General features: G+C 53.6%; 51 protein-coding genes (1 of these 51 cut by a window edge). 42 read left to right on the top strand and 9 right to left on the bottom strand.

Annotated features, from left to right (window positions below; translation table 11 throughout):
- Nucleotides 1-17 precede the first annotated feature (17 nt).
- Both ABRZ26_RS14835 and ABRZ26_RS14830 read left to right on the top strand, forming a co-directional pair.
- On the top strand, nucleotides 18-677 hold the full coding sequence (locus ABRZ26_RS14835; RefSeq protein WP_319604909.1) for a sugar phosphatase: 660 nt from the start codon (nucleotides 18-20) through the stop codon (nucleotides 675-677).
- A gap of 266 nt (nucleotides 678-943) precedes the next feature.
- On the top strand, nucleotides 944-2,776 hold the full coding sequence (locus ABRZ26_RS14830; RefSeq protein WP_319604908.1) for an SLC13 family permease: 1,833 nt from the start codon (nucleotides 944-946) through the stop codon (nucleotides 2,774-2,776).
- Nucleotides 2,777-2,794: 18 nt separating this feature from the next.
- On the opposite strand, the gene yfbR is transcribed toward ABRZ26_RS14830, so the two are convergent.
- Entirely contained in the window at nucleotides 2,795-3,394 is a 600-nt protein-coding gene (gene yfbR, locus ABRZ26_RS14825; RefSeq protein WP_319604907.1) for a 5'-deoxynucleotidase, read from the bottom strand.
- Nucleotides 3,395-3,522: 128 nt separating this feature from the next.
- Entirely contained in the window at nucleotides 3,523-4,737 is a 1,215-nt protein-coding gene (locus ABRZ26_RS14820) for a pyridoxal phosphate-dependent aminotransferase (RefSeq protein ID WP_319604906.1), read from the bottom strand.
- 493 nt (nucleotides 4,738-5,230) lie between these two features.
- Here ABRZ26_RS14820 and lrhA point away from each other — a divergent pair, with 493 nt between their 5' ends.
- The 15 genes from lrhA to elaB all read left to right on the top strand — a co-directional run bounded on the left by lrhA (nucleotide 5,231) and on the right by elaB (nucleotide 22,412).
- The gene (lrhA, locus tag ABRZ26_RS14815) at nucleotides 5,231-6,142 is read left to right on the top strand and encodes a transcriptional regulator LrhA (protein ID WP_319604968.1); all 912 of its coding nucleotides are present in this window, start codon (nucleotides 5,231-5,233) and stop codon (nucleotides 6,140-6,142) included.
- A 642-nt stretch (nucleotides 6,143-6,784) separates the two neighbouring features.
- Nucleotides 6,785-7,225 (top strand): NADH-quinone oxidoreductase subunit A, encoded by a 441-nt coding sequence (locus ABRZ26_RS14810; RefSeq protein ID WP_319604905.1) that lies wholly within the window; start codon nucleotides 6,785-6,787, stop codon nucleotides 7,223-7,225.
- A 16-nt stretch (nucleotides 7,226-7,241) separates the two neighbouring features.
- Nucleotides 7,242-7,916 carry a NuoB/complex I 20 kDa subunit family protein gene (locus tag ABRZ26_RS14805; RefSeq protein WP_009112081.1) on the top strand — a complete coding sequence of 225 codons (675 nt, stop codon included), beginning with the start codon at nucleotides 7,242-7,244 and terminating at the stop codon, nucleotides 7,914-7,916.
- Between the two features lie 95 nt (nucleotides 7,917-8,011).
- Nucleotides 8,012-9,811, top strand: coding sequence for an NADH-quinone oxidoreductase subunit C/D (nuoC, locus tag ABRZ26_RS14800; protein ID WP_319604904.1), 1,800 nt, complete (start codon nucleotides 8,012-8,014; stop codon nucleotides 9,809-9,811).
- 2 nt (nucleotides 9,812-9,813) lie between these two features.
- Nucleotides 9,814-10,365, top strand: coding sequence for an NADH-quinone oxidoreductase subunit NuoE (gene nuoE / locus ABRZ26_RS14795; RefSeq protein ID WP_319604903.1), 552 nt, complete (start codon nucleotides 9,814-9,816; stop codon nucleotides 10,363-10,365).
- The gene (gene nuoF, locus ABRZ26_RS14790; protein ID WP_319604902.1) at nucleotides 10,362-11,711 is read left to right on the top strand and encodes an NADH-quinone oxidoreductase subunit NuoF; all 1,350 of its coding nucleotides are present in this window, start codon (nucleotides 10,362-10,364) and stop codon (nucleotides 11,709-11,711) included. Before nuoE ends, nuoF begins: the two co-directional genes overlap by 4 nt.
- Nucleotides 11,712-11,838: 127 nt before the next feature.
- Entirely contained in the window at nucleotides 11,839-14,565 is a 2,727-nt protein-coding gene (gene nuoG, locus ABRZ26_RS14785) for an NADH-quinone oxidoreductase subunit NuoG (RefSeq protein WP_319604901.1), read from the top strand.
- Complete coding sequence (nuoH, locus tag ABRZ26_RS14780; RefSeq protein WP_319604900.1) at nucleotides 14,562-15,539, top strand: NADH-quinone oxidoreductase subunit NuoH; 978 nt, start codon at nucleotides 14,562-14,564, stop codon at nucleotides 15,537-15,539. The genes nuoG and nuoH overlap by 4 nt, the downstream gene beginning before the upstream one ends.
- Before the next feature lie 14 nt (nucleotides 15,540-15,553).
- Nucleotides 15,554-16,096: an NADH-quinone oxidoreductase subunit NuoI gene (nuoI, locus tag ABRZ26_RS14775; protein WP_319604899.1), complete on the top strand. Its 543-nt coding sequence runs from the start codon at nucleotides 15,554-15,556 to the stop codon at nucleotides 16,094-16,096.
- Between the two features lie 9 nt (nucleotides 16,097-16,105).
- Nucleotides 16,106-16,666: an NADH-quinone oxidoreductase subunit J gene (nuoJ, locus tag ABRZ26_RS14770; protein WP_319604898.1), complete on the top strand. Its 561-nt coding sequence runs from the start codon at nucleotides 16,106-16,108 to the stop codon at nucleotides 16,664-16,666.
- The gene (nuoK, locus tag ABRZ26_RS14765; RefSeq protein ID WP_319604897.1) at nucleotides 16,663-16,965 is read left to right on the top strand and encodes an NADH-quinone oxidoreductase subunit NuoK; all 303 of its coding nucleotides are present in this window, start codon (nucleotides 16,663-16,665) and stop codon (nucleotides 16,963-16,965) included. The genes nuoJ and nuoK overlap by 4 nt, the downstream gene beginning before the upstream one ends.
- Nucleotides 16,962-18,809 (top strand): NADH-quinone oxidoreductase subunit L, encoded by a 1,848-nt coding sequence (gene nuoL / locus ABRZ26_RS14760; protein WP_319604896.1) that lies wholly within the window; start codon nucleotides 16,962-16,964, stop codon nucleotides 18,807-18,809. Before nuoK ends, nuoL begins: the two co-directional genes overlap by 4 nt.
- Nucleotides 18,810-18,906: 97 nt before the next feature.
- Nucleotides 18,907-20,442: an NADH-quinone oxidoreductase subunit M gene (gene nuoM, locus ABRZ26_RS14755; RefSeq protein WP_319604895.1), complete on the top strand. Its 1,536-nt coding sequence runs from the start codon at nucleotides 18,907-18,909 to the stop codon at nucleotides 20,440-20,442.
- Between the two features lie 6 nt (nucleotides 20,443-20,448).
- The gene (gene nuoN / locus ABRZ26_RS14750) at nucleotides 20,449-21,909 is read left to right on the top strand and encodes an NADH-quinone oxidoreductase subunit NuoN (protein ID WP_319604894.1); all 1,461 of its coding nucleotides are present in this window, start codon (nucleotides 20,449-20,451) and stop codon (nucleotides 21,907-21,909) included.
- Nucleotides 21,910-22,097: 188 nt separating this feature from the next.
- Nucleotides 22,098-22,412: a stress response protein ElaB gene (gene elaB, locus ABRZ26_RS14745; protein ID WP_319604893.1), complete on the top strand. Its 315-nt coding sequence runs from the start codon at nucleotides 22,098-22,100 to the stop codon at nucleotides 22,410-22,412.
- A 163-nt stretch (nucleotides 22,413-22,575) separates the two neighbouring features.
- On the opposite strand, the gene ABRZ26_RS14740 is transcribed toward elaB, so the two are convergent.
- Entirely contained in the window at nucleotides 22,576-23,457 is an 882-nt protein-coding gene (locus tag ABRZ26_RS14740) for a PhzF family phenazine biosynthesis protein (RefSeq protein WP_319604892.1), read from the bottom strand.
- A 329-nt stretch (nucleotides 23,458-23,786) separates the two neighbouring features.
- On the opposite strand from ABRZ26_RS14740, the gene ABRZ26_RS14735 reads away from it, so the two are divergent.
- The 13 genes from ABRZ26_RS14735 (at nucleotide 23,787) to hypF (ending at nucleotide 38,466) form a co-directional block, all read left to right on the top strand.
- Complete coding sequence (locus ABRZ26_RS14735) at nucleotides 23,787-25,379, top strand: ABC-F family ATPase (protein WP_319604891.1); 1,593 nt, start codon at nucleotides 23,787-23,789, stop codon at nucleotides 25,377-25,379.
- A gap of 599 nt (nucleotides 25,380-25,978) precedes the next feature.
- Nucleotides 25,979-27,127, top strand: a complete 1,149-nt coding sequence (hybO, locus tag ABRZ26_RS14730; RefSeq protein ID WP_319604890.1) for a hydrogenase 2 small subunit — start codon at nucleotides 25,979-25,981, stop codon at nucleotides 27,125-27,127.
- A gap of 3 nt (nucleotides 27,128-27,130) precedes the next feature.
- Nucleotides 27,131-28,165, top strand: a complete 1,035-nt coding sequence (hybA, locus tag ABRZ26_RS14725) for a hydrogenase 2 operon protein HybA (RefSeq protein WP_319604889.1) — start codon at nucleotides 27,131-27,133, stop codon at nucleotides 28,163-28,165.
- Nucleotides 28,152-29,351, top strand: coding sequence for a Ni/Fe-hydrogenase cytochrome b subunit (gene hybB, locus ABRZ26_RS14720; protein ID WP_319604888.1), 1,200 nt, complete (start codon nucleotides 28,152-28,154; stop codon nucleotides 29,349-29,351). Before hybA ends, hybB begins: the two co-directional genes overlap by 14 nt.
- Nucleotides 29,329-31,035 (top strand): hydrogenase 2 large subunit, encoded by a 1,707-nt coding sequence (hybC, locus tag ABRZ26_RS14715; RefSeq protein WP_319604887.1) that lies wholly within the window; start codon nucleotides 29,329-29,331, stop codon nucleotides 31,033-31,035. Before hybB ends, hybC begins: the two co-directional genes overlap by 23 nt.
- Complete coding sequence (locus tag ABRZ26_RS14710; RefSeq protein ID WP_319604886.1) at nucleotides 31,035-31,535, top strand: HyaD/HybD family hydrogenase maturation endopeptidase; 501 nt, start codon at nucleotides 31,035-31,037, stop codon at nucleotides 31,533-31,535. Before hybC ends, ABRZ26_RS14710 begins: the two co-directional genes overlap by 1 nt.
- A 28-nt stretch (nucleotides 31,536-31,563) precedes the next feature.
- Nucleotides 31,564-32,073 carry a hydrogenase-2 assembly chaperone gene (gene hybE, locus ABRZ26_RS14705; RefSeq protein ID WP_319604967.1) on the top strand — a complete coding sequence of 170 codons (510 nt, stop codon included), beginning with the start codon at nucleotides 31,564-31,566 and terminating at the stop codon, nucleotides 32,071-32,073.
- Nucleotides 32,066-32,407 carry a hydrogenase maturation nickel metallochaperone HypA gene (gene hypA, locus ABRZ26_RS14700; RefSeq protein ID WP_319604885.1) on the top strand — a complete coding sequence of 114 codons (342 nt, stop codon included), beginning with the start codon at nucleotides 32,066-32,068 and terminating at the stop codon, nucleotides 32,405-32,407. Before hybE ends, hypA begins: the two co-directional genes overlap by 8 nt.
- 51 nt (nucleotides 32,408-32,458) lie before the next feature.
- Nucleotides 32,459-33,490, top strand: a complete 1,032-nt coding sequence (hypB, locus tag ABRZ26_RS14695; RefSeq protein WP_319604884.1) for a hydrogenase nickel incorporation protein HypB — start codon at nucleotides 32,459-32,461, stop codon at nucleotides 33,488-33,490.
- A complete protein-coding gene (hybG, locus tag ABRZ26_RS14690) occupies nucleotides 33,481-33,768 on the top strand; it encodes a hydrogenase maturation factor HybG (protein ID WP_319604883.1) in 288 nt (95 codons plus the stop codon). The genes hypB and hybG overlap by 10 nt, the downstream gene beginning before the upstream one ends.
- Nucleotides 33,755-34,870, top strand: coding sequence for a hydrogenase formation protein HypD (gene hypD, locus ABRZ26_RS14685; RefSeq protein WP_319604882.1), 1,116 nt, complete (start codon nucleotides 33,755-33,757; stop codon nucleotides 34,868-34,870). Before hybG ends, hypD begins: the two co-directional genes overlap by 14 nt.
- A gap of 42 nt (nucleotides 34,871-34,912) precedes the next feature.
- Nucleotides 34,913-35,929, top strand: a complete 1,017-nt coding sequence (gene hypE, locus ABRZ26_RS14680) for a hydrogenase expression/formation protein HypE (RefSeq protein ID WP_319604966.1) — start codon at nucleotides 34,913-34,915, stop codon at nucleotides 35,927-35,929.
- Between the two features lie 224 nt (nucleotides 35,930-36,153).
- Nucleotides 36,154-38,466, top strand: coding sequence for a carbamoyltransferase HypF (gene hypF / locus ABRZ26_RS14675; RefSeq protein ID WP_319604965.1), 2,313 nt, complete (start codon nucleotides 36,154-36,156; stop codon nucleotides 38,464-38,466).
- A gap of 29 nt (nucleotides 38,467-38,495) precedes the next feature.
- Here hypF and araD read toward each other — a convergent pair whose 3' ends face one another.
- Nucleotides 38,496-39,191 (bottom strand): L-ribulose-5-phosphate 4-epimerase, encoded by a 696-nt coding sequence (gene araD, locus ABRZ26_RS14670; protein ID WP_048638129.1) that lies wholly within the window; start codon nucleotides 39,189-39,191, stop codon nucleotides 38,496-38,498.
- 483 nt (nucleotides 39,192-39,674) lie between these two features.
- Here araD and ABRZ26_RS14665 point away from each other — a divergent pair, with 483 nt between their 5' ends.
- From ABRZ26_RS14665 to ABRZ26_RS14620, 10 genes are all read left to right on the top strand, one after another.
- Complete coding sequence (locus ABRZ26_RS14665; protein ID WP_319604964.1) at nucleotides 39,675-40,484, top strand: DeoR/GlpR family DNA-binding transcription regulator; 810 nt, start codon at nucleotides 39,675-39,677, stop codon at nucleotides 40,482-40,484.
- 172 nt (nucleotides 40,485-40,656) lie between these two features.
- Nucleotides 40,657-41,661: a substrate-binding domain-containing protein gene (locus ABRZ26_RS14660; RefSeq protein ID WP_121590227.1), complete on the top strand. Its 1,005-nt coding sequence runs from the start codon at nucleotides 40,657-40,659 to the stop codon at nucleotides 41,659-41,661.
- 69 nt (nucleotides 41,662-41,730) lie between these two features.
- Nucleotides 41,731-43,245 carry a sugar ABC transporter ATP-binding protein gene (locus tag ABRZ26_RS14655; RefSeq protein ID WP_319604881.1) on the top strand — a complete coding sequence of 505 codons (1,515 nt, stop codon included), beginning with the start codon at nucleotides 41,731-41,733 and terminating at the stop codon, nucleotides 43,243-43,245.
- Nucleotides 43,238-44,227, top strand: a complete 990-nt coding sequence (locus ABRZ26_RS14650; RefSeq protein WP_048638133.1) for an ABC transporter permease — start codon at nucleotides 43,238-43,240, stop codon at nucleotides 44,225-44,227. The genes ABRZ26_RS14655 and ABRZ26_RS14650 overlap by 8 nt, the downstream gene beginning before the upstream one ends.
- Nucleotides 44,228-44,239: 12 nt before the next feature.
- Nucleotides 44,240-45,286, top strand: a complete 1,047-nt coding sequence (locus ABRZ26_RS14645; RefSeq protein WP_319604880.1) for an ABC transporter permease — start codon at nucleotides 44,240-44,242, stop codon at nucleotides 45,284-45,286.
- The gene (locus tag ABRZ26_RS14640; RefSeq protein WP_319604879.1) at nucleotides 45,286-46,170 is read left to right on the top strand and encodes an L-ribulose-5-phosphate 3-epimerase; all 885 of its coding nucleotides are present in this window, start codon (nucleotides 45,286-45,288) and stop codon (nucleotides 46,168-46,170) included. The genes ABRZ26_RS14645 and ABRZ26_RS14640 overlap by 1 nt, the downstream gene beginning before the upstream one ends.
- Nucleotides 46,167-47,645 carry an FGGY-family carbohydrate kinase gene (locus ABRZ26_RS14635; RefSeq protein WP_319604878.1) on the top strand — a complete coding sequence of 493 codons (1,479 nt, stop codon included), beginning with the start codon at nucleotides 46,167-46,169 and terminating at the stop codon, nucleotides 47,643-47,645. The genes ABRZ26_RS14640 and ABRZ26_RS14635 overlap by 4 nt, the downstream gene beginning before the upstream one ends.
- Before the next feature lie 273 nt (nucleotides 47,646-47,918).
- Nucleotides 47,919-49,232: a heme anaerobic degradation radical SAM methyltransferase ChuW/HutW gene (gene hutW, locus ABRZ26_RS14630; protein WP_319604877.1), complete on the top strand. Its 1,314-nt coding sequence runs from the start codon at nucleotides 47,919-47,921 to the stop codon at nucleotides 49,230-49,232.
- A gap of 13 nt (nucleotides 49,233-49,245) precedes the next feature.
- Nucleotides 49,246-49,740 carry a heme utilization cystosolic carrier protein HutX gene (gene hutX, locus ABRZ26_RS14625; protein WP_319604876.1) on the top strand — a complete coding sequence of 165 codons (495 nt, stop codon included), beginning with the start codon at nucleotides 49,246-49,248 and terminating at the stop codon, nucleotides 49,738-49,740.
- The gene (locus ABRZ26_RS14620) at nucleotides 49,737-50,366 is read left to right on the top strand and encodes an SDR family oxidoreductase (protein ID WP_319604875.1); all 630 of its coding nucleotides are present in this window, start codon (nucleotides 49,737-49,739) and stop codon (nucleotides 50,364-50,366) included. Before hutX ends, ABRZ26_RS14620 begins: the two co-directional genes overlap by 4 nt.
- Before the next feature lie 496 nt (nucleotides 50,367-50,862).
- On the opposite strand, the gene ABRZ26_RS14615 is transcribed toward ABRZ26_RS14620, so the two are convergent.
- From ABRZ26_RS14615 to ABRZ26_RS14595, 5 genes are all read right to left on the bottom strand, one after another.
- Nucleotides 50,863-51,354, bottom strand: a complete 492-nt coding sequence (locus tag ABRZ26_RS14615; protein ID WP_319604874.1) for an Hcp family type VI secretion system effector — start codon at nucleotides 51,352-51,354, stop codon at nucleotides 50,863-50,865.
- A 242-nt stretch (nucleotides 51,355-51,596) separates the two neighbouring features.
- Nucleotides 51,597-52,115: a DUF2778 domain-containing protein gene (locus tag ABRZ26_RS14610; protein ID WP_319604963.1), complete on the bottom strand. Its 519-nt coding sequence runs from the start codon at nucleotides 52,113-52,115 to the stop codon at nucleotides 51,597-51,599.
- A gap of 483 nt (nucleotides 52,116-52,598) precedes the next feature.
- On the bottom strand, nucleotides 52,599-52,859 hold the full coding sequence (locus ABRZ26_RS14605) for an RNA-binding protein (protein WP_319604873.1): 261 nt from the start codon (nucleotides 52,857-52,859) through the stop codon (nucleotides 52,599-52,601).
- Nucleotides 52,856-53,281 carry a DUF2778 domain-containing protein gene (locus tag ABRZ26_RS14600; protein ID WP_319604872.1) on the bottom strand — a complete coding sequence of 142 codons (426 nt, stop codon included), beginning with the start codon at nucleotides 53,279-53,281 and terminating at the stop codon, nucleotides 52,856-52,858. The genes ABRZ26_RS14605 and ABRZ26_RS14600 overlap by 4 nt, the downstream gene beginning before the upstream one ends.
- A gap of 44 nt (nucleotides 53,282-53,325) precedes the next feature.
- The gene (locus ABRZ26_RS14595; RefSeq protein ID WP_319604871.1) at nucleotides 53,326-53,805 is read right to left on the bottom strand and encodes an Hcp family type VI secretion system effector; all 480 of its coding nucleotides are present in this window, start codon (nucleotides 53,803-53,805) and stop codon (nucleotides 53,326-53,328) included.
- Between the two features lie 318 nt (nucleotides 53,806-54,123).
- Here ABRZ26_RS14595 and ABRZ26_RS14590 point away from each other — a divergent pair, with 318 nt between their 5' ends.
- Together ABRZ26_RS14590 and fdnG are read left to right on the top strand one after the other, a co-directional pair.
- On the top strand, nucleotides 54,124-54,846 hold the full coding sequence (locus ABRZ26_RS14590) for a glutamine amidotransferase (protein ID WP_319604870.1): 723 nt from the start codon (nucleotides 54,124-54,126) through the stop codon (nucleotides 54,844-54,846).
- 382 nt (nucleotides 54,847-55,228) lie between these two features.
- On the top strand, nucleotides 55,229-57,671 hold the 5' portion of the coding sequence (gene fdnG, locus ABRZ26_RS14585; RefSeq protein ID WP_319604869.1) for a formate dehydrogenase-N subunit alpha. Its footprint extends 605 nt past the window's final position; only the first 2,443 of its 3,048 coding nucleotides appear in the window; it begins with the start codon at nucleotides 55,229-55,231; the stop codon falls past the right edge of the window.

Below are 57,671 nucleotides of genomic sequence, written 5' to 3'. Positions count from 1 at the left end.
TTGCAAAGGGGCGTTCTGTGAAGTGTAAAGGTTTTCTGTTCGATTTGGATGGCACGTTGGTTGATTCATTGCCGGCCGTGGAGCGATCCTGGCGTTTCTGGGCGAAAGAGCATGGTATCGAACCCCAGGAGGTTTGCGATTTTATTCATGGCAAACAGGCGATAACTTCGCTGCGCCATTTCCTGAAAGGCGAGAGCGAGGAAACCATTCAGCGGGAATTCGACGAACTGGAAAAAATAGAAGCGACGGATACGCAGGGCGTTGTCGCCATGCCCGGCGCTAACGCGTTGCTGGCCCGGCTGGATGCGTTAGGTATTCCCTGGGCGATAGTCACTTCCGGTTCCGTGCCTATCGCCAGCGCTCGTCACCGGGCGGGCGAATTGCCGATGCCAAAAGTCTTTATTACCGCGGAGCAGGTGGCGCGGGGTAAACCGAATCCGGACGCCTATTTATTGGGCGCGCAGCGTCTGGGTTTGAAGCCGGAGGATTGCGTCGTCGTTGAAGATGCGCCGGCCGGGGTGTTATCCGGGCTGGCGGCAGGGTGCCAGGTTATCGCGGTCAGAGCGCCGGCGGATACGCCGAAGCTGGATCAGGTTGACCTGGTTTTGGATTCGCTGGAACAATTGCGGATAGAAGCCTCTCCCGATAGCGGCTGTATCGTTTTTAATCAAGCGTGATATCTGCCTAACTTATTGATAAAAGCGCGACTAAATATGATCAAACCTCGCGTCCGCGAGGTTTTTTTATGGCAGACTATCCCTGTCTGCCACCCTACGCGGGCCGCAGCGGGGCTGCGTTGAAAAATGCTCCTGCATTTTTTTATGGCAGACTATCCCTGTCTGCCACCCTAGCGGGCCGCAGCAGCGCTACGCTAAAACATGCGTCTGTATTTGCTAAGACATAAGAACCTATCAATGACTCTCTTTCCGTCAGGGGAACCGTTTTGAATAGCGAACTTCTCTGGGTTTTATCCCTGTTGCTGATCGCCATTGTGTTGTTTACCACCAATAAATTGCGCATGGATGTTGTTGCACTGCTGGTCATTATTGCGTTTGTTCTGAGCGGAACATTGTCGTTATCCGAGGCATTGGTCGGTTTCAGCGATCCCAACGTTATTCTGATTGCCGCCCTGTTTATTATTGGTGAAGGTCTGGTTCGGACCGGCGTGGCCTATCAGGTCGGCGACTGGCTGGTGCGGGCGGCCGGCAAAAGTGAATTAAAAATGCTGGTGCTGCTGATGGTCACCGTCGCGCTGCTGGGGGCATTCATGAGTTCGACCGGCGTGGTCGCGATCTTTATTCCGGTCGTGCTTAGCGTTTCGGCCCGCATGAAGACATCCGCGGCGCGATTATTGATGCCGCTGAGTTTTGCCGGGCTAATCAGCGGGATGATGACGCTGGTGGCCACGCCGCCCAATATGGTGGTGAGCAGCGAACTGATGCGGGAAGGCATTGAAGGATTCGGTTTTTTTAGTATGACGCCCATTGGCGTTGTCGTATTGCTGGTCGGCGTCGCTTATATGATGGTGGCTCGCTACTGGCTTGGCGGCGCGACGGCGGAAGCGGCAAAAGATACCTGGAAAAGAAAAACATTCCGCGACCTGATTCGGGACTACAAACTAACGGGTCGGGCGCGACGTTTGGCGATTCGCCCCGGCTCTCCCTTTATTGGCCATCGGCTTGACGATCTGCGGTTGCGTCAGCGGTATGGCGCGAATATCGTCGGGATCGAACGCTGGCGTAAATTTCGGCGCGTCATGGTCAGCGTGGCGGGAAATACGGAACTGCGCCTGAATGATGTTCTGCTGATTGATATGTCGACCTCCGAAGTCGATTTACGTGAATTTTGCACATCCCAACGTCTGGAGCCGATGGTACTGCGCGGCGAGTATTTTTCCGAGCAGGCGCGTGACGTAGGGATGGCGGAAGTCTCTTTAATTCCAGACTCCGAACTGTTAGGGAAAACCCTTTATGACGTGGGCTTTCGCAGCCGCTATGGTCTGACCGTGGTGGGGATCCGCCGTAATGGCGAAGCGATGGAGGGGATTCTGGCCGACGAACCCCTTCAGTTGGGCGACATTCTGCTGGTGATCGGTGACTGGCGGATGATCCGGCAATTGCATATGCAGAAAAACGACTTTCTGTTGCTGAATCTGCCTGCCGAGGTGGATGACGTGGCGCCGGCCATCAGTCAGGCGCCTCATGCGCTGTTCTGTCTGGCGTTGATGGTCGCGATGATGCTGACGGATGAAATCCCTAATGCGATTGCGGCGCTGATCGCTTGCTTGTTAATGGGCAAGTTCCGCTGCATTGATATGGAAAGCGCCTACCGATCGATTCACTGGCCCAGTATCATCCTGATTGTAGGAATGATGCCATTCGCGCTGGCGTTACAGAAAACGGGCGGCGTCACGCTGATTGTTGATGGGCTGATGGATATCGCCGGAGGCTCCGGGCCGCATGTGATGTTGGTGTGCCTGTTTATCCTGTGCGCCGTCATCGGCTTGTTTATCTCCAATACCGCGACGGCGGTGCTGATGGCGCCCATTGCCGTTGCCGCGGCGAATCAGATGGGGGTATCGCCTTATCCCTTTGCGATGATCATCGCGGTGGCGGCTTCCGCGGCCTTTATGACGCCCGTTTCATCACCGGTTAATACGCTGGTGCTGGCGCCGGGAGGGTATAAGTTTGGCGACTTTTTGCGGATCGGCGTGCCGTTCACCATACTGGTTATGGTCATCAGCGTGATGATGGTGCCGTGGATTTATCCGTTCTGATCCGGCGCTAGCGCGTCATTACAGCGGCGAGTCCTGGCTGATTTCGTCCAGCGATAAGCTAAAGCTTGGGATGAATACGGTCATAAAGTAGTCCATCTCCGGGCTTTGGCGCTGCTGTAATGTTTTTTCCAACCGGGCTTTCGCCAGCGTAAATTCCGTATTGCCCGCCGACAACTCCTCCAGGCATTTCAAATAGGCGCACAGCGCATCGGCTTGTTTGACGATCGCCCGTTCTTCTTCACTCATATGCTGTTCATCCAGCAACGATTGATAGTCCTGCTGCAACTCCGTCGGCAGCATATCGATCAATTTCTGTCGGGCAATCGATTCGATCTTTTTATACTCGTGAGCGATTTGCGCGTTGTAATACTTGATCGGCGTTGGCATATCTCCCGTCAGCACTTCGCTGGCATCGTGATACATCGCCAGCAGGGCGATACGTTCGGCATTGACGCTGCCATTGAACTTACGGTTTTTAATCACCGCCAGCGCATGGGCGACGAAAGCGACCTGTAGACTGTGCTCTGATACATTCTCCGTTCGCACGTTACGCATCAGCGGCCAACGGTTGATGAGTTTCAGACGGGATAAATGGGCAAAAAAGTGACTCTGATTCATGGCAATCTCTCAGACAACAGCACGATGGGAATCTATTGTGGTCACTGGATGGGGATTATGCAAACCATCCGGCAACCTCGCGGCGCCGGGCGCGATAACCGCGACCCGGCGTCGGGAGGGGGACCGCGTTATTGGCGGTAGTGTTGCAGGAAACGCCCTAGTTTGTGTACCGCCATATCCAGTTCGTCAACGCGGGGCAGGGTGACGATGCGAACATGATCCGGATAGGGCCAGTTAAATGCCGTTCCCTGAACCAGCAAGACTTTTTCCTGCAAAAGCAGATCCAGCACCAGTTTCTGGTCGTCGTGAATATTAAAGTGCTTGGCATCAATGCGCGGGAACATGTAAAGCGCGCCCTGAGGTTTTACACAGGATACGCCGGGGATCTGGTTGATCAACTCCCAGGCTCGGTTGCGCTGTTCATATAAGCGTCCGCCCGGTTGGATGAATTCGCTGATGCTTTGATAGCCGCCGATGGCCGTCTGAATGGCATGCTGCATCGGCACGTTAGCGCATAAACGCATGGATGCCAGCATTTCCAAGCCTTCAATATAGCCTTTAGCGTGCTTTTTCGGCCCGTTCAACACCATCCAGCCCTGACGAAAACCGGCGACGCGATAGGTTTTTGATAAACCGTTAAACGTTACGGTCAGCAAATCCGGCGCCAGGGCGGCGATGGAGTGGTGCTGCGCGTCGTCATACAGGATTTTGTCGTAGATCTCATCGGCGAAAATAATCAGGTTATGCTCGCGGGCGATAGCCACGATCTCCAGCAGCAGCGCTTTGCTATACACCGCCCCAGTGGGATTATTGGGGTTGATAATCACAATGCCGCGAGTACGGGGCGTAATTTTTTTACGAATGTCATCCAGATCGGGAAACCAGTCTGATGTTTCGTCACAGAGATAATGTACGGCATTGCCATTAGAAAGCGATACGGCGGCGGTCCATAGCGGATAGTCCGGCGCCGGAACCAGCATTTCGTCGCCTGTATTCAGCAAAGCCTGCATAGATTGCACAATCAGCTCAGAGACCCCGTTGCCGATGTACACATCTTCGACCGTCATATCACGCATCTCTCTGGCCTGATAGTGCTGGACGATGGCTTTGCGCGCGGAATACAGGCCTTTGGAGTCGCAGTAGCCCTGTGCCGTCGGTAAATTGCGGATCACATCGACCAGAATTTCGTCGGGCGCGTCAAAACCAAAGGGCGCAGGATTGCCAATATTCAGCTTAAGTACTTTATTACCTTCTTCTTCAAGACGTTTGGCTTCCTTCAGAACTGGGCCGCGGATGTCATAACAAACGTTCTCCAGCTTCTTGGATTTTTCAATCGGGGACATAAATATCACGAACCTTTTGCGGGAAAAGCGCATTCCTGTGTGGAATAGCATAACCTGCTCAATGTACTCCTCCTGTAGTACCTTTTGAAGAATGATTATCGCTTTCTCTGCAAATTATTCCGCTTATGCACTATATGGTTGTGTACTAATCCGATGGTGCGATACTGTAGACGGCGGGTTCGCTTTTATGTCGGTCGGAACATTTTTCATTATGAAAATACATGCGGTTATTTAAAGATTGGTAGCATTTATTTTACAGAATGAAAAAAGAAAGACGACGTTATCTGATTAAGAATTCAAGGAGGTAAGGCATTTAAAACAATGACAACTCATCAATTGAAAAGGCGATTGTGGTAACGAAATATAAGTATTTTTTTGCCCTTATGGTGCGTCTGCGATAGTGTCTTTAAAATGTATGGGTTGTTACCATTACATGTAATAAAACACCAGGATTGTTTTTGTTAAAAATTAAAATAGATAAGTGATGAATCGTATGACCAACGCAAATCGACCAGTAATAAATCTCGATCTTGATCTATTAAGAACGTTTGTCGCTGTTGCAGATTTGAACACTTTTGCAGCCGCTGCTGTTGCTGTACGTCGGACGCAATCGGCCGTCAGTCAGCAGATGCAACGTTTAGAGCAACTCATCGGAAAGGAGCTTTTCGCCCGTCATGGGCGCAATAAGCTTTTGACCGAACACGGTATTCAGTTTCTTGGCTATGCGAGAAAAATATTACAGTTCAATGACGAGGCCTGTACCTCATTAATGTTCAGTGATATTCAGGGCGCACTGACCATCGGCGCTTCCGATGATACTGCTGATACCATTCTTCCTTATATTTTACACCGGGTAACATCTATCTTCCCTAAATTATCAATCGACGTGAGCGTGAAGCGCAGCGCGGAAATGTTGGATATGCTACATCAGGGGAAAATTGATCTGGTGATTACCACAATGCACAGTATGGAATTTCCCCACGTCTTATTACGGACGTCTCCGACGCTGTGGTATTGCGCCGCTGATTATCAATTCAGACCGGAAGAACCCGTTTCGCTAGTTGTTTTGGATGACCCCAGTCCTTTTCGGACATTGGCGCTGGAGTATCTGAATGCAATGGGGATCCCATGGAGAATCGCCTATGTCGCATCCACGCTGTCGGCGGTTCGCGCCGCCGTTAAAGCAGGTTTGGGCGTGACCGTACGTTCGGTTGAGATGATGAGTCCGGGATTAAGGGTGCTGGGCGAAGAGGATGGGTTACCCAGACTGCCGGAAACCCGCTACTTCCTGTGCAAAAATCCGCATCATGAAAATGAGTTGGCAACGGCGATTTTTAACGTGATCGGCTCAGGCAATAAATCTTATGTGCCGGTAATGGACGCCTCGTTAAAGGACGTGATGTAATTGTATAACAGGTCAGACATTGTTCGGGTCAAAAGGACGTGTCCCGAATAATGGCGGTCAGCTCGCTGATAACGTGGTTGTCGGCACAGGATATTTACCCATATTGCACTCTCTTTCCTTTATTTGCCTACGCGGTAGAAAATTTTAAAATCCCCTGATTTTTTATGAAACGCGGGTTCTTTTTTTTTAACGCATGCCTCAATAATTTTCCATTGGCTCAAAAATTGTTCTCATCAGTTTTTTTACTAACTAAATTAGCAAAAATGTGCCGCGGATCAAAAAATGCCCTTAATAACACTATGGGTGAACAAGCAATCCTTTCGAAAATGGTATAGTGGCTTGGTAAACCTGAGCTGGCCGTGATCGTGCTTTGTTAACAAATAATAATCACTGACTCGATTAAGCGGAAAACAGGAATGTGAGTGTTAACAAAACTGTGTGCATGTAAACTGATATACTGTTACCTTTAGTAAGGTTGAAAAAAGGTTACAGAATTAGGGGCTCGACCATCTAATGCCCGTTGACCTGACACGTTTCCGTGCGTTTTGTGTGGTCTTTTATCCTTCCTTTTAATCGATGTGGTGCTTAGCTGCCGAAAAAGAGCAGATGTTACTAACCACTTTTGATGAGTAAGCAACGAGTATGTCAACAACTACAGAAATCCTCGCCCATCATTGGGCATTTGCGTTATTCGTTATTATTGCCGTTGGCCTGTGTATCTTCATGCTGACCGGTGGTTTTTTGCTTGGCGGCAGGGCAAAAGCCAGAGCCAAAAACGTACCTTATGAATCAGGAATCGATGCGGTAGGTTCAGCGCGTATGCGGCTGTCCGCCAAATTTTATCTGGTCGCCATGTTTTTCGTCATTTTCGATGTTGAAGCCTTATATCTCTACGCCTGGTCCGTCTCTATCAGAGAGAGCGGCTGGATTGGCTTTATCGAAGCAGCCATTTTCATTTTCGTGTTGCTGGCTGGTTTGATCTATCTGGTTCGAATCGGCGCTCTGGATTGGATCCCCGCGCGTTCCAAGAGACAGGTCGTTAAATCAGACATCGTAAACATTACCAACAATCATCAGCAGTAACAGCGAGGCATTTAAGATGGACTATACGCTCACCCGCATAGAGCCGGACGGTGAGAATGACCGTTATCCCCTGCAACGCCAGGAGATCGTTTCCGACCCTCTGGAGCAGCATGTTCACCGCAGCGTTTATATGGGCAAGCTGGAGCATGCGCTTCACGATACCGTGAACTGGGGTCGTAAAAACTCGCTTTGGCCATATAACTTCGGCCTTTCCTGTTGTTACGTGGAAATGACGACCTCGTTTACTGCGGTACACGACGTTGCTCGTTTCGGGTCCGAAGTTATTCGCGCCTCGCCTCGTCAGGCGGACTTTATGGTTGTTGCCGGTACGGTGTTTACCAAAATGGCGCCGGTCATCCAGCGTCTGTATGAACAAATGCTTGAGCCGAAGTGGGTGATCTCCATGGGGGCTTGCGCGAACTCCGGCGGGATGTACGACATTTACTCCGTTGTGCAGGGCGTTGATAAATTCCTCCCGGTTGACGTCTATATTCCTGGCTGTCCGCCCCGACCTGAAGCCTATATGCAAGCGCTGTTGCTATTACAGGAATCCATCGGTAAAGAGCGTCGCCCGCTGTCATGGACGGTGGGAGAGCAGGGCGTTTATCGCGCCAATATGCAGTCTGAACGGGAACGTAAGCGCGGTGAGCGTATCGCGGTGACCAACTTGCGTTCGCCCGATGAGATTTGACCTGCGAATGATGAATATGGCGGTCGCGTAATATCACGATAATAGGTGCGGCCTTATTCAGATAGAAATAGCACATTTAATGTGGTGACATATTTATGACAGATTTAACGACGCACGATCTCGCTATGCCTGCCTGGCAAACTCGCGATCATCTTGATGATCCGGTGGTTGGCGAACTGTGTAACCGTTTTGGGCCCGACTCTTTTACTGTGCAGGCCACGCGTACCGGGGTTCCCGTCGTGTGGGTCAAGCGCGAGCAATTACTGGAAGTGGTGTCTTTCCTGAAAAAACAGCCGAAGCCTTATGTGATGCTGTTTGATTTGCACGGCATGGACGAACGTTTGCGCACCCATCGCGAAGGCTTGCCGGCCGCTGATTTTTCCGTTTTTTACCATCTGATTTCCATCGAGCGCAATCGCGACATCATGCTGAAAGTCGCGCTGGCCGAAAACGACATGCATCTGCCGACCATGACCAACTTGTTCCCTAATGCCAACTGGTATGAGCGGGAAACCTGGGAAATGTTCGGCATGACCTTTGACGGCCACCCGCATTTGACGCGCATCATGATGCCGCTGACCTGGGAAGGCCATCCGTTACGCAAAGACTATCCGGCGCGCGCCACCGAATTCGATCCCTTTGTGCTGACCAAGCAGAAAGAAGATCTGGAAATGGAGTCGCTGACGTTTAAGCCTGAAGACTGGGGCATGAAGCGCGGCACCGAAAACGAGGACTTCATGTTTCTTAACATGGGGCCGAACCACCCGTCGTCGCACGGCGCTTTCCGTCTGATCCTGCAATTGGACGGTGAAGAAATACTCGACTGCGTGCCGGATGTGGGCTACCACCACCGCGGCGCGGAAAAAATGGGGGAGCGTCAGTCCTGGCATAGCTATATTCCTTATACCGACCGCGTCGAGTATCTGGGCGGCTGCGTTAATGAGATGCCTTATGTACTGGCCGTTGAGAAACTGGCGGGTATCGAGGTGCCGGATCGCGTCAAGACGATCCGCGTCATGCTGTCAGAACTGTTCCGCATTAATAGCCACCTGCTGTATATCGGGACGTACATCCAGGACGTCGGCGCGATGACGCCGATCTTCTTCCTGTTCACCGATCGTCAGAAAATTTACGATCTGATCGAAGCCATCACCGGGTTCCGTATGCACCCGGCCTGGTTCCGTATCGGCGGCGTGGCGCATGATTTGCCGCGCGGCTGGGAGCGTCTGCTGCGCGAATTCCTCGACTGGATGCCGTCTCGTCTGGACACTTATGTCAAAGCCGCTTTGGAGAACAGCATCCTGAAAGGTCGTACTCAGGGCGTTGCCGGCTACAATGCGAAAGAGGCGCTGGAGTGGGGAGTCACAGGGGCCGGTTTGCGGGCAACCGGCGTCAATTTCGACGTGCGCAAACAGCGTCCGTATTCCGGTTATGAAAACTTTGACTTTGAAGTGCCGCTCGGCGACGGCATCAGCGATTGTTACAGCCGCGTGATGTTGAAAGTTGAAGAACTGCGTCAGAGCCTGCGTATTCTGGAACAGTGTCTGAAGAATATGCCGGCCGGGCCGTTCAAAGCCGATCATCCGCTGACCACGCCGCCGCCGAAAGAACGCACCTTGCAGCACATTGATACCCTGATTAACCACTTCCTCCAGGTTTCCTGGGGACCGGTAATGCCCGCCAACGAATCATTCCAGATGATTGAGGCAACCAAGGGTATCAACAGTTATTACCTGACCAGTGATGGTGGCACGATGAGCTACCGTACACGTATTCGCACGCCGAGTTACGCACACTTGCAGCAGATTCCGTCCGTCATCCGCGGATGTCTGGTCTCCGACCTGATCGTGTACCTCGGCAGTATCGATTTTGTCATGTCTGATGTGGACCGCTAATTATGCACGATCATAACAACACTACTCCCGATCATATCGACGCCCAGGGGCAACCCGCCGCCGATTCACTGACGAAAGAAAATGTTTTTGTGCTGAGCGACGCAGAGCGTGACGCGATTGAGCAGGAAAAACACCATTATGAAGATGCCCGCGCCGCATCGATCGAAGCGCTGAAAATCGTGCAGAAACAGCGTGGCTGGGTGCCGGATGGCGCCATCAAGGCGATTGCCGATGTGCTGGGAATCGCGGACAGCGATGTGGAAGGCGTGGCCACGTTTTATAGCCAGATCTTCCGCCAGCCGGTGGGACGCCACATCGTGCGCTATTGCGACAGCGTCGTTTGCCATATCAACGGGTATGAAGGCGTCAAGGCGGCTTTGGAACGCAAACTCAGCATTAAGCCGGGTCAGACTACGTTTGACGGCCGTTTTACCCTGCTGCCGACCTGCTGTTTGGGAAACTGTGATAAAGGTCCGTCAATGATGATTGACGACGACATTCACAGTCACGTAAAGCCTGATGATATCGAATCGTTATTGGAGCAGTATCAATGAGTAAAAACATTGTTCTGACTGCTGAACAGCATCCTCTGACCTGGCGTTTACGTGCAGATAAACAGCCGGTGTGGCTGGATGAGTATCGCAGCAAAAACGGCTATGCCGGCGCGCAGAAAGCCCTGAGCGGCATGGCGCAGGATGAGGTGGTTTCCCTGGTTAAAGACGCGGGTCTGAAAGGACGCGGCGGCGCCGGCTTTTCGACCGGGCTTAAGTGGAGCCTGATGCCGAAAGACGAAAGCATGAATATCCGTTATCTGCTGTGTAACGCGGATGAAATGGAGCCGGGAACCTATAAAGACCGCCTGTTGATGGAACAACTTCCCCACCTGCTGGTGGAAGGCATGCTGATCAGCGCGTTTGCCCTGAAAGCCTACCGCGGCTACATCTTTCTGCGCGGCGAATATGTTGAAGCGGCGGTGAATTTACGCCGCGCCATTGAGGAGGCCAAACAGGCCGGTCTTCTGGGTAAAAACATTCTGGGCAGCGGGTTTGATTTCGAACTGTTTGTCCATACCGGCGCCGGTCGTTACATCTGCGGCGAAGAAACCGCGCTGATTAACTCGCTGGAAGGTCGTCGCGCCAACCCGCGCTCGAAACCGCCGTTTCCGGCATCCGCCGGAGCATGGGGTAAACCGACCTGTGTTAATAACGTGGAAACGTTGTGCAACGTTCCGGCCATTATCGAGCACGGCGCCGAGTGGTATCAGGGGTTGTCCGCCGGCAAAAGCAAGGATGCCGGCACCAAACTGATGGGATTTTCCGGACGCGTTAAAAATCCGGGTCTGTGGGAATTGCCGTTTGGCACCACCGCGCGCGAGATTCTTGAGGATTACGCCGGCGGCATGCGGGACGGGCTGACATTGAAAGCCTGGCAGCCCGGCGGCGCCGGTACCGATTTCCTGACCGGCGATCATCTCGATTTGCCGATGGACTTTGAGAACATCGGCAAAGCGGGAAGCCGTTTGGGTACCGCGCTGGCGATGGCGGTCGACAACGAAATCAATATGGTTTCCTTAACCCGCAATCTGGAAGAGTTTTTTGCCCGTGAATCCTGCGGCTGGTGTACGCCGTGCCGCGATGGTTTGCCCTGGAGCGTAAAACTGTTGCAAGCATTGGAACGTGGAGAAGGGCAGCCCGGAGATATCGAAACGCTGGAGCAGCTTTGCCGTTTCCTGGGCCCAGGCAAAACCTTTTGCGCTCACGCGCCGGGCGCCGTGGAACCCTTGCAAAGCGCCATCAAATATTTCCGAAATGAGTTCGAAGCGGGTATTTCTTCACAATATCTGGGTAACACCAAAGCGATTGGCGGTATTCAACCTAACTTGTTGAAAGAGCGCTGGTAACCAATCGTCTGATGAGCTTGAGATGCAGTAAATGTATCCGCCGGGCGACACCAACAAGTCGCCCTCATAAACAGAATTTTTGATTAGCGCCTGTGGTAACTCAGGCCATTATGGAAGCATGCTGACTATGGCTACTATTCATGTAGACGGCAAAGAGTATGAAGTGAATGGAGCGGACAACCTGCTTGAGGCTTGTCTGTCCCTGGGACTTGATATTCCTTACTTTTGCTGGCACCCCGCGCTGGGAAGCGTTGGATCTTGCCGCCTTTGCGCGGTAAAGCAATACCAGAACGAGGAGGATACCCGCGGTCGACTGGTGATGTCTTGTATGACGCCGGCTACCGAGGGTACGTTCATCGCGATTGAAGACGAAGAAGCGAAGCTATTCCGTAAAACGATAGTCGAGTTTCTGATGACCAATCACCCGCATGACTGTCCGGTGTGCGAGGAGGGCGGGAACTGTCATCTGCAAGATATGACGGTGATGACGGGACAGAATTTCCGTCGCTACCGTTTTACCAAACGCACTCACCGTAATCAGGATTTGGGTCCTTTCATCTCGCATGAGATGAACCGCTGTATCGCCTGTTACCGTTGTGTCCGTTACTACAAAGATTATGCCGATGGCACCGACCTTGGCGTATACGGCGCGCACGATAACGTCTACTTCGGGCGTCCGCAGGACGGCACGCTGGAAAGCGAATTTTCCGGCAACCTGGTTGAGGTGTGTCCGACCGGCGTTTTCACCGACAAAACGCACTCCGAACGTTACAACCGTAAATGGGATATGCAGTTTGCGCCGAGCGTCTGCCAACAGTGCAGCGTTGGCTGCAATACCAGCCCCGGCGAACGTTATGGCGAATTACGTCGTATTGAAAACCGTTTCAACGGCAGCATAAACCATTATTTCTTATGCGATCGCGGTCGTTTTGGTTACGGCTACGTCAATCTGCAAGATCGTCCGAAACATCCGCTGCAACGTCGCGGCGACGACTGGGTTGAGCTGACCGGCGAACAGGCGGTGGAAGGCGCGGCCGACGTGTTGCGTCAGGCGAAGAAAACCATCGGCATCGGCTCGCCGCGCGCCAGCATTGAAAGCAACTTCGCTTTGCGTGAACTGGTCGGGGCGGAAAACTTTTATACCGGTATCGCCCACGACGAACAACAACGGCTGCAACTGATTCTGCAAGTTTTGCAGAACGGCGGCGTGCGTACGCCGGCGCTGCGCGAGATCGAAAGTTATGACGCCGTTCTGGTGCTGGGCGAAGATCTGACTCAGACCGGCGCGCGCATTGCATTGGCGGTTCGTCAGGCGGTAAAAGGCAAAGCGCGTGAAATGGCGGCGGCGCAGAAAGTGGCCGACTGGCAGATTGCGGCCATCCTGAATATTGGTCAGCATGCCAAACATCCGCTGTTTATCACCAACGTGGACAGTACCCGACTGGACGATATCGCCGCCTGGAACTATCGGGCGCCGGTCGCCGATCAGGCCCGGTTGGGTTTCGCCATTGCCCATGCGCTGGATGACAGCGCGCCGGCGGTGACGGATCTGGCCGACGGACTCGATCAGAAAGTGGACATCATTGTTCAGGCGCTGACCGGGGCGAAAAAACCGCTGATTATTTCCGGCACCAACGCGGGCAGCGAAGAACTTATCGCGGCGGCGGCCAATGTGGCGCAGGCGCTCAAGTCTCGCGGCGCCGACGTCGGCATCACGTTTGTCGCCTCCGCGGCCAACAGCATCGGCCTGTCGATGATCGGGGGCGGCTCGCTGGATGACGCGCTGGCGCAACTGGAAAACGGCGAAGCCGACAGCGTGGTGGTCATGGAGAACGATCTCTATCGTCACGCGCCTGCCGCGCGCATTGACGCGGCGCTGGAAAAAGCCGGCAACGTGATCGTGCTGGATCATCAGCGCACCCGCATCATGGATAAAGCCGGCTTTGTTCTGTCAGCGGCAAGTTTTGCCGAAAGCGACGGTACGCTAATCAACCAGGAAGGCCGGGCGCAGCGATTTTTCCAGGTCTACGATCCCGCTTACTACGACAACAGCGTGGTGATGCTGGAAAGTTGGCGTTGGCTGCACTCGCTGAGCTCCACCTACCACAACCGCAAAATCGACTGGACTCAGCTTGATCATGTCATTGATGCCTGTATTGATGCCATGCCGCAATTGTCGGCGATTAAACAGGCCGCGCCTGACGCATCGTTCAGAATTAGCGGGCAGAAACTGGCGCGTTCGCCGAACCGTTCAAGCGGACGCACCGCCATGCGCGCCAACATCAGCGTGCATGAGCCGCGTCAGCCGCAGGATAAAGACACCATGTTCGCCTTCTCAATGGAAGGGAACAACAGCCCGCAGGCCGATCGTCAGCAGATTCCCTTCGCCTGGGCGCCGGGTTGGAACTCGCCGCAAGCCTGGAACAAGTTTCAGGATGAAGTCGGCGGTCATATTCGCCACGGCGATCCGGGAGTCCGCCTGATCGAAGCGGGAGACAGTACGTTGGGATATTTCGATAACATCCCGGCGGCGTTTGTCGCTCAATCAGGAAGCTGGCGCGTTGCGCCGTATTATCACCTGTTCGGCAGCGATGAGATGTCGCAGCGCTCTGCCGTGATTCAAAGCCGTATGCCTGAAGCTTACGTTATGGTTAATCCGACTGATGCGGCGGCACTGGGGGTGAATCCCGGTACGCTGGTCGAATTGAGCTGCGAAGGCCAGACATTACGCTTGCCGCTGCGGTTAAGCGACGGCTTGAGTCAGGGACAGGTCGGTTTACCGCTGGGACTGCCGGGCATCGCGCCGGTGCTGGCGGGCGCGACCGTTGACAATCTGCGGGAGGCTGCACAATGAGTTGGTTAACACCGGAGCTCCTGGAAGTACTGATTGCCGTTGGCAAAGCGATCGTCATTCTGCTGGTCGTGGTGACCTGCGGGGCATTCATGAGTATGGGCGAACGTAAGCTGCTGGGTCTGTTCCAGGGGCGTTACGGACCGAACCGGGTCGGTTGGGGCGGTTCGTTACAGTTAGTCGCCGATATGATCAAAATGTTCTTCAAAGAAGACTGGGTGCCAAGATTTACCGACAAGGTGATCTTCACGCTGGCGCCGATGATCGCCTTTACCTCTTTATTGCTGTCCTTTGCCATTGTGCCGGTCAGCCCGACCTGGGGCGTGTCGGATCTGAATATCGGGATACTCTTCTTCCTGATGATGGCGGGTCTGGCGGTTTACGCCGTGCTGTTTGCCGGCTGGTCGAGCAACAACAAATACTCATTGCTGGGCGCGGTGCGCGCTTCCGCCCAGACGTTGAGCTATGAAGTGTTTCTTGGTCTGTCGCTGATGGGCGTGGTCGCTCAGGCCGGTTCTTTCAATATGAGCGATATTGTCGAATCGCAGGCGCATTTATGGAACATCGTTCCGCAGTTCTTCGGCTTTGTTACTTTCGCCATCGCCGGGGTAGCGGTGTGTCACCGACATCCGTTTGACCAGCCGGAAGCGGAACAGGAACTGGCGGATGGTTATCACATCGAATATTCCGGCATGAAATTCGGTTTATTCTTCGTCGGCGAATATATCGGTATCGTCACGGTTTCCGCTCTGATCGTTACCCTGTTCTTCGGGGGCTGGCATGGTCCGTTCCTGCCGCCGTTTGTCTGGTTTGCGCTGAAAACGGCCTTCTTCATGATGATGTTTATTCTGATTCGCGCCGCCTTGCCCCGTCCGCGTTATGACCAGGTGATGGCTTTCGGTTGGAAAGTTTGTCTGCCGATAACCTTACTGAACCTGCTGGCGACGGCCGCGGTCATTTTGTATAACGCTCAATAAGGGGTGAGTGAACCATGACATTAAAAGACTTAGTGATTGGTTTCGGCACCCAGGTACGCAGTATCTGTATGGTGGGCTCGAACGCTTTTAAAAAGCGCGAAACCAGAATGTATCCCGAAGAACCCGTGAATCCGCCGCCGCGTTATCGCGGCCGTATCGTGCTGACGCGCGATCCGGACGGCGCGGAGCGTTGCGTGGCCTGTAACCTGTGTGCCGTGGCCTGTCCGGTCGGCTGCATCTCCTTGCAGAAAGCGGAAACCAAAGATGGTCGTTGGTATCCCGAGTTTTTCCGTATCAACTTTTCGCGCTGCATTTTCTGCGGCTTTTGTGAAGAGGCTTGTCCTACCACCGCCATTCAGTTAACGCCGGATTTTGAGATGGGGGATTACAAACGGCAGGATCTGGTGTACGAAAAAGAAGATCTGCTGATATCGGGGCCGGGTAAATATCCGGAATATAACTTCTACCGGATGGCCGGCATGGCTATCGATGGGAAAGATAAAGGCGAAGCTGAAAACGAAGCTAAACCCATTGATGTTAAAGGCCTATTGCCCTAAGGAGCTAGCATGGAATTCGCTTTTTATATTGCGGGCCTGATTGCAGTAGTGGCGACGTTGCGCGTCATCACTCATACCAATCCCGTGCATGCGTTGTTATATCTGATTGTTTCTCTCATCGCCATCGCCTGCGTGTTTTTCTCGCTGGGGGCTTACTTCGCCGGCGCGCTGGAGATCATCGTTTACGCGGGCGCCATTATGGTGCTGTTCGTGTTTGTGGTGATGATGCTCAACCTGGGAAACTCCGTGGTCGAGCAGGAACGCGCATGGCTTAAACCTACCGTCTGGATAGGACCATCATTGCTGTCGCTGGTCTTGCTGATAGTGATAGTGAAGGGCATTTTAAGTCTGGACGACCAGGGCATTACCGGCGACATGGTGGATGCCAAGTCGGTGGGCATCGCGCTGTTCGGTCCTTATGTTCTCGCCGTTGAACTGGCCTCGATGCTGCTGTTGGCCGGGCTGGTGGTCGCTTTCCACGTCGGTCGTGAAGACAAACGCGGAGAGGTTATCGCCAAAGAAACCGCGCACCAGAATGTTGAGAATAAAATAACAGGGGAACGCGCATGATTCCGTTACAACATGGTTTGATTTTGGCAGCCATCCTGTTTGTTTTGGGGCTGACTGGGTTGGTTATCCGTCGTAACTTGCTGTTTATGCTGATAAGCCTGGAGATAATGATCAACGCGGCGGCGTTGGCGTTTGTGGTTGCCGGCAGCTACTGGCATCAGGCGGACGGGCAGGTGATGTATATCCTGGCGATTACGCTGGCGGCGGCTGAAGCCAGCATCGGGTTGGCGCTGTTGCTGCAACTGTACCGCCGCCGCCAGAATCTGAATATTGATACAGTCAGTGAGATGCGCGGATGAACTTACTCTATTTAACAATACTATTCCCGCTGCTTGGCTTCCTGCTGTTGGCGTTTTCCCGCGGCCGCTGGTCGGAGAACGCGTCTGCGACGGTCGGTGTGGGTTCCGTTGGGTTGGCGGCGCTGACGGCCGCCTGGGCAGTGGCTGATTTCCTTGGTCAGCAACATAGCAGTGCGGGCGCGTTTGACCAGCATCTCTGGACCTGGATGGCGGTGGGCGATTTTAATATCGGCGTAACGCTGACGCTTGACGGCCTGTCGGCCACCATGCTGTCTGTGGTGACCGGCGTGGGGTTCTTTATCCATCTGTTCGCTTCCTGGTATATGCGCGGCGAAGAGGGGTATTCCCGCTTCTTCGCCTACACCAACCTGTTTATCGCCAGTATGGTGGTGCTTGTTCTGGCGGATAACCTGTTGCTGATGTACCTCGGATGGGAAGGGGTGGGGCTGTGCAGCTATCTGCTGATCGGTTTCTACTACACCAACCCGAAAAACGGCGCGGCGGCGATGAAAGCCTTTGTGGTAACGCGCGTGGGCGACGTATTTCTGGCGTTTGCGCTGTTCATTCTTTATCGGGAACTGGGGACGCTTAACTTCCGCGAACTGATGGTACTGGCGCCGCAACAACTGGCGGAGGGGTCTCCGGCGATCACCTGGGCGACCTTGATGTTGCTGGGCGGCGCGGTCGGTAAGTCCGCTCAGTTGCCGCTGCAAACCTGGCTGGCGGATGCCATGGCGGGGCCGACGCCGGTCTCGGCATTGATCCACGCCGCGACGATGGTGACCGCCGGGGTGTATCTGATCGCCCGTACCCACGGGTTGTTCCTGCTGGCGCCGGATGTTTTACATCTGGTCGGCGTCGTCGGCGCGGTCACGCTGGTATTGGCGGGATTTGCCGCGCTGGTGCAGACGGATATCAAACGCGTACTCGCTTATTCCACCATGAGTCAGATCGGCTATATGTTTCTGGCGTTGGGGGTACAGGCGTGGGATGCGGCGATTTTCCATCTGATGACCCACGCGTTTTTCAAAGCGTTGCTGTTCCTGTCTTCCGGTTCGGTGATTCTGGCTTGTCATCACGAGCAGAACATTTTCAAAATGGGCGGGCTGCGTAAAACCATTCCGCTGGTGTATGTCTGCTTTCTGGTCGGCGGCGCGGCATTGGCTGCGTTGCCGCTGGTTACCGCCGGATTCTTCAGTAAAGACGAAATTCTGGCGGGCGCCTGGGCTAACGGTCACCTCAATTTGATGGTGGCGGGGCTGGTCGGCGCCTTTATGACCTCGCTGTACACCTTCCGTATGATCTTTATTGTGTTCCACGGCGAGGCGAAAACCAAAGCTCATGCGGGGAAAGGCATCTCACATCATTTACCGCTGATTGTGTTAATGGTGCTGTCCACCTTTATCGGGGCGATGATTGTGCCGCCGTTGCACGGCGTACTGCCGGAAACAACGGAACTGGAGCACGGCCGGATGATAACGCTGGAAATCGTTTCCGGCGTGGTCGCCATCGCGGGCATCTTACTGGCCGCATTGCTGTGGCTGGGTAAACGTCAATGGGTGAACAGTATCGCGCAAAGCGCGCCCGGACGTTTCTTCTCAACCTGGTGGTTCCATGCCTGGGGATTTGACTGGCTGTACGACAAAGTTTTTGTCAAACCCTATCTGGCCGTCGCCAGACTGTTGCGCCGCGATCCGCTGGACGCGCTGATGAATATTCCGGCTTTCATTACCCGTTGGGGTAACCGCGGGCTGGCAGTGAGCGAAAATGGTCAGGTGCGGTGGTACGTTGCCTCCATGGGGTTGGGCGCTGTCGTCGTGCTGGCGTTGTTACTGCTGGTTTAAGACGGTAGCCGGAACGTACGAAGGGTAGGGCATTCCTGATGAGAGTGCCCGCCACGGCAAGTTTTCAGATTTCTTTAATTTAGGGACACAAAGCGCCATGCTACTACCTTGGCTAATTCTTATCCCCTTTATCGGCGGTCTGCTGTGTTGGCTGTCTGAGCGTTTAGGTACCAAAGTACCGCGCTGGATCGCGTTGATTGCGATGGGGTTGACGTTGGTGCTATCTCTGCAACTCTGGTTGCAAGGTGGCTATTCTTTGGCAACGCCCGGCGGACTGCCGCAATGGCAGGCTGAGTTCAGTGTTCCGTGGATCCCCCGCTTTGGCATCGATTTTCATCTGGCACTGGATGGACTTTCGGTGCTGATGGTGGTGTTGACCGCGCTACTGGGCGTGTTGGCGATACTCAGTTCCTGGAATGAGGAGCACCACAACCAGGGGCTTTTCCACCTTGGAATATTGTGGACGCTGGTCGGCGTTATCGGCGTATTCGTCGCTATCGACCTGTTCCTGTTCTTCTTCTTCTGGGAAATGATGCTGGTGCCGATGTATTTCCTCATCGCCATATGGGGACACAAAGGTTCTGATGACAAAACCCGAACCGCCGCGGCAACCAAATTCATCATTTATACCCAGACCAGCGGCCTGGTAATGCTGATCGCCATTCTGGCGCTGGTATTCGTGCATCATGATGCTACCGGCGTCTGGACCTTCAATTACGAAGCGTTGCTGAAAACGGAAATGTCGTATGGCATTGAATACCTGCTGATGCTGGGATTCTTCGTCGCCTTCGCGGTGAAAATGCCGTTGGTGCCGGTACATGGCTGGTCGCCGGATGCCCACAGCCAGTCTCCGACCGCGGGTTCCGTCGACCTGGCCGGGCTGTTGATGAAAACGGCAGCCTACGGTTTACTGCGCTTCAGCCTGCCGCTGTTTCCGAATGCCTCGCACGAATTTGCGCCTATCGCCATGTGGTTAGGGGTGATCAGCGTATTCTACGGCGCTTGGATGGCCTTTAATCAGACCGATATCAAGCGGTTGGTCGCTTACACCTCGGTTTCCCATATGGGCTTTGTGATGATTGCCATTTACTCCGGCAACCAACAGGCTTTTCAGGGCGCGGTTATCCTGATGATTGCTCACGGTCTGTCGGCCGCGGGGCTTTTTATCCTTTGCGGTCAGTTGTACGAGCGTGTGCATACCTGGGATATGCGTCAGATGGGAGGGCTGTGGGCCCGTCTCAGATATTTGCCGGCGCTGTCGCTCTTTTTTGCCGTCGCCACCTTAGGTATGCCGGGAACCGGTAACTTTGTCGGGGAATTTAATATTCTGATCGGCAGTTATCAGGTTGTTCCGCTGATTACCGTGATTTCCACCTTCGGTCTGGTATTTGCGTCGGTTTATTCGCTGATGCTGATGCAACGTGCTTATTACGGCGCCCCGAAATCAGAACAACCGCTGCCGGGTATGACGATGCGCGAGCTGTCCGTCGTTATGCCGCTGGTGGTGTTGCTGGTGTTGTTAGGGGTGTTCCCGCAACCGATTCTGGATACCTCCAGTGCGGCGATGGCAAATATCCAGCAGTGGTTTATGTCGTCTACTCCAGATTCAATAATTTCAACAACAAGGCCGTAATTCGCCATGACAATAACTCCTCAACAACTAATTGCGCTATCGCCGCTGTTGATCGTCGGATTGACGGTAGTGGTTGTGATGCTGTGCATTGCGTGGCGACGCAACCATTTTGTCAACGCAACCTTGACGGTTATCGGTCTGAGCATCGCGCTGCTGTCGCTTTACTTTGCAGGCCAGGCAGGGCCGACCGATGTGACCCCGCTGTTACGGGTTGATGGTTTTTCCATGTTCTATACCGGACTGGTGTTGGTGGCCAGCCTGGCGACCTGTACCTTTGCTTATTCCTGGTTGGAAGGGTATGAGGATAACCGCGACGAGTTCTATCTGCTGGTGCTGATTGCCTCGTTAGGGGGGATCCTGCTGGCGAGCGCGAATCATCTTGCGTCGTTGTTCATTGGCATTGAACTGATTTCGCTGCCGCTGTTTGGACTCGTCAGTTACGCCTTTCGCCAGGCGCGTTCGCTGGAGGCCGGTATAAAATACATGTTGCTCTCGGCGGCGTCGTCTTCTTTCCTGCTGTTCGGTATGGCGCTGGTATATGCCGATTCGGGCAATCTGACCTTCGCCAGTCTGGGGCGCAGCCTGAGCGATCTCCACATCCATGAGCCGCTGTTGCTGGCGGGGTTGGGGATGATCATCGTCGGCGTGGGCTTTAAGCTGTCGCTGGCGCCTTTCCAACTGTGGACGCCGGATGTGTATCAGGGCGCGCCGGCGCCGGTTTCGACTTTTCTGGCCACCGCCAGCAAGATCGCCATTTTCGGCGCGGTGATGCGTTTGTTCCTCTACGCACCGATGGTGGACAGCGACTCGGCCAGAATCGCGCTTGGCGTGATTGCGTTTGTTTCCATCGTGTTCGGCAACGTGATGGCGGTATCCCAGCACAGCATCAAGCGTTTGCTGGGATACTCATCCATTGCGCATATGGGGTATCTGCTGGTTGCATTGATCGCGGTGCAAACTCATCAACTGGCGCTGGAAACGGTTGGCGTCTATCTGGTGGGCTATTTGTTTGCCAGTCTCGGCGCCTTTGGCGTTGTCAGCCTGATATCAAGTCCGTGCAGCGGCCCTGAGGCCGACTCCATGCTGTCCTATCGCGGCCTGTTCTGGCATAAGCCCGTCCTGGCTGCGGTGATGACGGTGATGATGTTGTCGCTGGCCGGTATCCCGATGACGCTGGGCTTCTTCGGCAAGTTCTACGTGTTGGCCGTCAGCGTGAACACTGACCAGTGGTGGTTGGCCGGCGCGGTCGTGTTGGGTAGCGCGATTGGCCTCTACTATTATCTGCGGTTGATGGTCAGCCTGTATCTGGATGCGCCGCAGACGTCAACGCGCGATGATGCGCCAGGAAACTGGGCATTGACGGCCGGCGGCGCGGTGGTGGTGATCTCGGCAATCGTGGTGTTGATACTGGGTTTTTACCCGCAACCGCTGATTTCCCTGGTGCAGTTGGCCCAGCCAATCATGTAAGGGTACGCAGACGGTCAGATGAAACCGCCGTAGACGATGGTCTGCGGCGTTTTTTATGGCGGCAATCCCTATTCGTCGCTTGCTGAACCGCTTCTTTAGGAATGATCCGGCCGCTTAAGACCATTGCAAGTACGCAAAATTGTCTATAGTTAACGGGACAATTTTTTTCATAAGGAAAGGAGCATTTTATGGCAGATGTAAAACAGCAGCCTGAAGATATTCGCGTCGATGACGATCTGAAGCTCTTATCTGAAACGCTGGAAGAATTATTGCGCTACTCGGGCGATCAGGCTGATAAAGCTTACCTTGATCTTAAGACTAAGGCGGAACAGTCGTTGAAAGAGGTGAAAGCCAGAATCGGCGGCGCCGGCAACAGTTACTATGCCCGGGCCAAACAGGTCGCGGATAAAGCGGATATCTATGTGCATGAAAAACCCTGGCAAGGTATCGGTATCGGCGCAACCGTCGGGCTGGTGCTGGGGTTGCTGCTGGCCAGACGTTAAGTCTGGGGGCTGAATATTGCGGTTATGCGTCAAATGAATGAGCGTTGGCCGCGCTACGCGGCTAACTGCCCGAGTATACTCTATCCCGTTTTTCACAATCACTCTGTAACGACAAGCATGCAATAGGCTCTGCCTGCGCGGCGCTTATCCGCTATTGGGGCGTTTACGCCAGCAGCGTACCATCAATTATCGTCACGCTATGCCCGCCGACCCAGGGCTCGTCATTGATGTAGACCACCGATATTCGGCCGTCGCACTGGAGTTTGGTTCCTTGTCGAACCTGGTAATCCAGTTGGGCGGCGATATTATCCGGATAATGTTGTTGGCGCAGTATGCAGGCCAGACAAGCATTGGCGCTGCCGGTGACCGGATCTTCCCTGAGGTATCCCTGTTCCATGTAAAACGTGCGAACTTCGTAGTCCGTTGGGCTGGCGTTATCATGCGGTCCGTAAATGGCGATGCCGTCGGTCTGGCAGGCTGCTTGTAAATCGGCCAGGGATTGCGCGTCCGGCGTGATGTTCAGGCAGGTATCGGCGTTGTCCATCCGTACTATCAACCAACTTATTCCCATTCGTACAGTTGCCGGGGAATAGCGCTTATCTATTCTGGCGCTGCCGAGCGTTCGCTCCAGCAGCGGGGATAACGTGGCATCAAAGGGCTCGATTGTGGCCGGCGGCACATGAAAGGCCAGCGAACCATCATCATCAATATTGATGGGTACCAGGCCGATGCCGCTTTGCTGGATAATCTGCCCGGGGGATTTGGTCTGTAAACCCGACTCCAGCAGCGCGTGCGCCGTACCCAGCGTGGGATGGCCGGCAAACGGCAGTTCCTGCTCAGGGGTAAAAATGCGTACGCCATAGTCGGCCAGCGGATTGGTGGGAGGGACGACAAAGGTGGTTTCCGACAGGTGGGTCCAACGGGCGATACTTTGCATCTGTTCATCGGTCAGACCGTCGGCGTCCAGCACCACGGCCAAAGGATTCCCTTTGAAGGGGCGTTGGGTAAACACATCGATTTGTTTAAAGCGTCGTTGTTGCGGCATAGGTCGTCTTTTCCTGTCATCCCCGAATCTTTCAAATTACCGGCCTGTGGCCGTGTTTTGCTATTTATTGGCGAGTCGATAGTTCAGGTCGCCGGTTTCTTGGTTTTATTCCGGCGTCCTGAGAATAGCGATTTTTAATAATTATGACTGTAAATCAGCGGTTTGTCTTTGAGTGAAGGATAGTTTTTATGCATGATTCTGTGCGCATGCAGAGAATAATATCCGGCGCGACCGGCGACGGTGCGGCGCAATATCGCTCTCTGTCGCGATTATGTGGCGCTTCTGTGGCATAATGCGACCAACATCACATTCTGACTTGAGTAAGTTCTGTGCTAAGTACCAACAACATCACGATGCAGTTTGGCAGTAAGCCATTGTTTGAAAATATTTCCGTTAAATTCGGCGGCGGTAACCGCTACGGCTTGATCGGCGCGAACGGTTGCGGTAAATCCACGTTCATGAAAATTCTGGGCGGCGATTTAGCGCCGAGTTCCGGCAACGTGGCCCTCGATCCCAATGAGCGTTTGGGTAAATTGCGTCAGGATCAGTTCGCTTTCGAAAAATACAGCGTGCTGGATACCGTGATCATGGGCCATGCCGAGCTATGGGCGGTGAAAGAAGAGCGCGATCGTATTTACGCGCTGGCTGAAATGAGTGAAGCCGATGGCTATAAAGTCGCCGATCTGGAAGTGCAGTATGGCGAGATGGACGGTTACAGCGCCGAGGCGCGCGCCGGTGAGTTGCTGTTGGGCGTCGGCATTCCTTTGGAGCAGCATTACGGTCTAATGAGTGAAGTCGCTCCCGGTTGGAAATTACGCGTCCTGCTGGCGCAGGCATTGTTCGCCGATCCGGATATCCTGTTGCTCGACGAACCGACCAACAACCTGGATATTGATACCATTCGCTGGCTGGAGCAGGTGTTGAACGACCGTAACAGCACCATGATTATTATTTCCCATGATCGCCACTTCCTGAACATGGTGTGTACCCATATGGCGGATCTCGACTACGGCGAACTGCGTATTTACCCCGGCAATTATGATGAATATATGACGGCGGCGACGCAGGCGCGCGAACGTCTGTTGGCGGATAACGCCAAAAAGAAAGCGCAGATCTCCGAATTACAGTCTTTCGTCAGCCGATTCAGCGCGAATGCATCCAAATCCAAACAGGCGACTTCACGCGCCCGCCAGATTGATAAAATTCAACTGGAAGAGGTAAAAGCCTCCAGCCGTCAGAACCCGTTTATCCGCTTCGAGCAGGATAAAAAGCTGTTTCGTAACGCACTGGAGGTGGAGGCTCTGGCGAAAGGGTTCGATAACGGTCCGCTGTTCAGCAAATTAAACCTGATGGTGGAAGTCGGCGAGAAGGTGGCGATTCTGGGAACCAACGGCGTCGGGAAATCGACGCTGTTGAAAACGCTGGTCGGCGATCTTCAGCCTGATAGCGGTACGGTTAAATGGTCGGAAAACGCGAAAATCGGCTATTACGCGCAGGATCACGAATATGAATTCGATGACTCGCTGACGGTGTTTGACTGGATGAGCCAGTGGAAGCAGGAGAAGGATGATGAGCAGGCGGTTCGTAGCGTACTCGGACGTTTGCTGTTCAGCCAGGATGATATCAAGAAGAAAGTGAAGGTGTTATCCGGTGGTGAGAAGGGGCGTATGCTGTTCGGCAAGCTGATGATGCAGCGTCCCAATATCCTGGTTATGGATGAGCCGACCAACCACCTGGATATGGAATCCATTGAGGCGCTGAACATGGCGCTGGAGATGTATGAAGGCACGCTGTTGTTCGTCTCGCATGACCGCGAGTTCGTCAGTTCCCTGGCGACCCGTATTATTGAAATGACGCCGAACAAAGCGACCGACTTCACCGGAAATTATGAGGATTACCTGCGCAGTCAGGGTATTCAATAACGACCTTAATTCGCGCCATACGGTTTTAATCAAGGCGGCACGGTTGATAACCATGCCGCCTTTTTATTAACATTCAGCATGACGCTTTATATTTTTCACATAGATAAAAAATTCTCACCAATATTTATTCCGTTAACATTTCCCTCAAGTCAAAATTTAAGAGGATGGTCATTTTCTCCTGTTTTTAAACTAAAATATCTAAAGTAATTAATTTTATATTTAGGTTTAAAAATGCGCTAATCCGGAGACCGCCAATCTGATAATAAAGGGATTTAAATAGTGTTTTTATAAAATAATGTTATTTATCAGTTTATTATGTTCTGGTTTTTGTGCGACTCACCCTGTGATTAATCGATTTAGCCAACGCAAAATAAATGTGCGGATAATTCAGCGAGTTATTGAGATTATTTCTCATCTAAACAAAGAATATGCGCCTTTAAATAGAGTCTATGCGTATAAAGTCACAGTTATAACAGAAATAATACGCCTATTGTCCCAGCGATTGATGAAGATCAAGTCTGTTAAATAAATTTCCTCATTACCATACCCACACACATTTCGTGTGTTACTCCGTTCGAGTTACAGGAGAATAATAAAAAATGAGTGGGGAAAATTTAATGCTTTCCCATCACGGCGTTAATCGTCGTGATTTTATGAAGTTATGTGCAGCACTGGCGGCATCAATGGGATTGGCGGACTCCGCCGTCGCGGAAATAGCGCAATCGATCGTCTCCACGCAACGTCCGCCGGTAATCTGGATAGGGGCGCAAGAGTGTACCGGGTGTACCGAGTCCCTGTTGCGGGCGACGCATCCAACCATTGAGAATCTGCTGTTAAACACCATCTCGCTGGAATATCACGAAGTACTGTCCGCCGCGTTTGGCGAACAGGCGGAAGAAAACAAGCATCGTGCTATCGAGCAATACAAAGGGAAATACGTTCTGGTTGTCGATGGGTCGATCCCCATCAAAGACGGCGGCATCTACTGTATGGTGGCAGGCAAACCGATAGTAGAGCATATCCGCGAGACGGCGGAGCATGCGGCGGCGATTATCGCCATCGGATCCTGTTCGGCCTGGGGCGGCGTGCCGGCGGCGGGCAGCAATCCGACCGGCGCAGTCAGCTTGCAGGAGATCTTGCCGGGTAAAACCGTCATTAATATCCCCGGTTGTCCGCCGAATCCGCACAACTTCCTGGCCACCGTCGCGCATATCATCACTTATCAACGTCCGCCGGCGCTGGATAGCCAGGGCCGGCCGACCTTCGCCTACGGTCGCCTGATCCACGAAAACTGCGAGCGGCGCCCGCACTTTGACGCCGGACGTTTCGCCAAAGAATTCGGCGATGAAGGCCATCGTCAGGGATGGTGTCTCTACCATCTGGGTTGTAAAGGGCCGGAAACCTACGGCAACTGCCCGACGCTGGAATTCTGCGACGTCGGCGGCGGCATCTGGCCGGTGGGCATCGGGCATCCTTGCTATGGCTGCAACGAGAAAGGCATCGGTTTTACCAAAGGCATTTTCCAACTGGCCAATGTGGAAAATCCCACGCCGCGGGTGGAAAAACCGGCGGTCCATAGTCCGGAGGGCGGCCATATCTCCGCCACCGCGACAGGGTTGATCGGCGGCGTGCTCGGCGTGGTCGGCGGCGTCAGCCTGATGGCGGTGCGCGAGTTGGGGCGTCAGCAAAAGCAGGCGGCTCAAAAGCAAAGTCAGCAGGATGCCGGAAACGGATCCCGGGAGGGTTAAGCCGTGAACAGACGCAATTTTTTCAAGCTGGCTTCCGCCGGCGCGCTGCTGGCCGGCACGCCTCTGGCGGGTCATGCCGCGGCAACCAATAAGCCGCCGATTCCCGGCGCGTTGGGGATGCTTTACGACTCAACGCTGTGCGTGGGCTGTCAGGCCTGCGTCAGCGAGTGTCAGCAACTCAATAAGCTGAGCTATAAGCCGGACAGCACGATCTACGCCGGCGGGGACGCCACCTGGTCGAACAACGATAAGCTCAGCCCTTACACCAATAATATCATTCAGGTATGGAGCTCTGGCGACGGAAAAAATAAGGATCAGGTTGAGAATGGCTACGCCTATATCAAAAAACAGTGCATGCACTGCGTTGATCCGAACTGTGTTTCGGTTTGTCCGGTTTCGGCGCTGAAAAAAAATCCCACAACCGGCGTTGTGCATTACGACGCCGGCGTATGTACCGGCTGTCGTTACTGTATGGTCGCCTGTCCGTTCAACATTCCCAAATACGATTATGAGGATCCGTTCGGCAAGCTGCATAAGTGCGAACTCTGCAATCAGCCGGGGTTGGAACGATTAGACAAAGGCGGTCTGCCGGGCTGTGTGGATGTCTGTCCCACCGGCGCGGTTATTTTCGGCGCCCGTGAAGAATTGCTGGCGGAAGCGAAACGCCGTTTATCGTTGCAGGCAGGCGATGAGTATCACTATCCGCGTCAGACGCTGGCCAGGAAGGATACCTATCTGCATACCGTGCCGAAGTATGACCAGTATGTTTATGGCGAGAAAGAAGCGGGCGGCACTCAGGTGCTGGTGCTGGCGGGCGTGCCTTATCAGAATCTTGACTTGCCGGAACTGGCCGAACTGTCTACCGGCGCGCGTTCCGAGCATATTCAGCATACGCTGTACAAGGGCATGATATTGCCGCTGGCGGTGTTAGCGGGCCTGTCGGTGCTGGTGCATCGCAATACCCGCGCGGACCGGCTGGATCATGACGGTCGCCCGCAGGATGATAAGAAACAGGAGAACGATCATGACGGCGCATAAAGCGAGTCCATTAGGTGGGCGTCTGGTCAGTTGGCCGGTGGTGGCGTTGGCGCCGTTTGTCATTCTGTGCGCGCTGCTGATTGTCAAACGTCTGGTGTTCGGCATCGGTTCGGTCGCCGCGCTGAACGGGGGCTATCCCTGGGGGATCTGGATCGCCTTCGATCTGCTGGTGGGTACCGGGTTTGCCTGCGGCGGCTGGGCGCTGGCCTGGGCCGTCTATGTGTTTAACCGGGGGGAATACCATCCGCTGGTTCGTCCGGCGCTGTTGGCCAGCCTGTTCGGCTATTCGCTGGGCGGGCTGTCGATCACCATCGACGTCGGGCGTTACTGGAATATTCCGTACTTCTTTATTCCCGGCCATTTCAATACCTCATCCGTACTGTTTGAAACCGCGGTCTGTATGACGATTTACATCGGCGTGATGGCGCTGGAGTTCGCCCCGGTGATCTGCGAGCGACTGGGGTGGAAGATAGCGCTTAAGCGATTAAATAAGGTGATGTTTTTTATAATCGCGCTGGGCGCGCTGTTGCCCACCATGCACCAGTCATCGATGGGTTCGCTGATGATTTCCGCCGGCTATAAAGTCCATCCGCTGTGGCAGAGCTATGAGCTGTTGCCGCTGCTGTCGCTGCTGACCGCATTTATCATGGGCTTTTCGATCGTGATGTTCGAAGGCTCGCTGGTGCAGGCCGGGCTGAAGGGGCGCGGCGCGGATGAAAAATCCCTGTTCGCCCGTCTGACGCGCGTCCTCCAGGTATTGCTGCTGCTGTTCGTGGTGCTGCGTTTCGGCGAAATTCTCTGGCACGACAAGGCGCGCTATCTGTTCGCGGGCGACCGTTTCGCCGTGACTTTCTGGTGTGAAGCCGCGCTGATGATTTTCCCGTTGCTGCTGTTCCGCTTCAAACGTTGCCGCAATGACTCGCGTCTGCTGTTTCTGGGGGCATTGAGCATGTTGTTCGGGGCCGCCGTGTGGCGGCTGAGCTATTCCTTGCTGGCTTTCAATCCCGGCGGGGGTTACCACTACTTCCCGGCTGCATCGGAAGTGCTGATCTCCATAGGTTTTGTCGCGATTGAAGTTTGCGCATACATCTTGTTAATCCGGCTGCTGCCGGTACTTCCCGCGCTGGAAGGCGTTCATAAGAATTATCAGGCCGAGGTAAAGCATGAGCCAACGCATCACCATTGATCCTATTACCCGCATTGAGGGACACCTGCGCATTGATTGCGAAATTGAACAGGGGAAAGTCACAAAGGCCTGGTCGTCCGGCACCATGTGGCGCGGTATGGAGGAGATTGTCAAAGGTCAGGATCCGCGCGATGCCTGGATGATTGTGCAACGTATCTGCGGCGTATGCACCACGGTACACGCCATTGCCTCCGTTCGCGCGGTGGAGAACGCCTTGCAGTTGAACGTTCCGGTGAATGCGCAGTACATCCGTAACCTGATTCTGGCGGGACATAGCATCCATGACCATATCGTTCACTTCTATCAGCTCTCCGCGCTCGACTGGGTTGACGTTACTTCGGCTTTGGAGGCGGATCCGCAGAAAGCGGAGGCGTTGCTGAAAGGGTTGTCTGACTGGCCGCTGAACAATGCGGCGGAATTCACCAAAGTGCAGCAGAAGCTGAAAGATCTGGTCGCCAGCGGGCAACTGGGTATTTTCGCCAACGGTTACTGGGGACACCCGGCGATGGCGCTGCCGCCGGAAGTCAACCTGATTGCGGTCGCCCACTACCTGCAAGCGCTGGAGTGTCAGCGCGACGCCAACCGGATAGTGGCGATCCTCGGCGGTAAAACGCCGCATATTCAGAATCTGGCCGTGGGCGGCGTCGCCAACCCGATCAATCTTGACGCGCCCAGCGTACTGAACCTTGAACGTCTGATGTATGTGAAATCCTTTATCGACCGGTTGAGCGATTTTATCGAGCAGGTCTACAAAGTGGACTGTGCGGTGATCGCCGCCCATTACCCTGAATGGCTGACGCTGGGCAAAGGCGCCGATCACTATCTCAGCGTGCCTGAGCTGCCGACGGACAACAAAAACGGCGGTTTCCTGCTGGCCGGCGGCTATCTGGAAAACGGCGATTTCGCCAAATTCCGGCCCATCACCAGCCATAACGATAAGTTCCTGATTGAAGGCATCAAGGAAAGCGGCAAGCATGCCTGGTATCAGGATGATGAGCCGCTGGCGCCGTGGGAAGGGTTGACGCGTCCCAACTATACTGGCTGGCAGGATGACGGCAAATACTCCTGGGTTAAAGCGCCGACCTTCTACGGCAAGACCGTTGAAGTCGGGCCGCTGGCGTGGCTGCTGTGCGGTTTGGCCGCCGGACATGAAGACACGAAGAAACACTTTGCCCAGGTTGCCGCGGCATACCAGACGCTGACCGGCAAGACGCTGGAAACCGAACACCTGCACTCCACCTTGGGCCGGGTTATCGGCCGGACGGTGCATTGCTGCGTGCTGAAAGATACGCTGGCGCAGCAATGGCAGGCGCTGGTGACCAATATCGGCAAAGGCGATCATCAGACCTTCATCAAGCCCGACCTGTCGCCGGATACCGAATTTCGCGGCGTCGGCTTCGGCGAAATGCCGCGCGGCATGCTGTCGCACTGGATCGTGTTTAAAAACGGCAAAATCACCAACTATCAGGCGGTTGTTCCGTCGACCTGGACCTCCGGCCCGCGCAACTTCGACGGCGTTCCCGGCCCTTACGAGCAGTCGCTGGTCGGCACGCCGGTCGCCGATCCGCATAAGCCGCTGGAGGTGGTGCGCACCATCCACTCCTTTGACCCGTGCATGTCCTGCGCGGTGCATATTGTGGATACGGTAAGCGGCAACGAAGTCACCCGGGTCAAGGTGTTGTGATGAATATACTGGTGCTGGGGATAGGCAACCTGCTGTTGAGCGATGAAGCGGTCGGCGTGCGTATTATCGAAGCGTTAGAGCAGCGCTACAGATTTTCGCCGGCAATCGACATCCTTGACGGCGGTACGTCAGGCATGGAGCTGATGGAAGCGATGGCCGGACGCGATCATCTGATCGTGGCCGATGCCGTGCTGACCGGACAGACGCCGGGCGAGGTGGCGGTGCTGCGCGACGGCGAAGTACCCGCACTCTTTACCCGCAAGATTTCTCCGCACCAGTTAGGTTTGTCCGACGTGCTGATGGCGTTGCAACTGACGGGCGAGTTTCCCCGCCGGTTGACGCTGATCGGCGTGGTTCCCGAATCGCTGGATGTGCATATTGGTCTGACCGAGACGATACAGCGGGCGATAGCGCCGGCTTTACAGCAAATCATTGCGGCGCTGCGGCAAAGCGGGATCACGGTCAGCGAACGCGAACAATGCGAGGTCTGTGGTGAATAAGCAATCCGAAGCCGGCGATTTAAACCTAATGCCGGGCTATCGCAAAGAATCTTCAATGATTATCCGGCATGATGATGAGCATCCGGCGGCCTGGCTGGAGGCGATGTTCGCGCAAATCGGACGGGAAAAGATGCAGATGCTGCCCTTTTACCGTCAAGGCATTCCCGTGAAAGCCTGTGGATTTACGCTGTTTGAACAACAGTGGATTGGCTGCCTGCTGACGCCGTGGATGATGAGTCTGCTGGTGTTGCCGGGGCCGCGGCAGGACTGGCCAGTCAGAACGCTGGGCGACCGTCTGGCGCTGTCGCTGCCTTGCGGCGACGCGACGTTCATTGTGGGTGAAATGGCGGGGAAACAGTATCTGTCTTGCTCATTAATGTCGCCGATAGATAGCCGGATGAGCGGCGAACAGGCGATTTCACTGGCGGAGCAGAGTGCGAAAATGGCGCTTTCGTTTCCGGTGATTGATGCCGATGCGCCGCAAAACGTCAGCCGGCGCGCGCTGTTTAGCCGAAACCGGGGGGAGCGTCATGCATGAAATTTCCATGTGCTATAACGCACTGGAGCTGATTGAACAACAGGCCCGTCAACATAAAGCCCGGCGGGTGACGGAGGTCTGGCTGGAGATCGGCGCGCTTTCCTGTATCGAAGAAAGCGCGCTGCGTTTTTGTTTCGAGTCCGTCTGCCGACAAACGCTGGCGGAAGGGTGCCGACTGCACGTCGCGGTTCGACCGGCCAAAGCCTGGTGCTGGGAATGCAGCGCGCTGGTGGCGGTGGTCGAGCACGGCGCCGGATGTCCGCAGTGCGGCAGCTACAACCTGCGGGTTGATGACGGCGACAGCATGCAGATTAAACAGTTAGCGATTGAGTAACCGATAGTCCAGCCCGTCTGGGCTAAAGAGAAATAGCGGGAGGAGATCCCTATGTGTACCACATGCGGTTGCGGTGAAGGGGAAAGCAGAATCGAGGGTGAAGAACATCTTCATCAGCATGACCATCATCACGAACACGAACACGGGCATAAGCACGACCATCATCATGACCATGAGCACGATCATCACGACCATGGTCATCACCACGGCGGCAAAATAAAAGGCCGCTGCGTGATTATCCACCACCATCATTATCATGGCGATGTCCATAATCATTATTACGCGCTGCCGCCCAAGATCCGGCAGGGAGCGAAACCGGCGAAACAACATGCCGCCGACGAGCGCGAAGCGGCGTTTCAGCCGGAGGTTAATGAACAGGATCTGCATTACGGTCACGGCGAGGCGGGAACCCATGCGCCGGGCGTCGGCCAGCAACGTCTGCTCCAGATTGAAATGGACGTACTGAGCAAGAATAATCATCTGGCGGAACATAACCGGGAACACTTCAACGCGCAGAATATTCTGGCGCTGAATCTGGTTTCCAGCCCCGGTTCGGGTAAAACCACGCTATTGACCGCTACGCTGAATCACATCAGTCAGAAGGTACCCTGCGCGGTGATTGAGGGCGATCAGCAAACCACTAATGACGCCGAGCGCATTCGGGCGACGGGCGTTGCGGCCATTCAGGTGAATACCGGCAAAGGATGCCATCTGGATGCGCAGATGGTGCATGATGCCGCGCATCGTCTGCAACTGCCGGACAACAGTCTGTTGTTCATTGAGAACGTCGGCAATCTGGTGTGTCCGGCCGGTTTTGATCTCGGCGAGCGCGCCAAAGTCGCCGTGCTTTCGGTCACGGAGGGCGAGGATAAGCCGCTGAAGTATCCGCATATGTTTGCCGCGGCATCGCTGATGGTCATTAACAAAATCGATTTGCTGCCTTATCTGGATTTCAATCTGGAAGCCTGCGTGGCGAATGCCCGGCGCGTCAATCCCGATATTCAGGTTATCGCGCTATCCGCCAGCCACGGCGATGGCATGGAGGAGTGGATCGGTTGGCTGGAGGCGCAGCTATGTGCCTAGGCATTCCCGGCAAGGTGGTGGCCGTCGGCGCTGACATTCATCAGCCCGCGTATGTCGACGTCTGCGGCGTACAACGTTCGGTGAGCATTGCGCTGGTTTGCGAAGGCGATCCCGCCGATCTGATCGGGCAGTGGGTGTTGGTGCATGTCGGTTTCGCCATGAGCCTGCTGGATGAACAGGAAGCGCGGGATACGCTGACGGCGTTGCAGTCGATGCGCGCCGTGGGGCTGGAGCTGGATGAAATGCGACAGACCGGAGCCGACCATGCAGTACGTTGATGAATTCCGCGATCCTGAACTGGCGAAAGCGTTGCTGCAACGCATTCAGTCGCTGGTGGCCGACATGCCGCAATGGCGCGAGCGGCCGCTACAGCTGATGGAAGTCTGCGGCGGACATACGCACGCCATTTTCAAATTCGGTCTGGATCGTCTGCTGCCGCCGGAAATTGAATTTATCCACGGCCCGGGGTGTCCGGTTTGCGTATTGCCGATGGGGCGTATTGACGCTTGTCTGGAGATTGCGGCGCATCCCGAGGTGATCTTTTGCACCTTCGGCGACGCCATGCGCGTGCCGGGCCGCAACGGTTCGTTGCAGGACGCCCGCCGACATGGCGCGGACGTGCGCATTGTTTATTCGCCGCTGGATGCGCTGACGCTGGCGGAGAAAAATCCCGATCGTCAGGTGGTGTTTTTCGGTTTGGGATTCGAAACCACCATGCCGAGCACCGCGCTGACGCTGCAACAGGCGAAACGTCGCAACATCGCCAACTTTACGCTGTTTTGCCAGCACATCACCATTGTTCCCACCCTGAAGAGCCTGCTGCAACAGCCTGACCTTCGTATCGATGGTTTTCTGGCGCCGGGACATGTCAGCATGGTGATCGGCGCGCATCCGTATCAACCGCTGTGCGATCGGTTCCATAAACCTTTTGTGGTCACCGGCTTCGAACCGCTGGATATTTTGCAGGCGCTGTTGATGCTGGTCAGTCAGATTCACGACGCGCGTTACGTGGTGGAAAATCAGTACCGGCGCATCGTGCCGGACTGCGGCAACCTGCTGGCGCAGAAGGTGATGGAAGAGGTATTTGAAACCAAATCCAGCAGCGAATGGCGAGGGCTGGGCGAGATAGCCGACTCCGGTATGCAATTGCGCGCGGCTTATGCCGACTTTGATGCGGAGCGCCGTTTTCATCCGCGCCATCAGCATACGTCCGATGAGCCGGGATCGCGCTGCGGCGACGTATTGACCGGACGCTGCAAGCCGGCGGATTGTCCGCTGTTTGCCCGGCGTTGTACGCCGCAAAACGCCATCGGCGCGCTGATGGTCTCTTCCGAAGGCGCCTGTGCGGCTTATTATCAGTATCGGCGGGAGTGTGCCTGAATGAGTCATTCAACACAGCCAATTGATCTTGCTTTAAAAGAGATACGGCTAAAAGAAATTACGCTGGCGCACGGCAGCGGCGGCCGGGCGATGCAACAACTGATTGAACAACTGTTTTTACAGGCGTTCGACAATCCGTTGTTGGGACAGCGGGAAGACCAGGCCAGATTACCCCTTGCCGAGTTGATGCAACAGGGCGATCGTCTGGCGTTCACCACCGACAGCTACGTTATCGACCCGATTTTTTTCCCCGGCGGGGATATCGGTAAGCTGGCGGTATGCGGTACGGCGAATGATATCGCGGTCAGCGGCGCCACGCCGAAATATCTCTCCTGCGGTTTCATTATTGAAGAGGGATTTGCCGGCGCCGACCTGCTGCGTATTGTGGCGTCCATGGCGCAAACCGCCCGCGACGCCGGGATACAAATCGTCACCGGCGACACCAAAGTGGTGCCGCGCGGCGCGGCCGATAAGATCTTTATCAATACCGCCGGCATCGGCGCGATCCCAACGGATATTCACTGGGGTACGGGGGAGATCCGCCCCGGCGATAAAATTATCGTCAGCGGCACGCTGGGCGATCATGGCGCCGCCATTCTTAACCTGCGCGAGCAATTGGGGCTGGAGGCGGAGCTTGCCAGCGATTGCGCGGTATTGACGCCGCTAATCGCGCCGTTGCGCGCCATCGACGGCGTGCGCGCCTTGCGCGACGCGACGCGCGGCGGGGTGACGGCGATCCTGCACGAGTACGCGCAGGCCAGCGGTTGCGGGATGGAAATCAACGAAAGCGCGTTGCCGCTGAAGCAGGCGGTGCGCGGCATTTGTGAAATTCTGGGGCTGGAAGCGCTCAATTTCGCCAACGAGGGCAAGCTGGTGCTGGTGGTGTCAGGCGAGGCGGAAAGCGCCGTACTGGCCGCGCTGCGCGCGCATCCGCTAGGCCGCGACGCGGCAACCATCGGCGTGGTGACGGAAAAACCGCAGGTTCGTTTATGCGGCGTGTTCGGCGCCTCGCGGCTGCTGGATCTGCCGCATAACGAGCCGATGCCGAGGATTTGCTGACGACATTTCCCAGCCCCGTCATCCCCGCGCAGGCGGGGATCTGTCTCTGAAACCGTAGACAGCAATCGGTTGATTCCCGCTTACGCGGGAATGACGTGAGTGGCCGTGAAGAACCCCGGTGTGTGCCGGGTACGGCATAAAAATACCTTTCTCTTCGCGCACGAAATAGCACTGAACTTACAGAGAAACCAGTCTAAACAGGCAAGGATATCTTCCACGTGAGCGTGAACCATAACGGTATTCAGATCCGCATAAAAGGCAAAGTGCAAGGCGTGGGATTTCGGCCCTATGTCTGGCAATTGGCGCATAAGCTGGAACTGCGCGGCAACGTCAGCAATGACGGCGCCGGGGTGCTGATTCATCTCTATCAGTCGGAAAATATTGAACGCTTTATGACGGAATTGCCGGCAATGTGTCCGCCGCTGGCGCATATCGACAGCATGACCTGCGAGCCGTGGCAGTGGTCGTCCGCGCCGTCTTCCTTCGTTATCGAGCACAGCGGAGAAGGACAGATGGATACCCAGGTGGTGCCGGATGCCGCAACCTGTGAACAATGTCTGCGCGAACTGAACGATCCGGCCAATCGCCGTTATCACTATCCGTTTATCAACTGCACGCACTGCGGCCCCCGTTTCACCATTATCCGCCAGATGCCCTATGACCGGCCGTTTACCTCGATGGCGGATTTTCCGCTTTGCCCGCAGTGTCTGGCGGAATATCAACATCCGGCGGATCGGCGTTTTCACGCTCAGCCCAATGCGTGTCCGCAGTGCGGGCCGCAGGTCTGGCTGGAAAATGAAGCGGCGCAGCGGCAGGCGGAAGGGGATGAGGCGATTTATCAGGCCGCCAGCGCATTATTGGCCGGCGATATCGTGGCGATTAAAGGGGTCGGCGGTTTTCATCTGGCCTGTGATGCCACCAATACTCCGGCCGTTCTGCGCTTGCGCCAACGCAAACATCGCCCCGGTAAGCCGTTGGCGGTGATGCTTCCAGCGATAGACTGGCTGACGACATGCACAACGGCTGACGATATTCCCGCTGCGCAACGGTTGTTGAAAAGCGCGGCGGCGCCGATTGTTCTACTGCCGCTGCGGCAGGATGGCCCGCTGTCCGCGCTGGTGGCGCCGGGTTTATCTGAAGTTGGGGTGATGTTGCCCGCCAATCCGCTGCAACATCTGTTGCTGGCAAGCGTGGCGCGCCCGCTGGTGATGACCTCGGGCAATGCCGCCGGCAAACCGCCGGCGTTGACCAATGCACAGGCGACGGCGCAGCTTGGCGGCATTGCCGACCTGTGGTTACTGCACAATCGGCAGATAGTGCAACGCGCGGATGACTCGCTGGTCAGACTGCATAAAAACCGGGCGGAGATGCTGCGTCGCGCGCGCGGTTACGTGCCGGACGCGCTGCCGCTACCGCCGGGGTTCGCCGAACAGCCCGCGTTACTGGCGATGGGCGCGGATTTAAAGAATACTTTTTGCCTGCTGCGCGATGAGCAAGCCATCGTCAGCCAGCACCTGGGCGATCTGGCCGACAGCGATATTGAACGGCAGTACCGCCAGGCCATTGCGCTATTCGAGGATATTTACCGTTTTACTCCTAAAGCGGTGGCGATCGATGCGCATCCCGGTTATCTCAGCCATCGTCTGGGAAAGGAACTGGCCGAACAGCGGCAGATCCCCTCTATCGAGGTATTGCACCATCACGCCCATATCGTTGCTTGTCTGGCGGAACACCGGCGGCCGCGCGACGCCGGGCCGGTTATCGGGCTGGCGCTGGATGGCATCGGATTCGGCGCGGACGGCCAGTGGTGGGGCGGCGAATGCCTGCTGACGGATTATCGCCAATGTCGGCGTCTGGGCGGATTACCCGCCGTCGCCTTGCCCGGCGGCGATCTGGCGGCGCGCCAGCCGTGGCGCAACCTGCTGGCGCAGTGGCTGCGTTTTGTCCCGGACTGGGCGTACTTACCGCAAGCCGCGGCCATCCCGACCGATGCGCGCGCGTTGCTCAGCAAGGCGATTGCACGGGGAATTAATTCGCCGACGGCGTCTTCCGCCGGCCGCTTGTTCGACGCGGTCGCCGCCGCGACCGGGTTCTCCGCGCCGGCGCAAAGCTGGGAGGGCGAGGCCGCCTGCTGGCTGGAATCCCTGGCCTGGCGGAGTCGGCTGTTTATACGTCAACCGCCGGTCACGCTGCCTTTGCTGGCCGACGGTACGCTCGATTTGGCCGCCTTCTGGCGACAGTGGCTGGCCTATCGCGCAACGCCGGCCGACAAAGCCTATGCGTTTCACCATGCGCTGGCGCAGGGATTCGCCGAGCTGGCGCGGCAAGCGGCGCGACAATACGGCATTACCACCATCGTGTTATCCGGCGGGGTGATGCACAACCGCTTGTTGTCAGAGTTGCTGCGCCGGCAACTGGCGGAATTCACTCTACTGCAACCGGAAAGACTGCCCGCCGGCGACGGCGGACTGGCGTTGGGGCAGGCGCTGATCGCCGCGGCGCAATTATCCGCGTTGCGCTCATCGCCCATTCCCTGAGCGTACCGCTTATTCTCAGATAGCGGCGATTATTGCCCGTAATAGGCGTCTTTGCCGTGTTTACGCAGATAGTGCTTATCCAGTAATTTCTGCTGCATCGGGCCAATCTGCGGCCGAAGCTGATGGGTGAACAGATTCATGTAGGCAATCTCCTCCAGTACCACGGCATTATGCACCGCATTCAGCGCGTCTTCTCCCCAGGCGAAGGGGCCGTGACCGTTGACCAGCACGGCGGGAATATCTTTGGCGCTGAGTGAATGCGCTTTAAAGGTTTCGACAATCACCTTGCCCGTTTCATATTCGTAATCTCCGGCAATTTCTTCTTCTTTCATCTGTCGTGTACAGGGAATGGCGCCGTAGAAATAATCCGCGTGGGTAGTCCCCAGAGCCGTTATGGCGGCGCCGGCTTGCGCCCAGATGGTTGCATGACGTGAATGGGTATGCACGATACCGCCGATTTCAGGGAAAGCGAGGTACAAGACCCGATGCGTATCCGTATCTGAAGAGGGTTTTTTCTCGCCTTCCACCACCTTTCCGCTTTCCAGTTCAACGACCACCATATCGTCTACTTTCATAGTGTGATATTCCACGCCGGAAGGTTTAATGACCATCAGTCCGTTTTGACGATCTACCCCGCTGACGTTTCCCCAGGTAAATGTCACTAACCGATATTCCGGTAGTAATAAATTCGCTTCAAAAACCTGTTGTTTTAATCGCTGTAGCATTATTACTCACCTCGTGAGAATGATTAGAATACGGATATGAAATAGAAATATTAATCAAGATGTATTTATTCCTATTTGTATTTCTGTTCAAGGGTTCATTCTTCCTATGACAGAGTGATTTGAAATTATCTGATAATTAAATTACTGCGTTTATTATCAGGATTAAAGCGTGAGAGGCGTCGGCGAAGATTAAATGGTCATACTCTGTCTTATTCGGGCATAAACGGGCATCGAATTGATGCCCGTTTATGTTTTATCATTTCTGTTGATGCCTATTTGCTGATGCTTTTTGGTTATTTTTTGTGATGACCATCATGAAAATATGTAATTAGATGTATTCATTTCATGTTTTAGTTTGAATGGTCTAGCGTAATTTCAGCAATGGCGGCGGTATGCGCCGTTTATTGAATTAGCTCACTTTAACCGTAGCTAAAAAAAACCAAGATAACAGCAGGCCAATCCATATTCTGGTGGAGAACGATGATGTTACAGGCGGAACGCTATAAAATGATTTGTACGCATGTCCAACAGTCGGGATCCGCGTTAGTGGCGGAATTATCCGTGATGTGTCGGGTTTCGCCGGAAACGATTCGCCGCGACCTGAGAATATTGGAAAAAAATAAAAAGTTAATCCGTAGCTTTGGCGGCGCAGTGGCATTGGATACGCATGAAACGCCGGTAATCGATATTAAAGGCGGCGCTTATAGTCTTAACAGTGTTGACAGGGCCGAGTCTTTTCGCAAAAGAACGGAAAAAAATCCTGATATTAAAATGAGGATTGCCAAGTCCGCACTGCAATTCGTCCATCCTGGCGACTGCATTCTGTTGGATAACAGCAGCTCATGCTGGTTTCTTGCCAGGCAAATCCCGGATATTGAAATTACCGTAGTGACAAACTCGATTAATATTATTCAGGCATTGGCCAGTCGCGATAAAGTTCGCATTATTGGCGTCGGCGGTGAATATTCCGAACGTCATGGCGACTTTCACGGGCCGGTAGCTGAAAGCATGCTAAGGAGTTTTCAGATTAATACTTTTTTCTTTTCATGCCAGGGACTGAATCAGGAGAATGGCGTCAGGGACGGCAATGAAGTCAATGCCAGACTAAAACAGGTGATGTTACAGGTATCCAACCAAAAAATATTGCTCGTGGATTCCAGTAAATTCGAACAGTATGCGTTTTGTAAAATATGCATGCTGGATGAGGTCGATGTTTTGATTACTAACAAAGTTGAATTGAAAAATCATTACGGCGATAACCATACTTTTAAGATTATTGAGACGGAAAAATAAAGTTGTTTTCTGTTTTTTATGATGTGGCGGTAAGAGATGACAAGTTATTTATGATCGTTTAACTGATGTAAGCAACAGAGCCAATACCAGCGGAAATTTTATAAAAAAGACAGCTTTTAATAAAAAGCGTCAAGTATTGACGCGTATAAATCATTTTTCTGAGGATTTTATAATGAAAAAATCAATCTTACCCTGTTTGATTACCACGCTGATCGCCTCATCTTCCGTATGGGCCGCCGATAGCGCTATTGCGCAAAAAGCCAATAAACCCTTCACGCTGGGCGTGGTGGTTAAAGTCGGCGGAATTCCCTGGTTTAACGTCATGGAGCAGGGGATCAAAGAGGAAGGAAAAGCATTGGGGGTCGATGCCTGGCAAGTCGGGCCGACAACCGCCGATCCGGCGGAGCAGGTTCGGGCGATTGAAGATTTGATTGCGAAGAAGGTCGATGTCATCGGCGTAGTGCCTAACGATGCCAAAGTGCTGGAACCGGTGCTTAAACGCGCTCAGCAGGCCGGCATTAAGGTGATAACCCACGAGTCGCCCGCGCAGACTAATGCGGACTGGGATTTTGAATTGCTGGATACGCAAAATATGGGCGCCAATCATATGAAAGATATGGCTGCCTGTATGGGCGAAAAGGGGAAATATGCGATGTTCGTCGGCAGTTTGACCGTGCCGCTGGTTAACGAATGGGCGGATGCGGCGATTGCTTATCAGAAGGCGCATTACCCCGATATGACGCTGGTGGAAGATCGTTTTGGCGTTGCGGAGTCGGTTGATGATTCCATGCGCACCGCCAACGATTTGCTGTCCCGGCATAAAGATCTGAAAGGCATCATGTCATTTGGTTCCCAGGGGCCGATTGGCGCGGCGCGCGCGATCGATAAGCGTAAAAAGAATGACGCCACCTGCGTATTCGGCACATTCACGCCGGGGCAGGGCATCAGGCTGCTGGAAAAAGGCGCGATTGACGGCGGTTACATTTCCAACCCGATGGTCGCCGGTAAAGTGTTCGTGCAGGTCGCGACCGCCATGATGAACGGCGAGGCGCTCAAAGACGGCGTCAGAATCGGTGATATGGGCGAGATAAAAATCAACGGCAATACCCTTCTCAGCGACAACCCGGAAAAACTGGATGTTGAAAACACCCGGCGTCTGGTGAAGCTCGGCCTGTAAACGGGTTGAAAATCAAGCCGGGCAATGCGTTGCCCGGCGCTACTCAAGTCGCGTTTCGGGAAAAGTAAAATGGCTATTATTTCTGACCTTGATGATAGCGTTCCGCTGATTACGCTAAAGGCGCTTTCCAAAAGTTTCGGCGGCCACCAGGCGTTGAAAAATATCGATCTGACGTTGCATCAGGGCGAGGTTCATTGCCTGGCGGGCGCCAACGGCTGCGGGAAAAGCACATTAATTAAAACCATCAGCGGCGTATACGCGCCGGATGATGGCAGCGAGATAATTATTGATGATAAGTCTTACACCTCCCTGACGCCGGATCGGGCGAGGAAAATGGGGATACAGGTGATCTATCAGGATTTATCGTTGTTTCCTAATCTTACAGCAGCTGAAAATATTGCGTTTGAATATAACCTGAAGGGATATCTTGGTTGGTTCAGCGGGCGAAAAATCAAACAAGGCGCCCGGAAGATCCTCGAAGAATTGCAGTTCAACATCGATCCTGACGCGTTAGTACAGCATTTGCCCATCGCCCAGCGTCAGCAGGTGGCGATCTGCCGCGCGCTGGTGGCGGATGCCCGACTGGTGATTATGGATGAGCCTACCGCCTCGTTGACTCGCACGGAGGTCAATCAACTGCTGCGCACGGTGAACTATCTGCGCGATAGAAACATTACCGTGGTTTTCGTCAGTCACCGCCTGGATGAAGTTAAAGAGATCTCCGATCGTATCACGGTGATCCGCGATGGGGAAAAAGTGGGAACCTGGCCGGCACAGACGCTGTCGACCGGCCGTATCACCGAACTAATGACCGGTTTGACGATCGTTCATGAACGAAAACTGCCTAACGCCGAGTTAGGTAAAGAGGTGCTGAGGCTTGAACGGCTGAGCCGCAAAGGTCAGTTTCAGGACGTGTCGTTCAGTCTGCATCGGGGCGAAGTTCTCGGCCTGTGCGGTCTTCTGGGCGCGGGGCGAACGGAGCTGGCGCTCAGTTTGTTCGGCATTACGCATCCGCACAGCGGCGATATCTACATTGACGGCAAAAAAACCGCCATCAAGGACAATACCTATGCCATTGAAATGGGTATTGGCTACGTATCTGAAGATCGCCTGACGTTAGGCGCGGTGCTGCCGCAGTCGGTGGCCGATAATATGGTGCTGTCGATTCTTAAACGCATCCGCACCCCGTTCTATCTGATTGATCAAGTCAGACAGGAGGAGATGGTGCGGGAGTGGATTAAAGATCTGGACATCAAGGTCAGCGATCTCAATAACCCGCTTGCGACGTTATCCGGCGGTAATCAGCAAAAAGTGGTGCTGGCAAAATGGATACTGACGCGTCCGAAAGTGCTGATCCTGGATGCGCCGACGGTCGGCGTCGATATCGGGGCCAAAGACAGTATTTATAAACTGATTCATCGTCTCTCCGGCGTGGGTATCGCCGTACTGCTTATCACCGATGAAGTCCCTGAAGCTTATTACAACTGCGATCGCATCCTGCATATGAAGCAGGGGAAAATTCTGCATGAACTGTTCCCCGCTCAGATTACCGAACAACAATGTGCGGAGGCTATTAATGGCTAATTTTAATCGGTTTAAACCGCGTTCGGTGGAAGGGTGGCTGAGCTGGGTGATCGTGATCATGCTGGCGCTGTTTTCATCGCTCAGCAGTGAGTTTCTCTCGGTACAGAATTTACTCGATCTGACCGAAAGTTATGCGGTGACCGGGATCTTTGCCCTGGGACTGTTTGTGGTGCTGGTGACCGGCGGGATCGATATTTCATTTGCCGCCGTGGCGTCGGTGGTGCAGTACGTCGTGGCTTCGCTGTTGCTCAATGCGCTGGTAACCAGCCCGGCGCTGTGTCTGATCATTGCCGTGGCGGTCGGTATTGCGCTGGGGCTGGTGAACGCGGTGCTGATTTACTACCTCAATATTGTTTCCATCATTATTACCATCAGTATGCAGTCGCTGTTGTTCGGGCTGCTGATGTGGATCACCAACGGTCATAGCATTTATGACCTGCCGGAGTGGTGGATCGGTCAGCGCGCCGTGCTGCCGTTTAGCTATGGCGGCGAAAGCTATCAGGTGGGGTTGCCGCTGGCGGTGATGCTCGTTATCGCGCTGCTGACCTGGGCGTTGCTGAATAAAACGCATATCGGTCGTCAGCTGTATGCCGTCGGGGGAAGCCCGGAATCCGCTCATCGTATCGGCATTCGCGTCTCGCTGATCTACCTGTTTGCTTATGGTTACCTTGGGGCGACGGCGGCTATCGGCGGCCTGTTGCAGACCTACCGTATGAGTGAAGTCGTACCCAGCGCGCTGGTCGGCGGCGAGCTGGATGTGCTGGCCGCGGCGGTACTGGGTGGCGCCAGCCTGTCGGGCGGCCGCGGTTCGGTAATCGGCACCCTGATGGGCGTGTTTCTGATCGGCATATTGAAAAACGGACTCAATCTGATCGGCGTGTCCAGCTATTTTGTCAATATCGTGATTGGCGTGGTGATCGTCGCGGCTATCTGCGTCACGCATTACAAAAAACGCAAAGATACTGACGTTGGTTTTGTCTGACGAGGGTCTCATATGAAAAAGCACGGACTTTACCCCATTGACGGCACGGTATTGGGACTGCTCAGTATTTGCTGTCTGGCGACGGCGATCTTTGCGTTGGCCATGCCGGGACGTTTCTTCACCGAAAATACTTTTCTGAGCATTGCGTTTCAGCTACCGGAATTGGGGTTGCTGACTTTCGCCATGTTTGTCCCGATGCTCAGCGGCGGGCTGAATCTGTCGATTATCGGCACCGCCAACCTGACCAGTCTGTTTATGGCCTGGTTGCTGATCCGGTATGTGCCGGCGGATGCGGGCGTCGCTATGCAACTGACGTGGCTGGTCATCGCCCTGTTGGGCGCGGCGATCATCGCGCTGGTTATCGGCAGCCTGACCGGATTGCTGGTTTCCCGCGTGGGGGCGCATCCGATTCTGGTGACGCTGGGCAGTATGACCATTATCAGCGGCATCGGGGTGTATCTGACCAAAGGCGCGGCGCTAAGCGGTATGCCGCCTATCGTGCGCAGCATCGGATCGGAGGTGGTGTGGGGGATCCCGATACCGATGATCATTTTCGTGGCCGCTTCGCTGGCGCTGGGGCTGGTGTTGGGGAAAACCCGGCTGGGGAAAACCATTTACATGTGCGGCAGCAATATCAACGCCACCTGGTTCAGCGGTATTCGCACCGAACGGGTCATGATCGCGATTTATTCGATTTCCAGCCTGCTCTGCGTGCTGGCCGGTCTCATCATGATGGCCCGCTTTAACTCCGCCCGTATGGGATATGGCGACTCTTATTTGTTGTTGACGGTACTGGCTATCGTGCTGGGGGGAACCAATCCGTTCGGCGGCGCGGGCAAAGTCAGTCATGTGTTTTGCGCGTTGCTGGTTTTACAGGTTATTGCCACCGGGCTAAGTCTGCTGGGCGTCAGCCTGCACATTAATCTGGCGGTATGGGGCATCACCCTGATTTGCGCGCTGGCGTTTAAGTGCTTTAAAGATAAATGGCGCTCCCGGCGCGCAATGAAGCAAAACCGAATGAAATATCAACATCAACTGGCGACACGCGGGGGAAAATAATGCGCAGTCATCCGTTAGGTATCTATGAGAAAGCGTTGCCCTGTGGGATCAGCTGGATAGAAAAGCTCGCCGTGGCTAAATCTTGTGGGTTTGATTTTGTCGAAATGTCGGTTGATGAGAGTGATGAACGTCTGGCGCGCCTCGAGTGGACGCGCGCTGAACGTATGGAGATCATCAGCGCCATTCAGCAGACCGGCGTACGTATTCCAACCTTGTGCCTGTCGGCGCACCGCCGGTTTCCGTTTGGCAGTCGTGACGGCGCGACCCGCGAGCGCGCCAGAGAGATTATGCTCAAGGCGATTCAACTGGCGCAGGATTTAGGCATTCGCACCATCCAGCTTGCGGGATATGACGTCTATTATGAGCCGCAGGACGCCGGAACCATCGCCCGCTTTGAAGACGCGATGGCCTGGGCGGTGGAGCAGGCCGCCGCCGCCCAGGTGATGTGCGCCGTCGAGATTATGGATACCGCCTTTCTCAACTCGATCGGCAAGTGGAAGGCGCTGGATAATAAAATTAATTCCCCGTGGTTCACGGTTTATCCCGATATCGGCAATCTCACCGCATGGGGTAACGAGGTGGAAAGTGAGCTGAGTCAGGGGATCGATCGAATTGCGGCAATCCATCTCAAAGACACCTTTCCGGTGACCGGTGATTCGCCCGGGCAGTTTCGTGATGTGCCTTTCGGCGCCGGATGTGTTGATTTTGTTGGTTTATTCAAAATATTACATCGTCTCAACTATCGAGGCACCTTCCTGATCGAAATGTGGACCGAAAAGTCGGCGGAACCGCTGCTGGATATCATCCATGCCCGTCACTGGATTGAAGACAAAATGCGCATTGCCGGCTGGCAGGATTTGCCATTGGCCGAGGGGGAGAAATGAGCCGTTATTTTCTGGGGATCGATCTGGGTGGAACGGTGACCAAAGCCGGTATCTACACGTCCGAAGGCAGAGAAATCATCGTTACGGAGCGGTTGTTGCCGCTGCTGAGTGCGCGCATGGGTTTTTGTGAAAGAAACATGGATGAACTGTGGGAGGTGACCTGCCAGGCGATCCGGCAGGCATTATCCGAGGGAAATATCGATCCGTCCTTTATCCGCGGGGTTGGTTTTTCCGCGCATGGCAAAGGGCTTTACCTGGTTGATAAACGGGGAAATCCGTTACGCAATGGCATTGTGTCATCGGATTCTCGGGCTCAGGATCTGGTCAGCCGCTGGAAAGCGCAGGGAAAAGATCGGCAAGCTTACCCGCATAGCCTGCAACAACTATGGCCGTCACATCCGGCCGCGCTGTTACGCTGGCTCAAGGAGTATGAACCGGCTTGTTACGCGCAACCCGGCTATGTCCTGATGGCGCATGACTATATCCGTTATCGCCTGACCGGTGAGTTTTCCTGTGAGGAAACCAATATTTCCGGCAGTAATCTTTTCAATCAGCATAGCGGGGAGTTCGATGCCGACCTGTTGAATATCTTCGGCATTGAAGAAGTGGCGGATAAAACGGCAAAAATTATCGGTTCATCCGACCTTGCCGGCTATGTGCAGCCCGAGGCCGCCCGACGCTGCGGGTTAAATCCGGGGACGCCGGTATTTGGCGGCGTATTTGATGTGGTGGGGGCCGCGCTGACGTCGGGCGTCTATGACGCCAGCAAACTCAGCGCCGTGGCGGGCACCTGGTCGATCGCCACCCGCGTCTGCGATCGCATCGTCCCTTCGGATTATCCTTATGTCTGGGGGAAGTACAGCGTTCCCGGCACCTATTTCGCCCATGAGGGCAGCCCGACCTCCGCCAGTAATCTGAGCTGGTTTGTGCAGCAATTTCTGCCTGATTTACCTGACAGCTACCGCGTTATCAATCAATGGGTCGCGCAGGCATATCAAAAGCCGGCGGACATTCTGTTTTTCCCCTGGTTGTACGGTTCCAACTTCAGCGCCAATCTGAGCGGCGGATTTTGGGGACTGTGCGGCCATCATCGCACCGAGGATATTGTGTATGCCATCTATCAGGGCATTCTATTCTCACATCTTTTGCATCAGGATCGCGTGTTGGCGCTGATAGAAGGTACTGAATGTATTCGCTTTACCGGCGGCCCGACGCACTCCCTAATCTGGATGCAGATGTTTTGCGATGCCGGCAATCTACCGCTGGAGATCGTCGATGTGCGCCAGTCGGGCTGTCGCGCCGCCGCGCTTTGCGCTGCCGTGGGCGCCGGCGAGTATGGCGGCTTCGAAGACGCGATACAGGCGAGTCAGGTTCCGGTTATCCGTCTGGAGCCGGATGCGGACAAATACCGGATGCTGCGGCAGCGTTTTGAGCGTTTCAAGCGCATCGCCGCGGCGATGGCCGAAGTGGCGTGATTTTTTGAAAATGAATTAACTTTAATGTATTGGCCGCGGTGGTCGTTTTTGTTACACAAAAATAGGGGAAGTGAATTTAATGCCATGAAAACAATAAAGAATAAGAGAAATAAGTTGTAGATGTAATTTTAAATAAAATATACAAATTGGTTAATTCAGCGAAATATCGCCGGCGGAATATGCCGTGCATGTCCGTCCCGCATTCATCCTTATTGATAAATAAAAATTATTATCATCTAATTTGAAATAATGCTTTTGAAGGGATGGATATGAATGAACATCGATTTGACGCCCTATTATGCTCAACCAGGTGAACAGCCGTTCGGCACACGGCGTATGGCCATGCCCTGGCGCAATCATGTGCCGCTGTCGCCTGAAAAGATCCCCGCCGGCTGGCAGGCGTTAACGCAGCAAATACTGCCTGCCCGCAAGCGGTTGCTGTATCTGCACATCCCTTTCTGCGCGACGCATTGTACTTTCTGCGGCTTCTATCAGAATAAATTGCGCGACGACAGTACGGAAACCTATACCCGCTATCTGCTGCAAGAGCTGGCGCTGGAGGCGGACAGTCCGTTGCACCAGTCGGCGCCGATCCATGCCGTCTATTTCGGCGGCGGCACGCCGACGGCGATGGCGGCTAACGAGCTTGCCCGGATTATCCGCGCTATTCGCGATTCATTGCCGTTAGCGCCCGACTGTGAAATTACGGTAGAGGGCCGGGCGTTGGATTTCGATGATGAACGCATCGATGCCTGGCTGGATGCGGGCGCGAACCGTTTTTCCATCGGTATTCAAACCTTTGATAGCCGTATCCGTCAGCGGATGGCGCGCACCTCGGATAAACAGCAGTCGATCCGTTTCCTGGAGCGCCTGTGTCAGCGCGATCGCGCCGCGGTAGTTTGCGATCTGATGTTCGGTCTGCCGGGGCAAACACCGGAAACCTGGCGGGAGGATCTGAACATCGTCAGCAATTTGCCTTTAGACGGCGTTGATCTCTACGCCTTGAATTTATTGCCCACCACGCCGCTGGCGAAAGCCGCCGAAAACCAGCGCGTGGTCTTGCCCGATGTGACCGCCCGCCGCAATTTCTACCGCAGCGGCGCGTCATTTCTGGCGGATGCCGGCTGGCATCAGCTCAGCAACAGCCACTGGGCCAGAACTACCCGCGAACGTAACCTGTATAATCTGCTGATTAAACAAGGCGCCGACTGTCTGGCGATGGGCAGCGGCGCGGGCGGTAATCTCAACGGCCAATCCTATATGATGGAGCGCAGTCTGGAGCGCTATTACCAGGCGCTCGATCAGGGACAAAAGCCGATCATGATGATGACGCCGGCCAGTCCGGCCGGTTCCTGGCAGCACCAGCTTCAGGCCGGGATCGAAGTCGGTCGGGTTAAACTGCCGCAGCTCACTCGCCACGCCGGCGCGCTTCAGCCTTTGCTGAGCCAGTGGCATCAGGCGGGATTAACCTGCGACGACTCAACCTGCCTGCGGTTAACCGATGACGGCCGTTTTTGGGCTAATAACCTGATGCAGGCGTTGCAACAAATCATTCCTCAACTGAATGCCGAAGAACCCGCCTACTAACTGGAGACTTACCATGACATTGCATGAATTATTGGCGACCGAGCCGGACGGCACGCTGGAAGATATCGCCAGTCAGTATGAAACCTCGTTGTTCAATGTGGTTAAGGCGTTACCTGAAGCGCAGCGTTCGCTGGCGGCCGGGGAGCGGTTTGATCAGGTATGGGAGGCGATAACCGGCTGGGGAGAGGTGACGTTAATCAGCCATACGGCGGACGCCATTCTGGAATTCAAAAGCGAACTGCCGAGCGGCGCGCATCGCCATGGTTACTTTAATCTGCGTGGCAAAAATGGGCTGAGCGGGCATATCCGCGCGGCGAATTGTCGGCATATTGCATTCATCGAACGTAAGTTCATGGGAGTGGACACCGCGTCCGTGGTGTTTTTTAATGCCGACGGCGATGCGATGTTTAAAATCTTTCTTGGACGAGACAGCCATCGTCAGCTGCTGACGACGCAGGTTGAGGCGTTCCATACATTAGCGGTTGAGTTACAACTGGAGCAGGTATGACGTGGCTACTCTTTGGGGCGGGACAGGGTGTTGGCGGCTGTTTATTGCAGCGCGCCATTGAGTGCGAGCAACCGGTGGTCGTAATGCTGCGCGATGCGGAACAAACCGCTCACTGGCGTGCGCAGGGCATTAGCGTGGTGCAGGGGGACGCCTGCGATGCCGATGCCGTCGCGCAAGCCTGCCGGTTGGCAGGCCCGGATGCTATCGTCGTGTCCACCCTGGGCGGCGGCGCGGTGAACTATCTTGGTCATCGCGTCGTGATTGACGGCGCCGAGCAGGCCGGGATAAAGCGTATGCTGCTGGTGACGTCCATGGGCTGCGGCGAGCAATGGCCGCTGCTGTCGCCGCGCGCCAAAGCCGCCTTCGGGCTGGCGGTGCGGGAGAAGTCGCTGGCGGAAAGCTGGCTGCAAACCAGCACGTTGGACTATTGCATCGTCCGTCCGGGCGGACTGCTGGATGTCGTCGCCACGCATAACGCGCGGCTGACCCAGGGGGATGCGGCGTTAGGGCTGGTGTCCCGCCAGGATGTCGCGCTGACCGTCGACCGCCTTTTACAACAGCCGAAGTTCGGTAATCAAATCTACAGCCTGATTGATCCGGATCTTGAGCTGCCGTTGATGCCGTAACCTATGCCGTAGATATGATCCTCTACGGTGTACTGACGGCGGAAGGCTATTTTTTGCTGTTGGATTTATAGGCGGGATAAACCGTAGCAAAATAGGCGATGAAGGCGCAGGGGATCATAAATATACAAAAGTAGATATTGGAAACGATATCCGCGATATCTTCCTGTGTTCTGGCGTGTTTTCTGATGTAGTTATTGATTATGTCATCAATATGGTCGGTCCATAGTTGTATTCTTAGAAAATAAAATATGTTGGATATAACAATAGTTAGCATCAACCAAACAATAAAGCACTTAATCCATTTTTTCATATTACCGATATTATCCCGTAAGTTTCGATGTCCGAACCATGATATAAAGACTTCCCGTGTGAAAGTAGTAAGCCGCCACCTACATTTCTAATTAATAAAAAATAAGCATTCTCAGCTTGTGAGGATACTTATTTATAAATTTTTAACGCCGCCAGGTTAAAATAAAGCCTTGTAAATATACTTTATTTATGCGACTGAGCGTTCATTCCAAGCATCCGAGTGTTGGATGTTTCCATCAACAACACGCCAAGTTATCTTTTCATACTGAAAGCTCACACTTTCTACATGATTAATTTTGTCATTAGCAGCTAACTTGACATTAGGCACTCCACAATTCACTCCGGTAACTTTGACGTTCTCCAACAACACGATATAATAACAAACCTCCTGCCCAGCATCGTTAATATGATAAAATTTAATTTCAGCACTTTTTAGCGTTTGACCAGTTGCGGCTGCTTTATAAAGATAGGGGGTAGATCTATCAACTTCTTTTTCAATCATCATAGATGAATGCTGGCGTGTGCCAGTGATTTTTCCGTTCGCACTATCTACTGGTAAATTAATACCATGACTTAACCCGATAATTTCTATACTTCCTTCACGATTTAGAACATTAACAGAACCTCTAATGTCTGCTCCGCCATCATCTTTTAGCCACATATATGGAGGGATTGGCATGTTATTTTTTCCTTATTTTATAGGTAAGATTTATAACTATTATATATATAACTATAGTGATTATAAATACAGAGGAAATATCGATGTAAAAATAAGCATCGTATATAGATTCTGCATTTATATCTCCACTGATAAATAGAGCTAATTTACTTGCAAGGTTGTGATTTATGTAGATCTCTGGTTTTCCAAGTGTTAGAGCTACGGTAAACATAATAATAATAAATAATACCGTTTTTCTGGTTCTACGGGCAAGTGTTCGCGCCATTAGCTACAACCTCAACCCAACCACGAGCCATAAGAGAACGCATACAAGGAACTTGCATTGGAGTAGTATTAAGAAGTGCATTTCTGATTAGCGCGTAATCTGAATTATGTGCGATAGTTATACATCCCTCTGATACGGTTCCCGGATGGAGTCTAAACAATCCACGATAGACACCATCTATCCAAGTGCCATCATCAATCCCCCAATCATCTTTATATAAGGCAAACCATTCATCACGTCCAAATGTCGCACCGTGGCGGATTTTGTTCCATGTATCCTGAATTTCAGCCTTTCTCTTTGAAAAAAAACCTCCAGAACCACGCTCAACAATCCAGTATTTACCCTGTGGTAATGGCCCATCACCTTTAACGGCACCGCAGGCTCCCTTGTTCCGGTAAACTCCATTACCAGAAAAAGCCATAAACACACCTACACCGTATAGGTTAAAAGGTACATAGTCAGCCTCGTTAAGTATTAGTTTTCCGTGTAAGGCCATATTTTTCTTCATATGATGGTTAATTTATATAAATAGTATATCCATTGAACAAAGGGAAGTAAATAATAGAGTGTTGTTTTTGGGGGCGTTTTTGTTCGTGAATTAGATAGTAATGTAATTATTCAATAATTAGCCATTTTCGCTTTTACATGAATCGGTCATCGCAGAAGTCGATGATGAATATATAAAAGCTGTCCTTCCTGTTCATGTGCAACCTGTTATCACGTATTTTACCGTTATGAAGACTTTGGTATGAGATACATGGCCGCCATAGGTAAGCGGGGTTAGATATTGTAACTCCTTGTACTATTTGTATTTATAAAATTTTGATGTAAATTTAGTAAAAACTATAATCCATACTTTATGGTTACTCGCTCGACTGTGGAGGGAAGAACGAGATAGCTTATCGGCAGTTAATCTTCATTCCTCACTCCCTACCTATCAAGACCGAGCGTTGCACTTATTATATGAATTCGCGGAAGGCTATTTTTTGCTGTTGGATTTATAGGCGGGATAAACCGTAGCAAAATAGGCGATGAAGGCGCAGGGAATTAAGCAAATAAATTGAATTATTCCCACTTCAATATCGGCAACTTCTTCCTGATTGGTTGCCTTTGACAGGATATAACTATTAATTATCTTATCAAAAGGCTCTGGCCATAAAAACCCTGAAAAATAAACAATAAAAGACATTGCGTATGCCAGTGATAACCATGCAATAAAGAACTTTATCCATACTTTCATTTTACTGTTATCTTCCCATATGCTTTTATGTCCGTTCTTGGATATATTGATGCTCCGTGCGATAGTAGTATACTTCTTAATATCATAAAATGTATATTATTGGGTAGTGTTATACATCCTAAAGAAATACCTGAGCTTGTTCCCTTGGGGTGTAGCCGGAAATTTCCCCTTTCTATGCCATCACACCATGTATAATCGTCTATTTTGTTATCTAATCGATAAAGTGCGAACCATAAAAATTTAAATTTTGCTGCGCCATATACAATCGACCGTGGCCCTCCCCACGGACGATCGACAATCAGATAGTCGCCAGGCGGTAGTGCGCCGTTATCTTTCATGCAAGAATAGTTTCTTTTATTGATATATGGACCATCGCCGGAAAAAGCCTGAAACCGATAAGCGCCGCAAACCAGTTCAGACATGGGTTTGCCATTAAGCGTAAATGTGAAATTCAACATATCTGTGATTACTCATTCCATGAGTCGGAAAAAATGATATTTCCATCGCAATGCTTCCAGGTGATTTTTTCATATCTCAATTCTACGGTTTCAATATGATTCTGGTGATGCAGCGCGGGATCTTTACAATTGTGCATGCCTGGAGAGATAGAAATAATCTTAACGTTTTCTAGTAACATGTTGAAGTACTCGGTTTCATGTCCGGCTCGATTGATTCGATACCATTTAATCTCGGCGGATTGTAATGTATTCCCTGTCGCCACGGATTTGTAAAGGTATGGTGATGAACGTTCAAACGCCTTTTCAATAAACATTGGGGAGTGGGTGCGGGTAGAGGTTAATTTTCCTGTATTTCCATCAACGGGAATACGAAGGTTATGACCGAAACTTAACACTTCAATACTACCTTCACGACCCAGAACCTCGACGGAGCCTTTGATCTCTGCGCCGCTTTTATCTTTCAACCATAAGTATGCTGGGATTGCCATTTTATCTTCCTGATATTAGCTATCTGGTTATGTTATTATTTGTTTGGCGAAGATGGCAAGTTAATAAATGTTTTTTTTGGAAATATTTTTTTTGATGATTTATTTGTTACTTCTCCATTTTAAAATAACCGCTAATTAAATTAATAATATTAATAACTATTTCATGCCAAAAAATAATAATTAAAATTATTGATGTGTGCGTTAATTTGACTTAATAATTACAGGTCTGTTTTAAATGGGAAAACACAGCAGACCGCTCATGGGCATTAAGCCCGGTTTTTGAGGCAGTCACTCATCAGTGTGGGGTAGAGTAGCGGCATGAGTACAAAGGCATTATTAGTTATTCAGATGGGCGAGCCGCCGGAAGATGTTGCTTCTCAGGTTGGGCCGCAAGGGAAATGGTTTGCAGATACGCTGCCGGAAGGCGCCAATGCGCTGCGCGTGATTCGCCCCGATCTGGGGGAACCCTTGCCGCCGTTCGAGCAGCTATCGGCGGCGATTATTTCTGGTTCCTGGTCAATGGTGACGGATCGTCTGGACTGGAGCGAGTATACGGCCGGCTGGCTGCGCGAAGCGTTTCACGCCGATGTGCCGCTGCTGGGCGTCTGCTACGGTCATCAACTGCTGTCGCATGCTCTGGGCGGTACGGTGGGCGACAACCCCAACGGCGCCGAAATGGGGCTTCAGACGGTAACCTTGCATCCCGGAGCGGAAAACGTCAGCTGGCTGCGACAGCATCCTGAGCAATTTCAGGCTTACCTTAGCCATCGTCAGTCGGTGCTGGTGCCGCCCGAAGGGGCGCAGGTGCTGGCCAGTTCGGCGGTGGAGGGATGCCAGATTATTCGCTACGGCGATAACGCGCTCAGCGTACAATTTCATCCGGAATTTAATGCAGACATCATGCGGGCCTGTTTGCGGCGTAACGAAGTCCGTTTGCGTCAGTTGGGATTCGATTATGAACAGATGATGCAATTGAGCGATGAACCACGTTGGGCCAGAAAAATCCTGCTGGATTTTATTCAGCAATACGCGACCCGGTAGCCGCGCACCCCCGTTTTTTATCGTCATGGACGACGCGTTGAACATCCTTCGTCAAGCCATCGCCTGCGGTAGTTGTGCGCAGGCGGTCGTCCTTCTGATTTTAGCCATCCAAACCGTATATCAAAATCACGCCCGCTTCAGAAATAATACAAATGATTATTATTTTTATTTTCAAATCAATAAATTGTGACGGCCAACGCAAATAACCTCGATTTTGTGATGGAATTGTTATTATTTAGATAAAAATTTGAGATTTTATTATTCCACATCATAATACCTAGAGTTAGTGGGGGTTTTGGCTGGTTTCGCCATCGTTTTATCCCACCTTATAAAAAGAAAAAGTTTCACCTAATTGTGAGCAATGTGGTGTGAGGAGTTTTTCATGCAGGTCAGTAGACGGCAATTCTTTAGGATTTGTGCGGGCGGCATGGCCGGAACCACCGTGACCGCCCTGGGTTTTTCTCCGGCCGTCGCGCTGGCGGAAACCCGGCAATATAAATTACTGCGGGCCAAAGAAACGCGTAATAACTGCACTTACTGTTCGGTCGGGTGCGGCATTTTAATGTACAGCCTCGGCGACGGCGCCAAAAACGCCAAACCGTCGATTTTTCATATCGAAGGCGATCCCGACCATCCGGTCAGCCGCGGCTCATTGTGTCCGAAAGGCGCCGGGTTGATTGATTTTATCCATAGCGATCAGCGTCTTAAATATCCTGAATATCGCGCGCCGGGTTCGGATAAATGGCAGCGTATCAGCTGGACGGAGGCATTCGATCGCATCGCGCGCTTGATGAAAGCCGATCGGGACGCCAATTTCGTTGAAAAGAACAGCGCGGGCGTGACGGTCAACCGCTGGCTGACGACGGGCATGCTGTGCTCATCGGCCGCCAGTAATGAAACCGGCATGCTGGATCACCGTTTCGCCCGCGCGCTGGGGATGCTGGGGATAGATACCCAGGCGCGGCTGTGCCACGCGCCCAGCGTATCGGCGCTGGCGCCGACGTTTGGTCGCGGGGCGATGACCAATAACTGGGTGGATATTAAAAACGCCAATGTGGTGCTCGTGATGGGGGGCAACCCTGCGGAAGCGCATCCCGTGGGTTTTAAATGGGCGGTTGAAGCCAAAATCAAAAACGGCGCCAAGCTGATTGTGGTCGATCCGCGTTTTAATCGCACCGCGTCGGTTGCCGATCTCTACGCGCCCATTCGTGCGGGTTCGGATGTCGCCTTCCTGCTGGGGGTGATTCAGTATCTGCTCAGCAACAACAAAGTCCAGATGGAATATGTGAAGTCCTACACCAACGCCAGCCTGCTGGTGCGCGCGGACTACACATTCGAGGACGGCATTTTCAGCGGTTACGACGCGCAGACGCGCAAATACGATCGCGCTTCCTGGCTGTACGAACTGGATGAAAACGGCTTCGCCAAACGCGATACCACGCTGAGCCATCCGCGCTGCGTATGGAATCTGCTCAAACAGCACGTCAGCCGCTATACGCCGGACGTCGTCACCAATATCTGCGGCACGCCGAAAGAAGACTTTCTGATCATCTGCGACATTCTGGCCTCCACCTGCGTGCCGGACAGAACAGCCACCATTCTGTATGCGCTCGGTTGGACGCAGCACACCACCGGGTCCCAGATGATTCGCGCCGCCGGGATGATCCAACTGCTGCTGGGAAATATCGGCATGGTGGGGGGCGGCATCAACGCATTGCGCGGACACTCCAATATTCAGGGCTATACCGACCTCGGCTTGCTCTCGCTGCGGCTGCCGGGCTATATGGATTTGCCGTCGGAAAAACAGACCACGCTGCAAGACTATTTAAGCCAGATTACCCCCAACGCCCTGCTGCCCGACCAGGTAAATTATTGGAAAAACACGCCTAAATTTTTTATCAGCATGATGAAGAGTTTCTACGGCGATAATGCGCGCAAAGAAAACGACTGGGGGTTCGACTGGTTGCCCAAGTGGGATCAGAGTTATGACGCGCTGCACTACACGCAGATGATGATTGAAGGCAAGGTGAACGGCTACATCGCTCAGGGCTTTAACCCGATAGCCGCCTTCGCCGACTCGAACAAAGCGCGTGACGCGCTGAAAAAACTGAAATTTCTGGTGATTATCGATCCGCTGGCGACGGAAACCTCCAATTTCTGGCAAAACCACGGCGAACTCAACGAGGTGGACAGCGCCAGTATTCAAACGGAAGTGTTCCGCCTGCCGTCCAGCTGCTTTGCCGAAGAAAACGGCTCGATAGTGAATTCCGGGCGCTGGCTGCAATGGCACTTTAAAGGCGCGGAGCCGCCGGCGGAAGCGCGCCATGACGGGGTGATTCTGGCGGGCATTTTTCTGCGCCTGCGGGAAATGTACGCCAGAGAGGGCGGCGCCAACCCGGAGCCGGTGCTTAATATGGCCTGGAATTACCTCAATCCGGAAGATCCGACGCCGGAAGAGGTGGCGAAAGAGGGCAACGGTTACGCGCTGGAAGATCTGTACGACGAGCAGGGCAATCTGGTGCTGAAAAAAGGGCAACTGCTGGCCGACTTTTCGCAACTGCGCGATGACGGCGCCACCGCCAGTTTCTGCTGGGTGTATACCGGCTGCTGGACCGCGCAGGGCAATCAGATGGCGCGGCGCGATAACGCCGATCCATCGGGTCTGGGCAGCACGCTGGGGTGGGCCTGGGCCTGGCCGCAAAACCGCCGCATTCTGTACAACCGCGCCTCGGCCGACGAGCAGGGAAAACCCTGGGATCCGAAACGTGAAATCCTGCGCTGGGACGGGCAGCGCTGGCAGGGGATCGATATCCCCGATTATGGCA

The sequence above is a fragment of the Brenneria sp. L4-2C genome (assembly GCF_040240335.1).
Taxonomy (GTDB): Bacteria; Pseudomonadota; Gammaproteobacteria; order Enterobacterales; family Enterobacteriaceae; genus Brenneria.
Note: the sequence above shows the minus strand (reverse complement) of the source record. Positions and strands in the feature narration are given on the sequence as shown.

Bases quoted from the DNA above. Each gene is read 5' to 3' on its own strand.
- yfbR (WP_319604907.1), bottom strand. From the start codon at position 3,394: ATGAATCAGAGTCACTTTTTTGCCCATTTATCCCGTCTGAAACTCATC.
- ABRZ26_RS14820 (WP_319604906.1), bottom strand. From the start codon at position 4,737: ATGTCCCCGATTGAAAAATCCAAGAAGCTGGAGAACGTTTGTTATGAC.
- lrhA (WP_319604968.1), top strand. From the start codon at position 5,231: ATGACCAACGCAAATCGACCAGTAATAAATCTCGATCTTGATCTATTA.
- ABRZ26_RS14810 (WP_319604905.1), top strand. From the start codon at position 6,785: ATGTCAACAACTACAGAAATCCTCGCCCATCATTGGGCATTTGCGTTA.
- ABRZ26_RS14805 (WP_009112081.1), top strand. From the start codon at position 7,242: ATGGACTATACGCTCACCCGCATAGAGCCGGACGGTGAGAATGACCGT.
- nuoC (WP_319604904.1), top strand. From the start codon at position 8,012: ATGACAGATTTAACGACGCACGATCTCGCTATGCCTGCCTGGCAAACT.
- nuoE (WP_319604903.1), top strand. From the start codon at position 9,814: ATGCACGATCATAACAACACTACTCCCGATCATATCGACGCCCAGGGG.
- nuoF (WP_319604902.1), top strand. From the start codon at position 10,362: ATGAGTAAAAACATTGTTCTGACTGCTGAACAGCATCCTCTGACCTGG.
- nuoG (WP_319604901.1), top strand. From the start codon at position 11,839: ATGGCTACTATTCATGTAGACGGCAAAGAGTATGAAGTGAATGGAGCG.
- nuoH (WP_319604900.1), top strand. From the start codon at position 14,562: ATGAGTTGGTTAACACCGGAGCTCCTGGAAGTACTGATTGCCGTTGGC.
- nuoI (WP_319604899.1), top strand. From the start codon at position 15,554: ATGACATTAAAAGACTTAGTGATTGGTTTCGGCACCCAGGTACGCAGT.
- nuoJ (WP_319604898.1), top strand. From the start codon at position 16,106: ATGGAATTCGCTTTTTATATTGCGGGCCTGATTGCAGTAGTGGCGACG.
- nuoK (WP_319604897.1), top strand. From the start codon at position 16,663: ATGATTCCGTTACAACATGGTTTGATTTTGGCAGCCATCCTGTTTGTT.
- nuoL (WP_319604896.1), top strand. From the start codon at position 16,962: ATGAACTTACTCTATTTAACAATACTATTCCCGCTGCTTGGCTTCCTG.
- nuoM (WP_319604895.1), top strand. From the start codon at position 18,907: ATGCTACTACCTTGGCTAATTCTTATCCCCTTTATCGGCGGTCTGCTG.
- nuoN (WP_319604894.1), top strand. From the start codon at position 20,449: ATGACAATAACTCCTCAACAACTAATTGCGCTATCGCCGCTGTTGATC.
- elaB (WP_319604893.1), top strand. From the start codon at position 22,098: ATGGCAGATGTAAAACAGCAGCCTGAAGATATTCGCGTCGATGACGAT.
- ABRZ26_RS14740 (WP_319604892.1), bottom strand. From the start codon at position 23,457: ATGCCGCAACAACGACGCTTTAAACAAATCGATGTGTTTACCCAACGC.
- hybO (WP_319604890.1), top strand. From the start codon at position 25,979: ATGAGTGGGGAAAATTTAATGCTTTCCCATCACGGCGTTAATCGTCGT.
- hybB (WP_319604888.1), top strand. From the start codon at position 28,152: ATGACGGCGCATAAAGCGAGTCCATTAGGTGGGCGTCTGGTCAGTTGG.
- hybC (WP_319604887.1), top strand. From the start codon at position 29,329: ATGAGCCAACGCATCACCATTGATCCTATTACCCGCATTGAGGGACAC.
- ABRZ26_RS14710 (WP_319604886.1), top strand. From the start codon at position 31,035: ATGAATATACTGGTGCTGGGGATAGGCAACCTGCTGTTGAGCGATGAA.
- hybE (WP_319604967.1), top strand. From the start codon at position 31,564: ATGCCGGGCTATCGCAAAGAATCTTCAATGATTATCCGGCATGATGAT.
- hypA (WP_319604885.1), top strand. From the start codon at position 32,066: ATGCATGAAATTTCCATGTGCTATAACGCACTGGAGCTGATTGAACAA.
- hypB (WP_319604884.1), top strand. From the start codon at position 32,459: ATGTGTACCACATGCGGTTGCGGTGAAGGGGAAAGCAGAATCGAGGGT.
- hybG (WP_319604883.1), top strand. From the start codon at position 33,481: ATGTGCCTAGGCATTCCCGGCAAGGTGGTGGCCGTCGGCGCTGACATT.
- hypD (WP_319604882.1), top strand. From the start codon at position 33,755: ATGCAGTACGTTGATGAATTCCGCGATCCTGAACTGGCGAAAGCGTTG.
- araD (WP_048638129.1), bottom strand. From the start codon at position 39,191: ATGCTACAGCGATTAAAACAACAGGTTTTTGAAGCGAATTTATTACTA.
- ABRZ26_RS14665 (WP_319604964.1), top strand. From the start codon at position 39,675: ATGTTACAGGCGGAACGCTATAAAATGATTTGTACGCATGTCCAACAG.
- ABRZ26_RS14660 (WP_121590227.1), top strand. From the start codon at position 40,657: ATGAAAAAATCAATCTTACCCTGTTTGATTACCACGCTGATCGCCTCA.
- ABRZ26_RS14655 (WP_319604881.1), top strand. From the start codon at position 41,731: ATGGCTATTATTTCTGACCTTGATGATAGCGTTCCGCTGATTACGCTA.
- ABRZ26_RS14650 (WP_048638133.1), top strand. From the start codon at position 43,238: ATGGCTAATTTTAATCGGTTTAAACCGCGTTCGGTGGAAGGGTGGCTG.
- ABRZ26_RS14645 (WP_319604880.1), top strand. From the start codon at position 44,240: ATGAAAAAGCACGGACTTTACCCCATTGACGGCACGGTATTGGGACTG.
- ABRZ26_RS14640 (WP_319604879.1), top strand. From the start codon at position 45,286: ATGCGCAGTCATCCGTTAGGTATCTATGAGAAAGCGTTGCCCTGTGGG.
- ABRZ26_RS14635 (WP_319604878.1), top strand. From the start codon at position 46,167: ATGAGCCGTTATTTTCTGGGGATCGATCTGGGTGGAACGGTGACCAAA.
- hutW (WP_319604877.1), top strand. From the start codon at position 47,919: ATGAACATCGATTTGACGCCCTATTATGCTCAACCAGGTGAACAGCCG.
- hutX (WP_319604876.1), top strand. From the start codon at position 49,246: ATGACATTGCATGAATTATTGGCGACCGAGCCGGACGGCACGCTGGAA.
- ABRZ26_RS14620 (WP_319604875.1), top strand. From the start codon at position 49,737: ATGACGTGGCTACTCTTTGGGGCGGGACAGGGTGTTGGCGGCTGTTTA.
- ABRZ26_RS14615 (WP_319604874.1), bottom strand. From the start codon at position 51,354: ATGCCAATCCCTCCATATATGTGGCTAAAAGATGATGGCGGAGCAGAC.
- ABRZ26_RS14610 (WP_319604963.1), bottom strand. From the start codon at position 52,115: ATGGCCTTACACGGAAAACTAATACTTAACGAGGCTGACTATGTACCT.
- ABRZ26_RS14605 (WP_319604873.1), bottom strand. From the start codon at position 52,859: ATGAAAGTATGGATAAAGTTCTTTATTGCATGGTTATCACTGGCATAC.
- ABRZ26_RS14600 (WP_319604872.1), bottom strand. From the start codon at position 53,281: ATGTCTGAACTGGTTTGCGGCGCTTATCGGTTTCAGGCTTTTTCCGGC.
- ABRZ26_RS14595 (WP_319604871.1), bottom strand. From the start codon at position 53,805: ATGGCAATCCCAGCATACTTATGGTTGAAAGATAAAAGCGGCGCAGAG.
- ABRZ26_RS14590 (WP_319604870.1), top strand. From the start codon at position 54,124: ATGAGTACAAAGGCATTATTAGTTATTCAGATGGGCGAGCCGCCGGAA.